Below are 47,211 nucleotides of genomic sequence, written 5' to 3'. Positions count from 1 at the left end.
CGATAGCGGTCTGTCAGCCAACTGTATTTCTAGCTGACAGACCGCTATCGCGAGCAGGCTCACTCCTACAGGGGGTGCTATGTCAGCCTTGAGACGGCCAATGCCGCTCAAACACCGGCGCCAGCACCGAGTGGCGGTCAATCCTCTGCAACCACGCATAAAACCCCGGCCGGGTCTGGCGCAGATGTTCACGGCTGCCGGCCCAACGGCTCACCACTGCCGCCAGCACATCCAGCGCGCCCGGCGTTTCATCGTCCAGGTACAGCTCGCCGGAAAACTGGTCGGCAAACACCTCCCAACTGAAGTGCAGACGCTGACGCGTGCCGGCGATCAGGTTCTGCCGTGCGCTCTCGTCCGCCGTCATCAGCCAGCGCTCGGGGTAGTCGATGATGCCGATGGCCGCGTAGCAATTGCTGACGATATAGGCCAGTCCGCGAATCGCCTGATCGCGATCAGGCGCCTTGGCCGGCAGCAGGCCGGACTTGGGAAACGTCAGGCCCAGATGAATCAGGATCGCCGCGCTCTCGGTCAGGGCACTGCCGTCGGGCAGTTGCAAAGTCGGGATCTGTTTCAGCGGATTGAGTTTGCCCAGCGCCTCGGCGGCCTCCGCGCTGGCTTCGGTGTCGATGAACCGATAAGCAATCTGGCACAACTCCAAGGCTGCCTCGATGGCAGCTGCGCCGGAATTTTTATGCCCGTAGAGCTGGTACATGTCCGTTCCCCCTAAAAGGCCATGGCAACAGGGTAGATGGCTGGCTGGCCTGATGTAGAAAATTCTGCCGATGTATCGCGTTTGGCACGTTTTTCCCATGCACTGCCGACTTGCGAATTCAATCCTCGCAAAACAGCGCTGGCGGTGCCCATCCCGCACCAAGAGCATTCATCGAACGCTATCCGCGTTCTTGTAAGGTGCGATACCGAGCCAAAAGTTCGTGTATCCGAGCTGGCAACAAGGAGTTCACCGCGTGAATCTTCAAACGCTGCGCCGCCCAATCGACACAACTCATATTCATCACCAGGCTCGAGTTCATCTGAACATCATCGGGCTGGCGCACTTCTCCTTTATTACCTGAACCCATACGCACACCGATTGTGCTTGGCGATCAATATTCGCCGAGCGCAGCGTGCTATTTAGTTTTTAAATATGACTTTGCATTAACAACCTGAAAGCGGATTGTCGAACAATAAATTTCGAAGTTTAAACGTTGCACCAAAAATGAACCCGCCACTGTGACGCAGCTCGCTGTTGGCATTCAACTCGCTCAAACAAAAACAAGGAACATGCCCTGTGAGCCACTAATACATTGACCCGCACCAAATCGATCCGCCGCGCACCATCGCGCGCTAAGCCTGATCGCAGAGCAGACGCTCTATCCCGCTGATTGGCGCGATACAGCGCTCACCCTGTCTCGCACTCGAAAAAAGCCCTCTGCAAGGACTGAAGGCCCCGTGTGCGCTACAGGAAAGCCATGCTCAGCGCCGAACTTATATAAATGCGACATCGGTAACCCGAAGATAATTAGCCCTACGCAGCGCTGCAAGTTTTGGCACATCCGTTGCAAAGTGTAACAGGCAAGAGACATACAGAACGTCTCCACCGACACAACAACAGCCAAGGAAAGGGTAATGAACAATCAGAATAGACGGCGCTGAGCCAGTAAGTTTGCCCGAGCCTGCATAAACAGATAGTCAAACTATCGGCTCGCGCACACCTTGAAGAAAGTTGCACCCAATCACTCGAACATTCGCCATATGTTCGGACGGCACTTTATTGCCCTTCATCTGACCCGAGGGAGCTTTAATGAACGATGCGGTAAAGCACAAAACCCTGCCGGGACCGTTCCGGGAAGCGCCGGTCCCGCCGCCAACGGGCAGGCCGGCGTTTACAGCCAACACTTCACGACCCGGCGGGTTGAACAAACCACAGATGGTGCTGCTGATAGCCGTGTCGGCGCTGATACACGGCGGCGCGTGGTGGTTCTTTCATCAGGCGCGGCCGGAGCCGCTGCCTACGCCGCCCGAGATTCCGGAAATGACCGTCGAGCTGACCAGCCCGACGCCACCGGCCCCGCCGACACCGGAACCACCGCCGCCGCCCCCGCCTCCACCGCCGCCGGAACCCGAGCAGCCGGTGGAGGACGAGGACGCGGTCAAGCCGCCACCTAAACCGGTGGAAAAACCCAAGCCGATCGAGAAACCGAAACCGGTCGAGAAGCCAAAACCAGTGAAAAAAGTCGAGCCGCCGAAAGCGCCACCCACCCCGCCACAACCGGCCGCCCCTGCTGCGCCGAGCACACCGAGTGCACCGCCGGCGCCGGCTGCTGCGCCCGGTCCGGTCAAGGAATCGGCAGCGATTTCCGGCCTCGCCAGCCTCGGCAACCCGCCGCCGGAATACCCGTCGCTGGCGCTGCGACGTAACTGGGAAGGCAGCGTGGTGCTGCGCATTCAAGTGCTGGCGAACGGGCGTGCCGGTGCGGTGACGGTGACCAAGTCCAGCGGCAAGCCGCAACTGGATGAGGCGGCCGTCGCGGCGGTGAAGAACTGGAAGTTCATTCCGGCCAAGCGCGGCGACACGCCAATCGACGGCTTCGCCACCCAGACCATCGATTTCAAATTGCCGCAATGACGGCGCAACCGACTCATTACTGATTAAAGCAAGCGAGGTGTAGCCATGAACGATTCACTGTCTTCGATGATTGTCCCCGGTGTGCTCTGGGGCCTGGTGCTGTTTTCTGTGGTCAGTTGGGCGATTCTGTTGGTCAAGTCGGCCCAGTACCTGCGCCAGAAAGCGCAGAACAAGCAGTTCACCAAAGCCTTTTGGAGTGCCCCCGACCTGCTCACCGCCGCCGAGCACGCGAGCCAGTATCCCGGCTCGCTGGCGCGCATCGCCAGCAGCGGTTTCGAAGCCTTGCTGGTCGAAGACTCGCCGCGCACCACCCAGCAACTGGCGCACACCATCAACCGCTCCGACAGGCTGGAACGCAACCTGCGCCAGCAGATCCAGAAGGAGCGCCGTTCGCTGGAAAACGGCCAGGCGATCCTCGCCAGTATCGGCAGCACCGCGCCGTTCATTGGTCTGTTCGGCACCGTGTGGGGAATCATGGAAGCCCTGCAAAGCATCGGCGAAACCGGCTCGGCCAGCCTTGAAGCAGTCGCCGGCCCCATCGGTCACGCGCTGATCGCTACAGGCGTGGGCATTGCCGTCGCGGTGCCGGCGGTGCTGATTTACAACTTCTTCCTGCGCCGGCTGAAACTCGCCTCGGCCGACATGGATGACTTCGCCCACGACTTCGACGCCCTCGCCTCGCGCAGTGCGTTTTCCATCAGCCGCCAGGCCATCGCCAGCAAAAGCACCAACGCCGTGCGGGAGGCCAGCTGATGTCGTTCTCCACTCAAGACAGCGATGAAGTGCTCAGCGAAATGAACGTCACGCCGCTGGTCGATGTGATGCTCGTGCTGCTGGTGGTGTTCATCGTCACCGCGCCGCTGATGACCAACGCGATCAAGGTCAATCTGCCAAAAACCGACGCCGTCGCCCCCGCCGAGAAGAAAGACCCGGTGGTGGTCAGCGTTGATCAGGACGGCAAGTTCTATCTGGCCAAAACCGAACTGGCCCCGGAATCCCTCGAGGCCAGCCTCAGGGAGGTCAAGGCCAAAGACGCCGAGGTGCGCGTGCAATTGCAGGCCGACGCTGCCGTCAATTACGGCCAGGTGGCCAAGGCCATGGCGTCTATCGAACGCTCGGGCATCAGCAAGATTTCGGTGATGACCACCCACTGAGTGCGGTGCCGGGCGGCTGTTGCAAGCAGGCGCCCGGCACCGCTGAAAAGAATCCCGTCGCACCCGGCCGACCGAAAAAACGCCACGCGTCTTCGGAGGGGATCGGCTTGCTTGAAGAAAGTGGTTTTCCGCACGCGGTATCACCGGAAGCGGAGCAATGAGCGGCTCACAAGGCCAATTCGATAACGTCTGATAATCGGAAATAACCATGCTGATGAACACTCCACGCTTCACGCTCAAACCTTTGGTGGCAACGATGTCTCGCCACCGTTTTGTTCCGCTGTATCTGGTGGCCATGGGGATGGGCGCCGGGACCGTGCAAGCGGCCGAGGACGACAACAGCAGCGTGCCGGCAGCCGCTGTCGTGGCGGCGCCGACCACGCAACTGCAACGGGTCGAAGTGACCGGTTCGGCGATTCGCCGGGTCGATGCGGAAACGGCGGTGCCGATCACCATTCTCAAGGCCGACGAGCTACGCAAACAGGGCGTGACCACCACCGCCGAGCTGGTCCAGCGCATCACCGGCAGCCAGTCGATCAATAACAGCGCCGGCTCGGTCGGTGCGGCCACGGGCGGTGCGTCGTTTGCCGACATGCGCGGCATCGGCGCGAACAAGACGCTGGTGCTGCTCAACGGTCGGCGCCTGGCCAACAACGCTTTGTCGGGCACCAACTCGGCGGGCGGCGCGGTGGATCTGAACATGATCCCGTTTGCCGCCATCGAGCGTGTCGAAGTGCTGCGCGACGGCGCCTCGGCCCTGTACGGCACCGACGCCATCGGCGGCGTGATCAACTTCATCACCAAAAAATCCCTGACCGATGGCGCGTTGACCCTCGGCGGCGAAACCCCGACCCACAGCGGCGGCGGTGCGACCAAGGACATGAGCGCGAGTTGGGGCTACGGCGACCTGGAAGAAGACCGCTTCAACGTCCTCGGCGTGTTCAACTACAACAAGCAGCAGAACCTCGACGCCAACGACCGCTCGTTCGCCAATGACTACTCGCCCGGTCGTGGTCTCGATCAGACCTCCGGCACCGCGTTCCCCGGCAACTACAGCCAGAACGGCAACGCCACCAACCCGTTGGCCAACAGCAATTGCAACGGTCCCAACCTGATCGGCCGCGACGGTTTGTGCCGCTTCAGCACCCGTGAATACATCGACCTGGTGCCGCAGACCGAAAAGACCTCGTTCTTCGGCAAGACCACCGGCAAGCTGGGCGACGACCACAACGTCAACCTCGAATATTTCTGGTCGCGCAACAACAACGCCACCGCCGTCGGCCCGGCACCACTGACCGGTCTGAGCCTGGATTCCTCATCGCCGTACTACCCCGGCAACGGCATCACCCCGGCGCCGACCGATTTCGCCCTCGACCCAACGCAACCAGTCGATGTGAACTGGCGCGAGACTGCTGCAGGTCCGCGCGAATCCAAAGACCAGAACACCAGCCAGCGTTTTCTGTTGAGCTTCGACGGTCTGGTCGGCGGCTGGGATTACAACCTCGGCGCCTCGTATAACCAGAATAAAATCGTCTCCAGCGTCACCAGCGGTTATGTCAGCGATCAGGCGATAATCGACGGTCTGGCCAGTGGCTTGCTCAACCCGTTCGGCCCGCAAACTGCCGCGGGTCAGCAGTACATCGACGCCGCCGCGTACCACGGCGCCTACTCCACCGCCGTGGGCCGCGTCGCGGGTTTCGATGGCCGGGTCAGCCGGGAGATTGGCGACTGGTTCGGCGCAGGCCCGGCCGGTCTGGCCTTGGGCGGCGAGTACCGCAAAGAGAAATTCCATCAGGACTTCGAGGCGTTTGCCGGCGACATCCAGAGCCTGGGCATCGACCCGGCCGGCAGCGTCGAAGGCGACCGTAGCGTCAAAGCCGCCTATGCCGAAATCAACGTGCCGGTGCTCGACAGCCTCGAGTTGTCCGCCGCCGTGCGCCACGACAAATACAGCGACTTCGGCAGCACCACCAACCCCAAATACTCGTTCCGTTATCAGCCGCTCAAAGAGCTGGTGGTGCGCGGCGCCTACAGCGAAGGCTTCCGTGCGCCGTCGCTGTACGAGCTGTATTCGCCGCGCAGCATCACTTACACCCAGGGCTACTACAACGACCCGGTGCTGTGTACCGGCGGCGTGGTGCAACCGGGCGGCAACGGTGGCCGCGATTGCGGTCAGCAGTTCCTCAACCAGATTGGCGGCAACGAGGATCTGGCCCCGGAGAAAGCGCGCAACGTGACCCTGGGCTTCGTCTATCAACCGATCAGCAACCTCTCGGTAGGTCTGGATTTCTGGTGGATTCACATCTCCAACCAGATTCAGCCGTTCCCGGAATCCACCGTGTTCGATCAGGCCGGCTCGTATCAGGATCGCTTCGTGCGCAACGCCGACGGCACGCTCAACTACATCGTCACCGGCAACGCCAACCTCGGCATCGTCGAAACCAACGGTGTCGACGTGTCGCTCGACTATCGCTTCCCGAACACGCCGTACGGTCAGTTCGGCCTCGGCTTGCAGGGCACCTATGTCGACGAGTACGACTTCCAGAGCACCATCAAGGGGCCGTTCACTGACAAGGTCGGCGATTTCCAGGGTGACGGCGTGATTGCGCGCTGGAAGCACAACCTCACCGGCAGCTGGAGCTTTGGCGCGGCGCGGGCAGCGCTGACCAACCGTTTCACCACCGGTTACAACGACTACGACCGCGAAACTCATGCGCGCGTGGCGTCGTATTCGGTGTGGGACCTGTCGGCCGGCTACACCTTCAACAAGGTGCTGGATGTCGATGCCGGGATGAAAAACGTGTTCGACCGCAACCCGCCTTTTTCCAACCAGGCCTACAACTTCCAGAGCGGTTATGACCCGCGCTACACCGACCCGCTGGGCCGGACCTTGTTTGCGCGCATGACGTATCACTTCTAACGGCACAAAACACCGCAACACCGGATGAATGCAAACCTTTGTGGCGAGGGAGCTTGCTCCCGCTTGAGTGCGCAGCACTCACAAGGAATCTGCATGGTCAAGCTGATTTTGGGGGCCGCTTCGCAGCCCAGCGGGAGCAAGCTCCCTCGCCACAGTTTTCAGCGTTGCTAGTGAGTTTTCGGGCTTAGAGGAAAAACTTCATGAGATTCATGCGCAACATGGCTGGCCTGCTACTCGGCAGTGCGCTGCTCTGCGCCGGCACCTCAGCGCTGGCCGCTGGCAGTCATGCGCTGACGGTGTATGGCGAGGCGCCGAAGTATCCGGCCGGTTTCAAGCATTTCGATTTCGTCAATCCGGACGCCCCCAAAGGCGGTTCGCTCAGCCGTGCTTCGATGGAAATCGGCCAGTACAACTACATCACCCCGTATGCCGATCAAGGCATTTCCGTGGTGCAGGTCAATGACTGGGTGTACGCGCCACTGGCGTTCCGTTCGCTGGATGAGCCCTATACGGTTTACGCGCTGGTCGCGCAGCAGATCGAGCGCGATGCCGAAGGTTTGTGGGTGCGTTTCACCCTTAACCCCAAGGCACGCTTCGCCGACGGCACGCCGATCACCGCCGCAGACGTGCGCTACACCTTCAACCTGCTGATGACCAAGGGCAGCCTGAGTTATCGCCAGCAATACGCCGACGTGCAAGACGTCTTGATCGAAGGGCCGCGGCAGGTGCGCTTCACCTTCAAGAACAACCTCAATCGCACCCTGGCGCTGGATCTGGCGACGATGCGTGTGTTGCCCGAGCACTGGTGGAAAACCCGTGACTTCGCCAATGGCGGCGGTTTCGAGCCACCGCTGGGCAGCGGCCCATATCGGGTGAGCAAGGTCGACGCCGGGCGCAGCATCAGTTTTCAGCGCGACCCGGACTGGTGGGGCAAGGACTTGCCGGTCAGTCGCGGCCTGTACAACTTCGACAGCCTGACGGTGAATTTCTACGGCGACACCGACGTCGCCCGCCAGTTGTTGCAGGCTGGCGCGTTCGATTACAACCGTGAGTTTTCCTCATCGGGTTACGTCGTTGGCTACGACAGCCCGGCCCTGCGCGACGGGCGCTTGCAAAAAGCGATTCTGGCACCGGAAAAACCTACCGCTGCCCAAGGCTTTGTATTCAACCTGCAGAACCCGATCTTCCAGGATCGCCGGGTGCGCCAGGCGATCAGCCTGCTGTGGGATTTCGAGTGGACCAACAAGCAGATGATGCGCGGCTTTTACGTGCGCCAGAACAGCTTCTGGCCCAAGAGCGAAATGGCCGCCAGCGCCCTGCCCGACGCCGAAGAACTGAAGATCCTCGAACCGCTGCGCGGCAAAGTGCCCGACGAAGTGTTCACCACGGTGTATGAGGCGCCGAAAACCGATGGCAGCGGCTACATCCGCGACAAGCAACTGCAAGCGCTGAAGCTGCTCGCCGAGGCTGGCTGGACGGCGAAAAACAATCACCTGGTCAACGCCGCCGGCGAGCCGCTGGAGTTCACTTTCCTCGACGGCCAGGGTGGCTTCGATCGCATGCTGCTGCCGTTCAAACGCACCCTCGCGCAGATCGGCATCACGCTCAATTTGCGTCGCATCGACTCGGCGCAGTACATCAACCGCCTCAACGCCCGCGACTACGACATGATCGTCTGCGCTTTCCCGCGCAGCGGCGATCCGATCGTTTCCCCGGGCCGCGAGTTGTACAGCCTGTACGCCTCGCAAAGTGCCACGCAAATCGGCAGTTCGAACGCGATGGTGCTGGCCGATCCGGCGGTCGATCAACTGATCGACGGACTGGTCCAGGCCAACAGCCGCGAGGCCATGGTGCATTACGCCCGTGCGCTCGATCGGGTGCTGCAATGGGGTTACTACATGATTCCCAACTACTACTCCAAAGGCACGCCGACGGTGTATCAGAACCGCTTCGGCATGCCCGCCGTGCAACCGGCCTATGACGAAGGCCTCAACACGTGGTGGGAAGTCTCGGCCAAGCCGCTGACGACTCAGCAGATGAGCACTCAACTCGCGGGGGGCAAATGACATGCTGCGTTATCTGAGCCGCCGTTTACTGCTGATCATCCCGACGCTGTTGTGCATTCTGGTGGTGAATTTTCTCATCGTACAAGCCGCGCCCGGCGGGCCGGTGGAGCAAGCCATCGCCCGCCTGCAGGGCTTCGGCGGGCACAGCATGGGCGGCGGTGGCGAGGTCGCCGCGACTGGCGGCGCCGGGCGCAGCAGCCGTGGTCTGGACCCGGCGCTGATCGAGGAAATAAAACACCATTACGGCTTCGACAAACCGCTGCACGAACGCCTGTGGCTGATGCTGAAAAACTACGCGCAGCTGGATCTGGGCAGCAGCTTCTTTCGCGGCGCCAAGGTCACTGACCTGATCGTGCAGAAGCTGCCGGTGTCGCTGTCACTGGGCTTGTGGGCGACGCTGATCACCTACCTGATTTCGATCCCGCTGGGCATTCGCAAAGCGATCAGGAACGGCAGCGCCTTCGACGTCTGGAGCAGCACGGCGATCATCATCGGCTACGCCCTGCCAGCGTTTCTCTTTGCGATCCTGTTGATCGTGGTGTTCGCCGGCGGCAGCTACGTCAACTGGTTTCCGGTGCAGGGGCTGGTCTCGGACGATTTCGCCACATTGAGCACATTGGGCAAGGTCGGCGACTACCTCTGGCACTTGGTGTTGCCGGTCACAGCGCTGGTGATCGGCGGTTTTGCCACGCTGACGATCCTGACCAAGAACAGCTTTCTCAACGAGATCAGCCGCCAGTACGTAATCACGGCGCGCGCCAAGGGCCTGACCGAACGCCGCGTGCTTTACGGCCATGTGTTCCGCAACGCGATGCTGTTGGTGGTGGCCGGGGTACCGTCAGCGCTGATCGAGGTGTTTTTCGCCGGCTCCCTGCTGATTGAAACCGTCTTCAATCTCGATGGCCTCGGGCGCATGAGCTACGAAGCAGCAGTGTCGCGCGATTACCCGGTGGTGTTCGGCGCGCTGTTTCTGTTCACCCTGTTCGGCCTGCTGATCAAGCTGATCGGCGACCTCTGCTACACCCTGCTCGACCCGCGCATCGACTTCTCGGCGAGGACTGCCTGATGTTCACACTGTCTCCACTGGGTCAGCGCCGCGTGGCGCAATTCAAGGCCAACCGCCGTGGGCGCTGGTCGTTGCGGCTGTTTATCGGTCTGTGCCTGATCTGCCTGGGCGGTGAACTGATCGCCAACGACAAGCCGCTGGTGATCCGCTACCACGACGCCTTCTACTTTCCAATTCTCAGCGATTACCTGGAAACCGATTTCGGCGGCGAGCTGCCGTTTCAGCCGGACTACGCCAGCAGTTACGTGCACAAGCTGATCGAGGATCAGGGCGGCTGGATGCTGTTTCCGCCGATCCCGTTCAGCTACGACACGGTCAACTATGACCTCACTGAACCGGCGCCGAGTCCGCCGTCATCGAGCAATTGGCTGGGCACCGATGATCAGGCGCGGGATGTGTTGGCGCGGGTGATTTTCGGCACACGGATTTCGATTCTGTTTGCGCTGATCCTCACCGCCATCAGCGCATTGATTGGCGTCGTTGCCGGGGCGTTGCAGGGTTACTACGGTGGCTGGGTCGACTTGCTCGGGCAACGTGTGCTGGAAATCTGGTCGGGGCTGCCGGTGCTGTACCTGCTGATCATTCTGTCCGGCTTCGTCTCGCCGAGTTTTTGGTGGTTGTTGGGGATCATGGCGCTGTTCTCGTGGCTGGCGCTGGTCGATGTGGTGCGCGCCGAGTTTCTCCGTGGGCGCAATCTGGAGTACGTAAAAGCCGCGCGGGCGCTGGGCCTGAGCGACAGCGAACTGATGCGTCGGCACATTCTGCCCAACGCGATGACCTCTACCCTCACCTACCTGCCGTTCATTCTCACCGGCGCCATCGCCACGCTGACCGCGCTGGATTTTCTCGGCTTCGGCATGCCCGCCGGCACCGCGTCGCTGGGCGAGTTGATCGGCCAGGCCAAGCGTAACCTGCAAGCGCCGTGGCTGGGACTGACAGCGTTTTTTTCCCTGGCGCTGATTCTGTCCTTGCTGGTTTTCATGGGTGAGGCCTGCCGCGATGCATTCGATCCCCGATCCTGATCCCCGGAGCTGAGATGAACGACAATCTGATCGAAATTCGCGACCTGCGTGTGGCCTTCGCCGGGCAGGCAGTGGTCCACGGTTTGAACCTCGACATTCGCCGTGGCGAGTGCCTGGCGCTGGTCGGCGAGTCCGGCTCGGGCAAGTCGGTGACGGCGCACTCGATCCTGCGTCTGCTGCCAGGCAACAGCGTTAGCAGCAGCGGCGCAATCCGCTACAACGGGGTCGACTTGCTGCACGCCAGCGAACAGCACATGCGCGGCTTGCGTGGCAATCGCATTGCGATGATTTTCCAGGAGCCGATGACCTCGCTGAATCCGCTGCACACGGTGGAAAAACAAGTCAGCGAAGTGCTGGAAATCCACAAGGGCCTGAAGGGCCGCGCTGCCCGCGCGCGCACCTTGGAGTTGCTGGAACTGGTTGGTATTCGCCAGCCGTTGCAGCGACTCAAAGCCTATCCTCATCAACTCTCCGGCGGTCAGCGGCAACGGGTGATGATCGCCATGGCGTTGGCCAACGAGCCGGAACTGTTGATTGCCGATGAGCCGACCACGGCGCTGGACGTGACGGTGCAGCAGAAAATTCTCGAACTGCTGATCGAGCTGCAGCAACGCCTTGGGATGTCGCTGTTGCTGATCAGCCACGACCTCAATCTGGTGCGGCGAATCGCTCAGCGCGTGTGCGTGATGCGTCAGGGCGAGATTGTCGAGCAGGCGGATTGCGAGACGCTGTTCCGAGCGCCGCAACACCCCTACAGCCGCTTGTTGATCGAGGCTGAACCGAGCGGCGCGCCGGTACCCAGTGAGTACGATCACAACCTGCTCGAAGTCGATGATTTGAAGGTGTGGTTTCCATTGCCGAAAAACCTGTTCAGCCGCCAACAGGATTACATCAAAGCCGTGGACGGTGTCAGTTTCACCCTGCAACGCGGCAAGACGCTGGGCATTGTTGGCGAGTCCGGTTCGGGCAAGTCGACGCTGGGTCAGGCGATCCTGCGGCTGGTCGAATCGCAGGGCAATATCCGCTTCGGCAACAAGCAATTGAGCCTGCTTAATCAGCGTCTGATGCGCCCGTTGCGGCGGCAGATTCAAGTGGTGTTTCAGGACCCGTTCGGCAGCCTCAGCCCGCGCATGTCGGTGCAGCAGATCATCGCCGAAGGTTTGCTGACCCATGGCATCGGCAGCGAGGCCGAGCGTGAGGCGGCGGTGATCCGCGTGCTCGGCGAAGTCGGTCTCGATCCGCAGAGCCGTCATCGTTATCCCCACGAGTTTTCCGGCGGCCAGCGCCAGCGCATTTCCATCGCCCGCGCGCTGGTGCTGGAACCTTCGCTGATCCTGCTCGACGAACCGACTTCGGCGCTGGATCGCACGGTGCAGAAACAGGTGGTGGAGTTGCTGCGGCAATTGCAGATCAAGCATGGGCTGACCTATCTGTTCATCAGCCATGATTTGGCGGTGGTACATGCGCTGGCGCATGACTTGCTGGTGATCAAGGACGGCAAGGTGGTTGAGCAGGGTTCGTCGCGGGAGATTTTTGCTGCGCCACAACACCCCTACACCCAGGAACTGCTCAACGCCTCGGGCCTCAAGCCACACACAACCCCTTGTAGGAGTGAGCCTGCTCGCGATAGCGGTATGCCTGTGACATAAATGCTGGCTGACACGACGCTATCGCGAGCAGGCTCACTCCTACAGGGTGATCGGTGGTGTCTGGAATTTATTTTCCCGGCCCTGCATCCAATCGCCTCCGCCACGGGTAGTCCCTGTAACAGCCCACTCCCGGGCTGTCAGTGATCTAGCCTTTTTCGGAGAAACATCGGATGAACATCACCCAGCTGATTGGCCTCACCGGTTTGCTCGCCATGACCTCGACGACTTTTGCGCAAAGCAGTTATCCCGACGCGATCAAGGTGCCGGACGGGCACAAGGTTGCGCTGGAAACCACCGGGGTCGGCGAGATCACTTACGAATGCCGCGACAAGCCCAATGCCGCCGGCCAGACCGAGTGGACGTTTGTCGGCCCCAAAGCGGTGCTCAATGATCGCAGCGGCAAGCAGATCGGCACCTACTTCGGCCCGCCCGCCACCTGGCAGGCCAAAGACGGTTCGAAAGTCACCGGCACGCAATTGGCCGTGGCACCGTCGACGCCCGGCAACCTGCCCTACCAGTTGGTCAAGGCCAACCCGGCCGAGGGCAAAGGTGCGATGAGCGGGGTGAGTTACATCCAGCGCGTCGCGCTCAAGGGCGGCGTGGCCCCGGCCAGTGAATGCACGATGGCAAACAAGGGCAAGCAGGAAGTGGTGAAATATCAGGCGGATTATATTTTCTGGGCGGCGAGCTGACCTCGGCAACACAGCAAATCCCCTGTAGGAGTGAGCCTGCTCGCGATGATGGTGTGTCCGTGAACAATATGTCGGCTGACACACCGCTATCGCGAGCAGGCTCACTCCTACAAGGGGAACTGTTGGTTTTGAAGAATGTGAGCTAAATTGCACGCCATGCCCTTACCCGATTCCACGTTCGATTACGAAGCCCGCCTCAAAGCCTGTGCCCGGGGCGAGCGTGCGGCCCTGCGCGATTTGTATGTGCAGGAAGGCGCGCGGCTGCTCGGTGTCGCCAAGCGGCTGGTGCGCGATACGGCGCTGGCGGAGGACATCGTGCAGGAAACCTTCATCAAGATCTGGAACGGCGCCGCCGGGTTCGACCCCGCGCGCGGTTCGGCGCGGGGCTGGATGTTCAGCGTGACCCGGCACCTGGCCTTGAACCAGCTGCGCAATCAGGCTCGGGAAATGCCGCTGCGCGAAGAACATGAAGCAGCGGCGCCTGATGAGGCCATCGATGTTCATTCGGCGCGCATTCATCGCTGTCTGGAGCAACTGGAACCGCAACGACGCACTTGCATCCTTCACGCCTACGTCGACGGTTACAGCCACGCGCAGATTTCCGCGCGCCTCGACACGCCGCTGGGCACCGTCAAAGCGTGGATCAAGCGCAGCCTCAACGCCTTGCGGGAGTGCATGGGATGACCAGCGAATCAGCGCAGGAACGGGATGAACTGGCCGGCGAATATGTGCTCGGCACGTTGTCGTTCGAGCAGCGGGTCGAGGTGCAACGCCGTTTGCCCAATGAGCCCGAACTGCGTGCGGCGGTCGACGCGTGGGAGCGGCGCCTGCTGGAGTTGACCGATCTGGCCGAACCTCAGCAACCGTCGGCGCAGCTGTGGCCGCGCATCGAGCGCAGTCTCGAACGGCTGACGGTTAAAGAACCGCTGACTTCGTGGTGGAACCTGCTGCCGCTGTGGCGCGGTTTGAGTGCTGCCGGTCTGGCCGCGACCTTGATTCTCGGCGCGATCCTGCTGACCCAGACCACGCCGAAACCGAGTTATCTGGTGGTGTTGGTCGCGCCGCAGGACAAGGCGCCGGGTTGGGTGATTCAGGCGAGCAATACGCGCGAGATCCAGTTGATTCCGCTGGGGGCGGTCGAGGTGCCGGCAGACAAGGCGCTGGAATTCTGGACCAAGGCTGACGGCTGGTCGGGACCGGTGTCATTGGGGCTGGTCAAACCGGGGCAGGCCTTGTCGGTGCCGCTGGACAAATTACCGCCGCTGCAACCGAACCAATTGTTCGAACTGACGCTGGAAGGCGCCAATGGCTCGCCAATCGGCAAACCGACCGGACCGATTCAGGCGATCGGGCGCGCGGTAAAAGTCCTCTAAGGCTCTAATACACGGTTGCCAGCAACCATCATCGCCGTCGATGTTCACCATCATGGCAATGAAGTTCTCATAAAGAAATCCGGGCGTAACATCGGCTCCATACCAACCAACAACACCCCGGAGCACACTCTCATGAAACGCCAGACTCTTCTCAGCATCGCCTTCTCGGTTTTCGCAGTAAACGCTTTCGCCGCCACCCCGGCGCACACACTGGTCGCCGAAGGCGGCTCGGACAAGCTGATCGAAAGCCGTCTGGCCGAAGGTGGCTCGGATCGTCTGATCGAACGCCGCGTGGCTGAAGGTGGCTCGGATCGTCTGGTCGAGCGCCGCGTGGCTGAAGGTGGCTCGGATCGTCTGATCGAACGCCGCGTGGCTGAAGGTGGCTCGGATCGTCTGATCGAACGCCGCGTGGCCGAAGGTGGTTCGGATCGTCTGATCGAACGTCGCGTGGCCGAAGGTGGTTCGGATCGTCTGATCGAACGCCGCGTGGCCGAAGGTGGCTCGGATCGTCTGATCGAACGCCGCGTGGCCTGATGCACGACTGCAAGCGCAACACCCCAGAGAAACCCGGCTCCCTCGGCCGGGTTTTTTATGTCCGCAGGATCAGCCGGCCTTGGCCATGCACCGCTTGTAGCGCTCGTCCACGCGTTTGGCGAACCACGCTGTCGTGAGTTTTCGGGTGATTTTCGGGCTCTGCAGCACGATTCCCGGCAATACCGCGCGCGGTAACGGCTTGCCTTCGGCTCGCTCCGCCAGTTCGAATACGCGCTGATAGAGCTTGGTCTCTTCGAACTCCAGCGTTTTGCCCTTCTCCAGTTGATCGCGAATCGTCGGGTTGCGCATGCCCAGTGACTTGCCGAGGGTGCGCACTGCCAGTTCGGTGCTGCCGGGCATGATTGAATCGTAGCGAATCAAATCGCCGTCCAGGGTCAACGGAATGCCGGAAGCGCGGCTGACCGCGTTCTGAAACGCGGCGTTGCGGCTGGCGTACCAGCCGGCGTTGAAATCGGCGAAGCGATACAGCGGCTCGCGGTAATTCACCGGGTAACCGAGCAAATGGGCGATGCCGAAGTACATGCCACCGCGACGGCTGAACACTTCGCGGCGAATCGTGCCGTCCACCGGGTACGGGTAGTCCTTGGCGTGTTCTTCGGCAAATTCAATGCTGACCTGCATCGGTCCGCCGGTGTGCACCGGGTTGAAGCCACCGAACAACGTACGGCCCATCGGCACCATGCCGATGAAGTCGTCGAAAATGGCGCTCAACTCTTTTTCGCTACGTGCTGAGTTCAGGCGTTCGCTGTAAGTCTTGCCATTGGGCGAGCGCGCTTGCAAAGCGCCGCTGACCAACAGGCTGGGGATGTGCACCTTGGCCGCGCGACGGTTGATTTCGTCGCGGGCGATCTTGCCCAGACCGGGCACCGCCGGATCGGCCTGGAAGGTGGATTCCTGTTCTGCCACGGCCAGTACCGAGCAAATATTCTGCGTGGTAGTGCTGATGCCCTGCGCGGCAAATGCGGCGTAAATATCCGTGGCCCAGCCCTGGCGGTCGGCGGTTTTCGCCAGCAGCAGACGAACGATTTCAGCCTTCACTTCAGCGGGCGGACGTGGCGCCAGTTCGTGGCTGCGCTGGCTGGCGCAACCAGCGAGCAGCAGCAAGGCGCCGAGGGCAATGATCAATCTTGGGGTGTGCATGTTGTTCCTTCCAGTCCGTTGTGCCGCGCTCACCATACGTTCAGCGGATGGCGCAGGCTAGGACTGCGATGTCGAACGCCTGTTCCCTCGGCTTGCACGCCCCCCTGTGGCGAGGGCTTGCTCCCGCTCCAATCCCTGTGGCGAGGGAGCTTGCTCCCGCTCGGCGGCGCAGCCGTCGCAAACCCGGCCCCCCGGTTATCTGCTGCACCGCGATGACAGGATTCGCGCCGCTTCGCAGCCCGAGCGGGAGCAAGCTCCCTCGCCACAGAACCCGCCCGAGCGGGAGCAAGCTCCCTTGCCACAGAACCCGCCATAGAGCCTTCCAGGCTGGTCACAATCTGATTGCAAAACGTTACTGCGAAAACCTATCATTCGCGCCTGGAGTCGTATTTGCGCAAGGAGTTGCGCGCTGTCCTTATTTTTCCAACCGGCCGCGCGCCTCCAGGTAATCGACATGCCCGCTTCAGCTCGACTCGGCGCCCCCTTGCGCCCGACATTGCTTGCCCTGCTGTGCTCCCTGCCCTTCACCGCTCACGCCGCTGAAGAAAACCGCAAAGAGCTGGTGCTGGACGACGTCAACATCAACGCCCAGGCCCCGACACCCAATGCCCTGCCCCCGGTCTACGCTGGCGGTCAGGTCGCCCGCGGCGGCCAGTTGGGCGTGCTGGGCAATCAGGACATGATGGACGTGCCCTTCAGCGCTGCGTCGTATACCGAGCAATTGATCCAGGATCAACAGGCCGAAGACGTCGCCGACGTGCTGCTCAACGATGCATCGGTGCGTCAGGCCTCGGGGTTCTCCAACCAGGCGCAGGTCTTCATGATTCGCGGCCTGCCGCTCAACGGCGATGATATTTCCTATAACGGCCTGTACGGCGTGCTGCCACGGCAGATCATTTCCACCGACGCCCTGGAGCGCGTGGAAGTGTTCAAAGGCCCCAACGCCTTTATCAACGGCGTGACCCCGACCGGTTCGGGCATCGGTGGCGGCGTCAACCTGCAACCCAAACGTGCCGGCGACGAACCGCTGCGCCGCTTCACCACCGACATCAGCAGTGAAGGCCGCGTCGGCCAGCACCTGGACATCGGCCAGCGTTTCGGTGAAGACAACCGGTTTGGCGCGCGCATCAACTTGTCCCAACGCGAAGGCGATACCGCCATCGACCACGAAAACCAGCGCTCGAAGCTCTTTGCCATCGGCCTCGATTACCGCGGCGATGCGCTGCGCCTTTCCGGCGACTTCGCTTACCAGAAAGAACGCGTCAACGGCGGCCGCAGTTCGGTCAACCTCGGCACCGCCACGCACCTGCCGGACGCGCCGTCGGCCGACACCAACTACGCGCCGAAGTGGGGCTACACCGATATCGAAGACACCTTCGGCATGCTTCGCGCCGAATACGATCTGAACGACAACTGGACGGCCTACGCGGCCGGTGGCGCCAAGCACACCCGCGAAGTCGGCCGCTACAACTCGACCACGCTGGTCGGCAACAACGGTGCGTCGTTCACCACCGGCTCGTTTGTGCCCCATGACGAGGACAACACCAGCGTCATGGCCGGGCTCAACGGCAAATTCAACACAGGGCCTGTCAGCCACAAGCTCAATCTCGGCCTCACCGGGATCTGGGCCGAGCAGCGCAGCGCCTATGATTTCGACCTGACCCGCTACCCCAACAACATCGATCACCCGGCACAAACCCCGGCGCCGGTCGGCAACTTTGCCGGGGGCGACCTCAATGACCCGGGCATCGTCGGCAAAACCTTCAACCGCAGCGTGGCGATCTCCGACACCCTCGGCTTCTTCGATGATCGCCTGCTAATCACCGCCGGCCTGCGTCGTCAGCAGATGGTCGTGCAAGGCTACAACTACGCCAGTTGGGGCAGCGGCGGGCGCAAGTCGAGCTACGACGAAGCGATCACCACGCCGGTGTACGGCATCGTGTTCAAGCCGTGGGAGCATGTGTCGCTCTATGCCAACCACATCGAAGGCCTGGCGCAGGGTCCGACCTCGCCGACCAGCTCCGGCGGCTTTCGCGTCACCAATGGCAACGAAGTCTACGCACCGGCGCGCTCCAAGCAGACCGAACTGGGCGTGAAAGTCGACATGGGCACCTACGGGGCCAGTCTGGGCGTGTACCGCATCGAGCAGCCAAGCGATGGCTACTGCGAAATCAACGGTCCGACCACTTGCACCTATGTGCGTGAAGGCGAACAGATCAACAAAGGCGTAGAAATGAACGTGTTCGGCGAGCCGCTCGAAGGCCTGCGCCTGATCAGCGGCCTGACCCTGATGGACACCGAACTGAAAAACACCCTCAACGGCGCCAACGACGGCAACCGCGCCATTGGTGTGCCGACCTTCCAGTTCAATGCTGGTGCCGATTGGGACGTGCCCGGCCTGCAAGGCGTAGCGCTGAACGCGCGGATGCTGCGCACCGGCGGGCAATATGCCGACGCGGCGAACAACCTCAGCTTGCCGACCTGGAACCGTTTCGATGCGGGCGCGCGGTACGCGTTCAAGGTGTCGCAGAAGGACGTTACCGTGCGTCTGGGCGTGGAAAACCTGGCGAACAAGCGCTACTGGGAGTCGGCTCAGGGTGGGTATTTGACCCAGGGCGAACCGCGGGTGGCGAAGTTGTCGGGGACTATCGACTTTTAAGCGACCGTATCCTGTGAAAAAGGCTCCGCAGCGTGATGGCTGCGGAGCCTTTTTGTTTTTGCGGTGCTGGATCGGGCCCCTTCGCGAGCAGGCTCGCTCCCACATTGGAATGCGTGCCAATGTGGGAGCGAGCCTGCTCGCGAAGGGGCCGGAACTGACTACCGTCTACATCTGATCCATACTTGTTGCACAGCAACAGGAGGGCAGCCCCATGAACCGCAGCGACGTCCTGATCATCGGCGCCGGCCCGACCGGGCTGGTGCTGGGCCTGTGGCTGAGCAAACTCGGCGTGCGCGTGCGCATCATCGACAAGACCTCGGCGCCTGGCACCACCTCCCGCGCCCTGGCCGTGCAGGCGCGCACGCTGGAGCTGTATCGCCAACTGGACCTGGCCGACACCATCGTGCGTCGCGGCCATCAAATCGCGGCGGCGAATTTCTGGGTCAACGGCAAACCCGTCGCGCAATTGCCGCTCAAGCGCATCGGCGAAGGCCTGACGCCCTACGCCTTCGTCGAAATCTTCCCGCAGGACGAGCACGAACGGCTGTTGCTCGAGCGTCTGGAAGACTATGGCGTCAACGTCGAACGCAATACTTCGCTGGAAAGCTTCGTAGAGAACGCCGACGGTCTCACCGCACATCTGCGTCTGCCCGATGGCGAGCAGGAAGTCTGTCAGGCCTGTTATCTGGCCGGTTGCGACGGCGCCCGTTCGGTGGTGCGCAAAACCCTTGATAGCGGTTTTCCCGGCGGCACCTATCAGCAGATTTTCTATGTTGCTGATGTGAGCGCGAGCGGCCCGGCGATGAACGGGGAGCTGCATCTGGATCTCGACGAAGCTGATTTTCTTGCAGTGTTTCCTTTGGCCGGTGAAGGTCGTGCGCGGCTGATCGGTACCGTGCGTGACGAACGCGCCGAGCGTGCTGACAGCCTGCAATTCTCGGACGTCAGCAGCCGCGCCATCGACCACTTGAAAGTGCACATCGAAGACGTGCACTGGTTTTCCACCTATCGCGTGCATCACCGCGTGGCCGAGCATTTTCGCAGCGGCCGCGCCTTTCTGCTCGGTGACGCCGCCCATGTGCACAGCCCTGCCGGTGGCCAGGGCATGAACACCGGCATCGGCGATGCGATCAATCTGGCCTGGAAACTCGCCGCCGTGCTCGGCGGTGGCGCTGAGCCCAAGCTGCTCGACAGCTACGAAACCGAACGCATCGCCTTCGCCCGCCGACTGGTGTCGACGACCGACAAAGTCTTCAGTTTTGTCACCGCCGAGGGCCTCATGGCAGATATGTTGCGCATGCGTGTGGCGCCGTTTCTGATCCCGAAAATGGCCGCGTTCGAGGCCAGCCGCGAGTTCCTTTTCCGTACGGTTTCGCAAGTCACCCTCAACTACCGCGGCATGCCGCTCAGCCAGGGCGAAGCCGGGCATGTGCACGGCGGCGACCGCTTGCCGTGGGCACATGATGGTGAAGGCGATAACTATGAACCGCTAAGACAGCCGTGCTGGCAAGTGCATGTGTACGGCGATACCAGTGACGAGATGATTGCCTGGTGCCATGAACACCATTTGCCGCTGCATGTGTTCGACTGGCGCCCGGCGTTTGAAACGGCGGGTCTGGGGCGCAACGGCTTTTACTTGCTTCGCCCGGACACTTATGTGGCGATTGCCGAGAACAGCGCCGACCCGAAAGTGATAGAGCGCTACTTGCGCGATCACGGGATTCGGCCCTACTTCAACTGACACCCACGACCCCAAATGTAGGAGTGAGCCTGCTCGCGATGGCGGTTTACCCGACATGAATTTTTCGACTGACACACCGCTATCGCGAGCAGGCTCACTCCTACAGTTTGGATTTGTGTTGGGGTTTAGATTCCCGCCAGCGCCAGGTCCATCGCAAAGTAGGTAAAGATCAAATCCGCACCCGCCCGCTTGATCGCGCCCAGGCTCTCGCGCACCACGCGATCCTCATCGATCGCCCCGGCCTGGGCACCGAACTTGATCATCGCGTACTCGCCGCTGACCTGATACGCCGCCAGCGGCAGGTTCGACGCTTCACGGATGTCGCGGATGATGTCCAGGTACGCACCGGCCGGCTTGACCATCAGCGCATCGGCGCCTTCCTGCTCATCCAGCAGCGATTCGCGCAGGGCTTCGCGGCGGTTCATCGGGTTCATCTGATAGCTTTTGCGGTCGCCCTTCAACGCACTGCCACCGGCCTCGCGGAACGGCCCATACAGTGCCGAGGCGAATTTGGTCGAGTAGGCCATGATCGGAATCTGCGTGAACCCGGCGGCGTCCAGCGCCTGGCGGATCGCCCGCACCTGACCGTCCATCGCCGCCGACGGTGCAATCACATCAGCGCCGGCGCGGGCCGCAGCGACGGCTTGTTTGCCGAGGTTGACCAGGGTCTGGTCGTTGTCGACTTCGTGGTTGTGCATCACGCCACAATGGCCGTGATCGGTGTACTCGCAGAAGCAGGTGTCGGACATCACGATCATCTCCGGCACGGCGTCCTTGGCGATGCGCGACATGCGCGAGACCAGGCCGTCTTCGCGCCAGGTATCGCTGCCATTGCTATCCAGGTGATGGGACACGCCGAAGGTCATCACCGATTTGATACCGGCGCGGGCATAGCGCTCGATCTCGCTGGCCAGTTTGCGCTCGGGAATGCGCTGCACGCCGGGCATGCTGGTGATCGGCACAAAATCGTCGATGTCTTCCTCAACGAAGATCGGCAGTACCAGATCGTTCAGACTGAATTCGGTTTCCTGGAACAAAGTGCGCAGGCTCGCATTGCGGCGCAGACGGCGGGGACGTGCTTCGGGGAACTGACTGGACATGGGGCCTTTCCTGAAAACAGCGGATGAGACGAAAGTCGTAGGGGGTGAAGCTTATGCCTTGCGGCGGGCGAGGGACAAACCTGGATCAATCAACAGAGCGTTACTGAGCCTGCAATAATCTGCGGACCATCATAAATCTCCTGTAGGAGTGAGCCTGCTCGCGATAACGGTGTGTCAGTTGATAAATTCACATCTGACACACCGTTATCGCGAGCAGGCTCACTCCTACAAGGGGAATGTGTTGAGTCAGGACGGGATGGTCAGGCCGCGGATGACCGCCGGCCGGGCGAGAAAGCGCTCCAGCACCCGCGTGACATTGGGGAAGTTCTGGATGCCGACCAGATCGCCGGCCTCATAGAACCCGATCAGGTTGCGCACCCACGGGAACGTGGCGATATCGGCGATGGTGTAACGCTCGCCCATGATCCAGTCGCGGCCATCGAGGCGCGTGTTGAGCACGTTGAGCAGGCGCTTGCTCTCCTCGACATAGCGGTCACGCGGACGCTTGTCTTCGTAATCCTTGCCAGCGAATTTGTTGAAGAAACCCAGCTGGCCGAACATCGGGCCAACGCCGCCCATCTGCCACATCAGCCATTGAATGGTCTCGTAGCGCAACGCACCTTCCTGAGCGAGCAACTGGCCACTCTTGTCGGCCAGATAGATCAGGATCGCGCCGGATTCGAACAACGGCAGCGGCTTGTCTTCCGGGCCGTGCGGATCGAGGATTGCGGGGATCTTGTTGTTCGGGTTCAGCGAAAGAAACTCCGGCGACGTCTGGTCGTGGGTGTCAAAGCCGACGCGGTGCGGCTCGTACGGCAAGCCGATTTCTTCGAGCATGATCGACACTTTGACGCCGTTGGGCGTCGGCAGGGAGTAGAGCTGAATCCAGTCCGGGTACTGCGCCGGCCATTTCTGGGTAATCGGGAATGCAGACAGATCGGTCATTGGAAGCATCCAGTCACAAATTGAAAGCCGATCATAATGTAGGCCTGCTGCAGCGCCTACACGAACCGTAACATCCAGTCGCTAACTTACCCCCAAGCCGTTGAAGGTTGCCGTTAGAGTGCTGCGCACTTGCACGATCGAACCAAATGGCCCTCAGGAGACTCTGAGCTATGCCTTTTCGCAGAGGAAGCTGTTCACGACAGGGAAACACCCGGTGCTGGGAGCCCGCGGTGCAAAGGTTTGTCAGCCTTAACCGATTTGCTGAAGAACCCTTTATTTCATGACGAACCTTATGCGTTTCGCCAATCGCTTCAAACATCGCGCGTACGTGGCCCTGCCCTCCCTGCTGGCAGTCAGTGCGCTGTTTTTATCACTCGAATCAAGCGAAAGCCGCGCGCAACCGGCGGACGGCACGCAGACGCTGGTGTTCCTGCGCCATGCGGAAAAACCCGAAGGCGGCCTCGGCCAGCTCAACTGTCAGGGCCTGAACCGGGCGATCGACTTGTCGACGCTGCTGCCGGAAAAATTCGGCAAGGCCGATTACGTGTTCGCCGCCAACCCGACGCGCAATGTCGAGGAAGGTGAGCTGGACAATTCCTACAGCTACATCCGCCCGCTGATGACCATCAGCCCGGCCGCGATCAAGCTCGGCCTGCCGGTGAACATCGAGTTTTCCGCCAACGACACCAGCGATCTGGCCCGCGAACTGCTGGATGAGAAATACCACAACTCGACGATCTACACCGCGTGGTCCCATGGCTATCTGCCGGAGCTGATCAACAAGGTGGCGGGCAACGCGGTCGGCAAAAAACAGAGCATCACCGAAGACTGGGCGGGCAGCGACTTCGACTCGCTGTACGTGCTGACGCTGAAGTGGCACAACGGCAAGGCCAGCTTGCAGAGTCACAGTTACAAACAGGGGCTGGATAATGGCAAGGACACTTGCCCGACCTGAGTTTTGTGTTGTTTGATCGGGCCTCATCGCGAGCAGGCTCACTCCTACATTTGAAATGCGTTCCACCTGTAGGAGTGAGCCTGCTCGCGATGAGGCCAGTCGCTTCCACCTCAAACCTTCTGACTCACCCGCTGACGCAAATACTCGATCACCGCCCCACGCTCCCCGGCGAACTCGATCCGCCCGCCCTTCTTCTCGCGCTGGAACACATACATCGGGTCGTAATACTCGCGCAGCAAACCCTCGATCCAGCCGCGATGCAGATCCACCGCGCCGCTACGTCCCTGCTCCGCCAGCGCCTGCTCCATCAACAGCAGCATCCGCGAATGGCGCTCGCCACCGAGACGCTTCTGCACGTTGTTGAGACTTTCCAGCAACCGCTCGGCGAACAACGCAAAGCCGTTGTCGCCATGGACCTGGGCAAACTCCGCCGAAAGGTCAACCACGTAATCGCGCAGGATCCGCTCGACACGATCCTCGAAACGGTCTTCCAGCCAGACCATCGGGTACGCCTGCATGCCTTGGTATAGCGGCAGCGGCAAGGCGCAACTGCCAACCACCCGGCTCTCATCCTCCAGCACAAACTGCTCGATACCGGCGTCACGTTTCTTGAGAATGTCGATGGCCAGGCGATTCTCGAAATCGATGTTCGACGGCTGCCCGGTGGCGCGCTTGCCGAAGCTGGAGCCGCGATGGTTGGCGTGACCTTCCAGGTCCAGGCCATTGCGCAACTGCACCAGCACCTCGGTCTTGCCGGTGCCGGTCATGCCGCCCAGCAAAACAAAATCACACTGCGCGATAGCCTGATCGAGGGTATCGATGAGGAAATTGCGCATCGCCTTGTAACCGCCACCAACGCGCGGATAGTCGATGCCGGCCTCGTCACGCAGCCACTGCTGGGTGATCTGCGAGCGCAGGCCGCCGCGAAAACAATACAAATAACCATCAGGATGGGCCCGGGCGAACTCGGCCCAGGCCTGAATGCGCTCGGCCTTGACCGCGCCGGACACCAGTTGATGACCGAGTTCGATGGCGGCTTGCTGCCCTTGCTGCTTGTAGCAGGTGCCGATCTTCTGCCGTTCCAGATCGTTCATCAGCGGTAGATTGACCACGCCGGGAAACGCGCCTTTGTGAAACTCGACCGGGGCACGGGCGTCCATCATCGGTCTGTCGTTGAGAAAAATGTCGCGGTAGTCGGTGCTGGCGCGGAGCATCAAATCACCTCGACCGCGTTCGTCTGTCGCTCAACCAGCTCGCCGATCGGCGCCAGGTCCAGGCCCAGTTCGGCAGCCACGCAAAGGAACTCGTCGTTGCCTTCAGGGGTGACCGCAATCAGCAGACCGCCGCTGGTTTGCGGATCGCACAGCACGCGTTTGTGCAGCTCCTGCACACGACCGACCTTGCTCGAATAGCTGTCGAAGTTGCGCAGCGTACCGCCCGGCACGCAGCCCTGATCGAGGTAGTACTCGACGCTGTCCAGACGCGGCACGCGGTCGTAGGCGATGCGCGCGGTCAATTGACTGCCATCAGCCATTTCCACCAGATGCCCGAGCAGGCCAAAACCGGTGACGTCAGTCATCGCGGTGACGCCGGCAAGCTTGCCGAAACGGCTGCCGGGCTTGTTCAGGGTGCACATCCAGTCACGGGCCACGCCGACATCGGCGGCGCGCAATTTGCCCTTTTTCTCGGCGGTGGTGAGGATGCCGATGCCCAGCGGCTTGGTCAGGTACAACAGGCAACCGGCAGTGGCGGTGTCGTTGCGTTTCATGTGGCGCTTTTCCACCAGACCGGTCACCGCCAGACCGAAGATCGGCTCCGGCGCATCGATCGAGTGCCCGCCGGCCAAGGTAATCCCCGCCGCATCGCACACCGCACGGCCACCCCGAATCACTTCGCGCGCCACTTCCGGCGCCAGTACATTCACCGGCCAGCCGAGGATCGCAATCGCCATCAACGGATCACCGCCCATCGCGTAGATGTCGCTGATCGCATTGGTCGCGGCGATGCGGCCGAAGTCGAACGGATCATCGACAATCGGCATGAAAAAATCGGTGGTCGACACCACGCCACGCTCGGCATCGATCTCATACACCGCCGCGTCATCGCGCGACGCGTTGCCGACCCAGAGTTTTGGATCGAGGTTCTGTGCGCCGCTGCCGGCGAGGATTACTTCCAGCACCTGCGGGGAAATCTTGCAGCCACAACCGGCGCCATGGCTGTATTGGGTCAGACGAATCGGCTCGCTCATGGGGGAGTCTCTGGCTATGAATGGGGCGGATTCTAGCAGAGCGCGAGACAGCAGATTTTTATGCTGACTGAGCGGCCCCTTCGCGAGCAGGCTCGCTCCCACATTTGAACGCAATTCCCTGTGGGAGTGGGGGGGGGGGCTCGCGAAAGCGGTGTGTCAGTCGCCGTATATTTAACTGACACACCGCCATCGCGAGCAGGCTCACTCCTACACGGGTTCGATGTGTCTGGGGAATGTACGTCAGGGAATCAAAATGATCTTGTCCCCGCCGCCCTGATTGACCTCGGCGTAGCGCACCGGCCCCTCTGCCAGCGGTACTTCTACCAACCCTTGCGGCAATGGCAACCGATCCTCATCGAAGAACCGGCCAAATTGCTCAAGCATCACCGCGCACGCTTCCACGCCGTACAACAACGAATTGATCCCGACCACCGAGCCGCCCTTGCGATACAGCGCCAGCGCCGGCAATTGCACGTGGCCGTCCACCGGTGCGGCGATGATTGCGATGCGCCCGAAAGTCGCCAGTGCCGCCACCGAGGCCGGTAGCCAGAAACCGGTGGTGTCGAAGATCACGTCGGCGCCGCCGCGATACACCGCGTTGACCTGTGCGCCGAGTTCTTCAGGACGGCCGAGTTGAATCGTTTGGTAGCCCTGCGCCTGCAGATCCGCTACCTGCTCAGGCCTGCGCGCCGCCGCCAGCACCTGCGCGCCACGCACTTTCGCCAAAGCCAAGGCCGCCGTCGCCACAGCCCCGCCGCCGATCACCAGCAAGTGCGTGTCGGCGCTGACCAGGCTGCGTTCCAGCGCATCCCACGCCGTGGTGTACGGCACGCCTAGGCTGGCTGCCTGGGCGAAACTCAGATGCGCCGGTTTGTGCGCCACGCCGCTGGCCGGCAGCTTGACGAATTGCGCATGGGCGCCGTCGGCGAAAAAGCCCAGCTCACGGCCGGTGCCCCAGACTTCCTGACCGATCAACGCTTGCGGTCCCTGAACCACCACACCGGCAAAATCTCGACCCGGAATGCGAGGCAATGTGGTGTAGGGAAAACGGCCGAGCACGTTCTTCACATCGCTGGGATTGAGGCCGGCAGCCTTGATCTGCACCAGCACCTCATCGACGCCGGGGGCCGGGGTCGGGACGTCGACGAAACGCAGGGAAGACAGGTCGCCGGTTTGATCGAATTGCAACGCTTTCATGGGCACATCCACCGAATAGGAAAAGGCAAATTCAGGACAACCAGCCAGCGACCAATTGCCGGCCCATCGGCCACAACTGCTCGCCGGCCAACATGCCGAGCAGACCGACCAGCGCGATGGCCGGCGGCGCGGGAGAACGAAAATCGAGCGCGCCGTAGAGCAGGCCGACGCCCAGGCCGATGGCCAGAGAAATGAGGTAGTTCATGGGGGAACTCCGCCGCTTGAAGGAATAGGCAGAGTCTAGGGAAAGGGGCGCAACGGCATCGGCCAAGGACTTCTGAATTTCGGACAAACCTGAATTCACCGAACCCCTTTGTAGGAGTGAGCCTGCTCGCGATAGCGGTGTATCAGGTAAACATTGATTGACTGACACACCGCTATCGCGAGCAGGCTCACTCCTACAGAGGTTGCGTTCAGCCAGTGATAAATTGCGAAGGCGCCACCCCCAGCTCCCGGCGAAACATGTCGCTGAAGCTGCTCGGCGAATAGCCCAGCTCGCGGGCGATGACACTCACCGCCACGCCCTGAATCAACGCGGCCACGGCCGTCGCCAGTTGCACCTGACGCCGCCATTCGGCGAAGCCCATGCCCAGACTGTCCTTGAACAACCGCGCCAGCGTGCGCACGCTGGCCCCGGCGTTCTGCGCGTGTTGCTCGAACGGAATTTCCAGCGACGGCGCGGCCATGACCGCCTGACACAAGCTCATCAAACGCCGGTCGGACTGATCCGGCATCGGAATCTTCAACTGCGAACGCCTGGCACGTTGCAGCTCCAGCAGCGCCAGCCCGACCAACGCTTCGTAATACGCGGGCTGACCGTTGTCGCCCTGCTCCACCAGCCCGATGATCAACTCCCGCAGCAAACCGCCGACCTCGATCACCTGCACCGTCGCATCCAGCGTCGCCGCCAGGGCCGGACGCAAATAGATGTTGCGCATCTGCAAGTCCGACACCACACGAATCCCGTGCGGCACCCCAGGCGGCAGCCACACCGCGCGCTGCGGTGGTACCACCAGCGCTTCGTGGGGCGTCTCGACCCACATCACCCCGCTCATCGCATACAGCAACTGGCCCCATGCATGCTCGTGCGGCTCGATAAACAATCCACGCGGATAGGTTCGCGCCAGCGGTTGCACGGGCACATCGGTATCACTCAGATCAGGCGGCGCGGCAAGGGCCATGGCGGGCATTCACGCAGGATTGACGAAGCCGCCATGGTAACCAGCGAGCCCACCCGTCGCCAACGATAGAGACCGTCGGACAATCCAAAGGAATTTTCCCGGCCCACTGCGTTCCTTTTAATACCACAGGGAGGAATACGGGCTTTATGAACAACGCAAAACTCTACGTCATCGACTACACCCTTCATGGCACAGCCAAGTCGTTCATTATCCGCTCGGACAAAATGGACAACGCCGAAGCCTGGCATTGGGCAAGCTGCGACGCGGGCGTCGGTCGAATCCCGCGCTTTGGCCGTGAACAGGTGCAGAAGACCAGCAAACCGATGGCAGAAAAATTCGGCCTGGAAAACGTCACCTGGCGCCAGACCAAATGAACACATCGGCCTGACCGGATAAGGGGGAATCGCCCGATGAACGACACCTGCCACCCGGCCCGGCTGGACTACGGCCTGACCACGTTCTTTGGCCAAATCACCAAAACGGTAAACTGCGAAGTCGGACTGGAAACAGTCGCGGACGACCCGTACCGCTTCACCTTGTGCGTCAAGGCACCGGTGCCGGATGACCTGGATCAGGCGAAAATCATCGTGGTCAAGGTCGAAGGGCGGACACTGCAAGGCACTGTGCGGCATGTGGAGCGGCGAGATGACGACAGTCTGAAACTGGAAGTGGAGCCTGATTAGGCTCCACTTTTTTTATGGCCGTCGTTATTTCGGATGGGCGCAACCGCACCCCTTCATTGCACATTCTTCACCGTGTTTATGGTGATGCGCGCAGGCTTCACAGCAATAGTGTTGGCCGTGCACAGCGTACGAATGCTCGCCCTCCTTGATCATGCAATTACAGTTGGGGCAGTCGCATTTTTTATCAGGCATGGGACAGACTCCTTGAGTGGTTGTCTGAGGCTTGAATGCAAACCGTGAGGGACAGTGTAGGAGGTGGTTGCAGAGTGTGCAGGTATCGAGGGACTGAGTTACGGACGGATTGCTTTCGCGAGCAGGCTCGCTCCCACAGGGGGATTGGGAAATCTGATAGAAATGGTTGGCGGCCCGGCCCTCATCGCGAGCAGGCTCACTCCTACAATGGGATTGGGGGAATCCGACGGATATGGGTCGGCTGCCAGGCCGCCTTCGCTGGCAAGCCAGCTCCCACAGAAAAGCAAAAACAAAAGCAAAGCAAACCGCGTTGGCTCCCAACCACTCAACACAATGAGCGTTAGCTCAAGTGCCGCGTTGGCTCCTAACCACTCAACACAATGAGCGTTAGCTCGAGTACCGCTTTTGCTTCTCACCACTCAACACAATGAGCGTTAGCTCGAGTAAGGCTCTTGATCTTGATGCACGGCGCCCGTCGGAAGGCTGAGTGGAGGGATTGATCCGGGCGTGGGAGCGCAGCGACCGTACGACGCAGTCGTACACAGCGGAAGGAGGTGCAGCGAAGCAAACCGGAAACGCTGCGCCCGGATCGATCCCGCAGCGAAGGCACCCCGAGCCCAGGCGAGGGGCCGCACGTCAGGGCAAAAGGCCTTTGGTTACTTTGGGCCCCCAAAGTCACCCGCCGTAAGGGCGGAACCGCCAGCCGCAGCCCCCGAAAAAACGGATACCCCCCCAAATCCAAATATCCAATCACTGCGCCCGACGCGAACTCCGATACATAAATACAAGAGCCACCGCCAAACACACCATCGCCAGCATCCGGCTCGAAGACAGCTCGATCGCCGGATTCCCCAGCCAGCCAAAATTATCGATCAACATGCCCATCCCCAACTGCCCGACAATCACCGCCACCGTCGCCACTGCCGTGCCGACCACCGGCACCGCGCCGACCATCACCATCATGTACACCACACCAAACAGCGCCCCGGTCAGTTGCCACTTCGGCACCTCAAGCAGACTCACTGCCTGTGCCGGCTCGAAAAACAGAATCAACAACCCGGTCACCACCGCGCCCACCACAAACGTCAGCAAACTGCTGCGCAGCACGCCAACGGTTTCACCCAGACGCCCATTAATAGCGGCCTGCACACTCAATACCGCACCGGCCAATACCACCACCGCCAACAAAATCACCAGACCCATCACTCACCCCCGCGCAATCAGAACCAAAGCCACCACAATCAAACCCAACGCCAGCCAGCGCTCGCCGTTGACCTTCTTGCGCGTTGCGCCGAACCAGCCGAAGTGGTCGATCAACACACTCTTGCCGACCTGCCCGGACAAAATCGCAATCATCGTCATGGCAATGCCGATGTGCGGCGTCGCCAGGGTCAGCACCACCACGTACATCGGCCCGAGGAACCCACCGATCAACTGCCAGCGCGGCAGCTCGGTCAGCGCCGGACCTTTTTGCGGGCCAGCGAACAGCAGCAGCAAAAACAGAATCGCCGAGCCCACACCGAAGATGCTCAAGGTCGCCCAGAGATGCCCGACCTGCGTGCCCAACGGTCCGAGCAGTCCCGCCTCGACCGACAAGCCCATGCCGGCAAGAATCACCAGCGGCAGCAACAACAGGCGCAACACCGACTGCCTCACCGGCGCCGCGACCGCCCCTTCATTCAACGTTTGCATAAACAACCTTCCACACTCATAAATGATGGCGCGGATTATCGGCTGGCGCAGCTGTGCGATAAATGGGAGCATCCGGACAACACTTTTGCGCATCACGCACAGCGAGACACCTCATGCACGGGCTCAACGAACTGGGATTCAAGGCACTCAGGTTATTTGTTGCGGTACTCGACCACGGCAGTTTTTCCGAAGTGGCCCGCCGTGAAGGCGTGGCACCGTCGTCGATCTCCCGGCAAATCCAGTTGATGGAGCAAGCACTGAACCAGCAATTGCTCTACCGCCACACTCGCGCCGTTACCCCGACCGAAGCCGGGCGCATGCTCGGCCACCACGCGCGGCGGGTCCTGGTGCAACTGGAGGAAGCCGAACAGGCCCTGCAGGAGCAACAAAGCGAACCCACGGGACTGGTGCGCATCAACGCCCCGGTGGTATTCGGCCAACGCCACCTGACGCCGTGGCTCGGCCAGCTGTGCGCGCGCTATCCGAAGCTGCAACTGGATATCCAGCAGACCGACCATTACGTCGACCCCTTGCAGGAAGGCGCCGACCTGCTGTTTCGCATCGGCGCGCTGCACGATTCGAGCATGCAGGCGCGGATCATCGCCCCGCACCGCTTTCAGGTCGCGGCCAGCCCGGCGTACCTCAAGCGCCACGGCACCCCGCAACACCCCGACCAGCTCGCGCAGCACCAGTGCCTGGCGTACAAAGGCGCGACGGGTCAACAACGCTGGTTTTTTCGCCGCGATGGCGAGGACTGGACGCCCTACTCGATAAAAGGCCCGATCACCGGCAACCACGCCGACACCCTCACCCAAGCCGCCGAGCAGGGGCTGGGGCTGGTGATGTTTCCGTCGTGGCTGATTGGTGAAGCGGTGCGCGAAGGCACGCTGGTGCCGGTGCTCGGGGACTATCAGGTGTCGAACAGTCTGGAGCCGCAGCAGATTGCGGTGCTGTGGCCGGGGAGTCGGCGCTTGTCGGTGAAGGTGCGGACGGTGATTGATTTTTTTGTCGAGTGCTTCGGCGAAATCCCGTATTGGGACAGGAGCTGAATTGCATACAAATCCCATGTAGGAGTGAGCCTGCTCGCGATGGCGTCGGCACATCCAACATCAATGTGTCTGACCCACCGCTATCGCGAGCAGGCTCACTCCTACAGGTTTCGCCGCGTTCTTCAGATGCGGAACTGGCCGACCAGCTTGCCCAGCCGCTGCCCCAGCTCTGCCAGACTGCGCGAGGTCTGCGCGCCCAACTGCGTTTCATCCGCCACGCTGTCCACCGCCACCGCAATCTGATGCACGCTGCGGTTGATCTCTTCGGCCACCGCCGTCTGCTCTTCCGCCGCGCTGGCGATCTGCGCGTTCATCGAGTTGATCGTGGCGATCAGCGCAGCCATCGCGTCCAGCGACGCCCCGGCCTGATTGGCCTGCTGTGAAGTGCCATCGCCGGCCTCGCTGGAACGGCGCATCGCCTCGACCGCCTGCTGCGTGCCCGCCTGCAAGCGGTCGATCATGCCCTGGATTTCCTGAGTGCTGATCTGCGTACGACTGGCCAACGCACGCACTTCATCCGCGACCACCGCAAACCCGCGCCCGGCCTCACCGGCCCGCGCCGCTTCGATCGCGGCGTTGAGGGCCAGCAGGTTGGTCTGCTCGGCAATCGAACGGATCACCCCAAGCACGCCGACAATCGAACTCACGTCCTGTTGCAGGCTGTCCAGCGACACGCCGCTGCTGCGGATGTCGTCGACCAGCGCATGAATCTGCTTGATGCTGCCGGCCACCACGCGCTTGGCGCTCTGGCCTTCTGCGTCGGTCTGCTGGGCGGCGACGGCGGCGTTTTGTGCGCTCTTCGCCACTTCCTGGGCCGCGGCGGACATTTCGTTGATCGCCGTGGCGACCTGATCGGTTTCATGGCGCTGACGCTCCATCGCCTGATCGGAACGCTGCGCCTGATCGGACACCTGCGTCACCAGCCCGGTCAGTTGCGTGGTCATCTCGGTGATCTGTCGCACCAGGCCGTGGATCTTGTCGACGAAGCGGTTGAACGAACCCGCCAGTTCGCCGAGTTCGTCCTGGCTGGTGATGTTCAGGCGACGGGTCAGGTCGCCCTCGCCCGCCGCGATGTCGTCGAGGTTGGCCTTCATCAGGGTCAGCGGCCGCAGGATGGTATTGGCCAGCAACAGCCCCGCCGCCGCGATCACCAACAACACCAACACGGCAACACCGGCAATGCTCAGCACCACGCCTCGCACTCGTTCCTGCACCTGGGCTTCGACCTGCGCCACCTGGGCTTCGATGCCGTCGAGGTTGACCGACGTACCGACCGCCATGTCCCATTTCGCCAGGTATTCGGTGTAACCGAGTTTCGGCACCAGCACCTTGGCGTTACCTGGCAGTGGCGAACTGTATTGCAGATAGTGGGTGCCGTCCTTCGCCACATTCACCAGACCGAGGTTGACGTAGACGCCATTAGGGTCGCGGTTGTCCTTGAAGCTTTTGCCCACGCCATCAGGATCGTTGGCCTTGAACAGGCGCACGATCGCGGAGTCGTAGCCGAAGAAGTAGCCGTCCTTGCCGTAGCGGATGCCCGAGAGCAGTTTGATCGCCTGCGCTCGCGCCGCGTCATCGCCCGGGGCTGCCGCGTCGTACAACGGTTTGATCGTGGTCATGGCCACGGCGACGTAACTTTGCAGGGTGGCCTTGGCGTCGCCGAGCAGGCGCTCGCGGGTCTGTTCGACTTCCTTGCGCGCCTGTTCCTGGAGGATGAACAGCGTGGTCACGCTGATGACCAGTGCAAAGAGCAGCACCGGCAGGACGGCAAGGGACAGGACTTTAGCCTTGAGACTCAGGCGCATGGGGACTCACTCTTTTGATTTTGTTGGCGTGGTTAAAGGCTTTAACGGCACGCCGCAGCAAAAGTTGAATCCGGGAACAACCCGATCCCCTGTAGGAGTGAGCCTGCTCGCGATAGCGGTGTATCAGTCAGCGGATGAGGCGACGGATACATCGCTATCGCGAGCAGGCTCACTCCTACAGGGGGTTGGTGGGGCGTTTAGAGGACCATCGCCGCCACCCAGCCAAACACCAGCAGCGGCAGGTTGTAATGCAGAAAGGTCGGGACCACGGTGTCCCAGATGTGGTGGTGCTGGCCGTCGATGTTCAGGCCGGAGGTCGGACCGAGGGTCGAGTCCGAGGCCGGCGAGCCGGCGTCACCCAGCGCGCCGGCGGTGCCGACGATGCAGACAATGGCGATCGGGCTGAAACCCAGTTGCACGCACAGCGGCACGAAAATCACTGCAAGGATCGGCACGGTGGAAAACGACGAACCGATGCCCATGGTCACCAGCAAGCCCACCAGCAGCATCATCAGCGCTCCGACCGCCTTGCTGTGATCGATCCACGCTGCCGAAGTCTGTACCAGCGTCTGCACTTCCCCGGTGGCCTTGATCACTTCGCCGAAACCGGACGAGGCGATCATGATGAAACCGATCATCGCCATCATCTTCATGCCTTCGGTGAACAGGTCATCGGTCTCGCGCCACTTGACGATGCCCGACGCCGAAAAGATCAGAAAACCGGCCAGCGCACCGATAATCATCGAGTCCAGCAACAGTTGAATGATGAACGCCGCGGCAATCGCCACGCCGGCGATCACCAGGCTCAGCGGGTTGTACTGCACCGCCGTTTGCTCGACCTGCTCGATCTTTGCCAGGTCGTACACGCGTTTCTTGCGGTAGCTGATAAACGCGATACCGAGGCCGACCAACATGCCCAGCGCCGGAATGCCCATGGCGTGGGTGACATTGATGCCGCTGATGTCGACGCCACTGCGCGCGACGTTGGCCAGCAGAATCTCATTGAGGAAGATGTTGCCAAAGCCCACCGGCAGGAACATGTACGGGGTAATCAGACCGAAGGTCATCACACAGGCGATCAGCCGGCGGTCGAGTTGCAGCTTGGTCAGCACATAGAGCAGCGGCGGCACCAGCAGCGGAATGAAAGCGATGTGGATCGGCAGGATGTTTTGCGAGGCAATCGCCACCACCCACAACAGGCCAATCAGCAGCCACTTGACGTTGCCACCACCGGCTGCGTGTTGCCGGTCTACCATCGCCAGGGCCTTGTCGGCCAGGGCGTGGGCCAGTCCGGACTTGGCAATCGCCACCGCGAAAGCGCCGAGCAAAGCGTAGGACAACGCCACCGTCGCCCCGCCGCCCAGGCCGCTGTTGAACGCCTTGAGCGTCGCTTCGATGCCCAGGCCACCGGTGAGGCCACCGACCAGCGCGCCGACGATCAAAGCGATCACCACATGCACGCGCGACAGGCTGAGGATCAGCATGACGCCGACGGCTGCTATGACTGCATTCATTTCACTACCTCAAAAAACACTGCGGGTGAAAACACACCGCCAGACAGGATGAGTCCGCGCGGGGTTGGCCGGCGGATTGGCAAAGAGGGTCTTATTAGAGGGCGCGCACTGTGCCGCAGAGTGGCGGCGGTGTCAAAGCCCTGTGGCGAGGGGATTTATCCCCGCTGGGTGGCGAAGCCGCCCCCAGCGATCTGCGAAATAACCCTATACGCGGGTGTCACGACTGCTTCGCAGCCGAACGGGGATAAATCCCCTCGCCACAGGACCACAGGACCACAGGACCAGCATGCGGCAATCGGTCATATTGCGTTCACGGCATAAAGAAAGCCGAACCACGGCCGCTACAGTGCAAAGTCTCAGATATTTATCGAATAAGGATGTTCCCATGTCGCTCCGACCACTTTCCATCCAATGGAAAATCACCCTGCTCGCCGGCCTGTGCCTGGCCGGTATCGTGACCCTGTTGGTGGGTCTTTCGCTGTATCGCATGGAGCACAGTTCTGCACTGGTAAAAGCCTCGAGCATGGAAATGCTCACCGAGTCGGCGCAGGCGCGTATCGAGTCGCAAGGTGAAGTGCAGGCCGCCGGTATTCGCCAACAGTTCATGGACGCCTACCAGTATGGCCACGGTTTCTCGCGGCAAGTGCTGTTTCTGCGCGAGCAGGCCGAGAAGCGTTTTCTCGATGCCTTCGACCTGCGTGAAGACATGACCCGTCAGGTCAAATCCGCGCTGCAAGCCAACCCGGATCTGCTCGGCCTGTCGCTGGTATTCGAAGCCAACGCGCTGGATGGCAAGGACGAGCTGTTTGCCGATCAGGCCGAACTGGGCAGCAACGACAAGGGCCGATTCGCCCTGTACTGGTCGCAACCGACTCCGGGCAAAGTGACCTCGATGGCGCTGCCGGAAAGCGACATGAGCGACACCAGGACCGGCCCCGGCGGTCAGGCCGCCAACGCCTGGTTCACCTGCCCGCGCACCACGCTCAAGCCCTGCGTGATCGAGCCGTACTTCTATGTAATCGACGGCCACAACGTGCTGATGACCAGCATCGTTTTTCCGCTGATGGTCAACGGCAAAGTCATCGCCTCGCTGTCGGTAGACATCAACCTCAACAGCCTGCAAGCCATCAGCCAGGCGGCGAGCCAGAAGCTCTATGACGGCCAGACCGCGGTGAGCATCATCAGTCCGACCGGCCTGCTCGCCGGTTACAGCCCGGACGCCGGCAAGCTCGTTCAGCGCCTCGATGCCGTGGACCAGACCAGCGGCAGCGAACTGCTGCGCCTGCTCAGTGCCAGCCGCAGCGTCAGCAGCCTGCACAGCAACGGTCAGTTGAAAGTGCTGTCGCCGTTCCAGCCAATTCCCGATGGCCCGGCCTGGGGCGTGCTGCTCGATGTGCCGGAGAAGGTCTTGGTCAGCCGCGCCGAGGCGCTCAAGCAGCAACTGGACGCGAGCAACACCTCCGGCACCCTGATCGAACTGAGCCTGGGCGCACTGGCCGCGCTGATCGGCCTGCTGCTGGTGTGGCTGATGGCGCGCAGCGTGACCCGACCGATCCTCGGCGTGGCGCACATGCTCGAAGACATCGCCAGCGGTGAAGGCGACCTGACCCGGCGTCTGGCCTACGACAAGCAGGATGAACTCGGGCAACTGGCCGGCTGGTTCAACCGCTTCCTCGACAAACTGCAGCCGATCATCGCCGAGGTCAAACGCTCGGTGCAGGACGCACGCAACACCGCCGACCAGTCCTCGGCCATCGCCACCCAGACCAGCGCCGGTATGGAACAGCAATACCGTCAGGTCGATCAGGTTGCCACGGCCTCCCATGAGATGAGCGCCACTGCGCAAGACGTCGCACGCAGTGCCGCACAGGCCGCCGAAGCCGCCAAGGACGCCGACCGCGCCACCCGTCAGGGCCTGACCGTGATTGACCGCACCACCGCGAGCATCGATACCCTTGCCGCCGACATGAGCGCGGCGATGATCCAGGTCGAAGGCCTGGCCGCCAACAGCGAGAAGATCGGCACGGTGCTGGAAACCATCCGCGCCATCGCCGAGCAAACCAACCTGCTGGCCCTCAATGCCGCTATCGAAGCGGCACGCGCCGGTGAAGCCGGACGCGGTTTTGCCGTGGTCGCCGACGAAGTGCGCAACCTCGCCCGCCGCACGCAGGAGTCGGTGGAAGAAACCCGTCAAGTCATCGAACAGTTGCAGAACGGCACGCAGGAAGTGGTCGACTCGATGGGCAACAGCCACCGGCAGGCCCAGGGCAGCGTTGAACAGGTCGGGCAAGCGGTGACGGCGCTGCGGCAGATTGGCGATGCGGTGACGGTGATCAGCGACATGAACCTGCAGATCGCCAGCGCCGCCGAAGAACAGAGCGCGGTGGCTGAAGAGATCAACAATAATGTGGCGACGATACGTGATGTGACGGAGTCGTTGTCTGGACAGGCGAACGAGTCGGCGCGGGTCAGCCAGTCGCTCAATAGCCTGGCGAATCAGCAGCAGAGCCTGATGGATCAGTTTCGGGTCTGAAACCCACCGAGATTCTCTTGTAGGAGTGAGCCTGCTCGCGATAGCGGTTCGTCTGTCACGTCGATGCTGAATGTGACATCGCCATCGCGAGCAGGCTCACTCCTACAGGATTTGCACAAGGCTTGGGTTAGCGTTTCGGCAGTTCAACCACCACTTTCAACCCGCCCCACTCACTCTCGCCCAAGACCAGCAAGCCGCCCCACGTATCGACTATATCCCGCACGATACCCAGGCCCAAACCGTGCCCGTCAGTCTGCTCATCCAGCCGCGTGCCACGGCTGAAGACCTGAGCGCGTTGCTCTTCGGGAATTCCCGGCCCGTCATCTTCCACACTCAGGGCAAAGCCATCGGTGCGCTCGATAACGCTCAAGCGAACCTCGGCATCCGCCCACTTGCAGGCGTTGTCGAGCAGGTTGCCAAGCAGTTCCAGCAAATCCTCGCGGTCCCACGGCAATTGCAGCCCGGGCGGCGCGACATAACTCAAGGCCAGATGCTCGCCGTGAATCATGTTCAGCGTTGCCAGCAGGCCCGGCAGTTCGGCGTCGCAATCAAACAACGCCCCGGGCAGCGCATCACCGGACAGGCGTGCGCGATTGAGTTCGCGATTGAGGCGTTGCTGCACCTGCTCCAGTTGTTCCTTGAGCACCTTGCGCAGCTCGGGATGGTCATCGAGTTTTTCGCTGGAGGCCAGGCTCAGCAGCACCGCCAACGGAGTTTTCAGCGCATGGCCGAGGTTGCCCAAAGCGTTGCGCGAACGCTTGAGGCTGTCTTCGGTGTGTGCGAGCAAATGGTTGATCTGCGCCACCAGCGGTTCCAGTTCCACCGGCACCTGATCATCGAGCTGCGAACGCTGGCCCTGTTGCAACTGGGCGATCTGTTCACGGGCGCGTTCCAGCGGTTTCAACGCACGGCGCACGGTCAGGCGTTGCAAAAACAGAATCAGCAGCAGCGCCGCCAGCCCCAGGCCCACGCCAATCTGGCGCATGCGCAGAAAACTGTCGCTGACCGGCGTGTAATCCTGGGCAACGCTGATCGAGATCGACTGGCCCAGCCGGCGATAGTCCGAACGCAACACCAGCAAGCGCTGACCGCCCGGGCCCAGTTGCAGATTGCTGTGCAGGCCCGGCTGTTCAAGCAGTGGCAAGTCCTGATCCCACAGCGAGCGTGAGCGCCAATGGCTGTCGGAAAAATCGATGCGGAAGTAATGCCCGGAAAAGGGCCGTTGATAAGCCGGCGACAAGTGCCGCTCATCCAGTTGCAGGCCTTGCGGGCCGCGCACCAGCGCCACCAGCAGGCTTTCGCTGTCGTTGCGCAGACCGGCTTCGAGATAGCGCTGCAAACCGACTTCGAACAACCACAGACTGGTCTGCGCCAGCACCAGACCGACGATCACCATGACGCTGATCAACCCCAGGCTCAAACGGCGCTGGATTGATCTCACGAAGCTTGCCCGCCAAACAGGTAACCCTGGCCGCGACGGGTTTCGATCACGCTTTTGCCCAACTTGCGCCGCAAGTGATTGACGTGCACTTCAAGGACGTTGGAATCGCGCTCTGTTTCACCGTCATAGAGGTGTTCGGCGAGGTGGCTTTTCGAAAGGATCTGCTCCGGGTGCAACATGAAATAGCGCAGCAGGCGGAATTCGGCAGCGGTCAGCTGAACGTCGGCACCGTCGCGCACCACGCACTGACGGCCCTCGTCCAGATGCAGGCCGGCTGCTTGCAACGTCGACTGGTTGGACTGTCCTTTAGAGCGGCGCAGCAAGGACTGGATGCGCAGGTACAACTCTTCGGGGTGAAACGGTTTGGTCAGGTAATCGTCGGCGCCGGCCTTCAGTCCCTCGATGCGCTCGGCCCAGGAATCGCGTGCGGTGAGGATCAGCACCGGAATCGCCAGACCGCCCGCACGCCATTGCCCGAGCACGTCGAGACCCGGCACCCCGGGCAGGCCGAGGTCGAGGATGATCAGGTCATAGGGTTCAGTGCTGCCCTGATACACCGCGTCACGGCCGTCCGCCAGCCAGTCCACTGCGTAGCCTTGGCGTTGCAGGCCGGCGAGCAATTCGTCGGCCAGTGGTACGTGGTCTTCCACCAGAAGCAAACGCATCGATCAATCTTCCTTGTCTTTGACTAATTCGCCGGTATCGGCCTTCAGGTGCAGTTCGCGGGCCACGCCTTCGAGCGTCAGCAATTCGACTTCGTAAATGTACACGTCGTGTTTTTCTTCCAGCTCGACTTCCAGCAGTTTGGCGCCGGGGTAGCGGTCCATGGCCTGTTGCAGCACTTGCTCCAGCGGCAGAATCACGCCCTGACGGCGAAGGTCCAGCGCCTCGTCCTGATCGAGGTCGCGGGCCATGGCTGTGGTACAAAACAGCACCAGCGCCAACGCCGTCAGGCGGGTGGCGCGCATATTAAGCTTCATTACGTATCCTGATGATCCTTGAGCACTTCACCATCGGCGGCGTTCAATTCCAGGTCCCACTTGACCTCTTTCGGATCAAGTAACTCGATTTGGTAGATGTACTTGCCGTACTGTTTTTCCAGTTCGGTATCGGTGATTCGGGATTCCGGGTGTTTGGCCAGCGCGGCGGCGTTGAGCTTCTCGAAGGGCAGGATAATACCAGCGTCTTGCAGGCGCCGGGCTTCATCAGGCCCCAGATCGCGCGCGTGAGCCAGGCTGGCGGTGAAGCCGATGATCGAGGCAGTGGTCAGGGCAGTCAGGGTGTTCATGGGTGTCTCCGAATTCTTATATGTTGCTTACGGTAAGCACCTTAGCGGGAGCAACTTAACTGAAACTGAATGGCCATCATTGTGCCCTCTTCACCACCAATCCACAGCCTGAAGCAAAACCTGCAAGGGTTTGCAACATCGGCTTATAATCGCCAGCTTGCTAATGATCGAGACCGGTATGACCGCCATCCATATCAAGTTCCCCGCCCTCACCCTCAAGGCCGGCCCGCGGGCCATGGCGCGGATTCGTGCCCAAGGTTTGAACGCCGCCGATGTCGGCACCCTGCCCGGCGCCGCCGGCGGGCCGAAGGCGTTGGGGATTCAGGGGCTGGACCTGGCGCTGTTCGGCGAATGGCTGCCGAGCGCGCCGCGCGAGCGGTCGCTGATTGGTGCATCGGTCGGCTCCTGGCGCTTCGCCAGTGCCTGCCTGCCGGACGCCGCCGAAGGCTTGCGCCGGCTCGGTCATCTTTACGCCGAGCAGCATTTCAACAAGGGCGTGACCATGGCCGAGATCAGCCAGAGCTCGCAGCGCATGCTCAATGACCTGCTCGACGGCCGCGATGCGAGCATCCTCGAAAATACCCATTACCGCTTGAACATCATGGTAGTGAAAAGCCAGGGGCGGTTGACCGAGGATCATCGCGGCCGGCTCGGTCTGGCCCTGGGTTCGGTGATTGCCGACAACCTGCGTGGGCGCGCCCGCCTGTCGCGCCACTTCGAGCGACTGATCATCCACGATCCGCGCCTGGCGCCACCGCTTGATGCGTTGATCGATTTTCCGTCGCGCTTCGTTACCCTCAATGCCGGCAACCTGCGTCAGGCCCTGCTGGCGTCGGGGTCGATTCCGATGGTCATGGAAGGTGTGCGTGACTTGCCCGGCGCTGGCGCGGGCACGTTCCGTGACGGCGGCCTGCTCGACTATCACCTCGACCTGCCCTACAGCGGCGACGGCATTGTGCTCTATCCGCATTTCACCGACCGGGTGATTCCCGGCTGGTTCGACAAGACCCTGCCGTGGCGCCGCGCTTCGGTGCAGCGCTTGCAAGACGTGCTGCTGCTTGCGCCGTCGAAGGAATATCTGGCGCGCCTGCCCTACGGCAAGCTGCCGGATCGCAACGACTTCAAACGTTTCATGGGCGATGCCCCGAGCCGGCAGAAATACTGGCACACGGCAATGGACGAAAGCCGCCGGCTGGGTGATGAGTTTCTCGAACTGACAGCCAACGGTCGCCTCGCCGATCAGTTGCTGACCCTTTAGTCAGCACGGCCAGATACAAGCTGATAAACTCGCCGCCTGCCCGAATCGCTGCGGCGAACGCCATCTGAACAGAGCCGAAAATACCGTGGAAATCTTCAAGGAATTTACTTTCGAATCCGCCCACCGCCTGCCGCACGTCCCGGACGGCCACAAGTGCGGGCGCCTGCACGGTCACTCGTTCAAGGTGGCCATCCACCTGAGCGGCAACCTTGATCCGCACACTGGCTGGATTCGTGACTTCTCCGAGATCAAGGCGATTTTCAAGCCGCTGTACGAGCGTCTCGACCACAACTATCTCAATGACATTCCCGGTCTGGAAAACCCGACCAGTGAAGTGCTGGCCAAATTCATCTGGAAAGAACTGAAGCCGCTGCTGCCGGAACTCAGCGCGATCCGCATTCATGAGACCTGCACCAGCGGCTGCATTTATCGCGGGGAATAAGCCGATCCAGAGGGCACTGCACAATCCTGTGGGAGCGAGCCTGCTCGCGAATGCGGTTTGCCATTGAAATAAATAGTGACTGACACAATGCCTTCGCGAGCAAGCCCGCTCCCACAGGGACAGGCGGCGTGTCAGCCAACGAACAAACAGCCTTCACGGCTGTTTTTTTACGCCTATGCTTTTTGGCTCAAACCCGCCAAGAGGACAGGCCCATGACGGACTGGCTGCTGGATCAGGTCTTTGACTTCAACGGGCATCAGGTGCGCTATGCCGTGCGCGGCGACGGCCCGCCGCTGGTGTTCGGGCATGGCACGCCGTTTTCGTCTTATGTGTGGCAGCGCATCGCCCCGCACTTTTTCGCCACGCACCGAGTGCACTATTTCGATCTGCTCGGTTATGGACAGTCCGCACAGCCAGACGCCGACGTCTCCCTCGGGGTGCAGAACCAGCTCCTGGCGCAGTTGCTCGACCACTGGAACCTGCAGAATCCGGACGTGGTCGCCCACGATTTCGGCGGCGCCACGGTGTTGCGTACACACCTGCTCAACGGCAGGGATTACCGCAGCCTGAGCCTGATCGATCCGGTCGCATTGACGCCATGGGGCTCGCCGTTCGTGCAGCATGTGCGTCAGCATGAGGCAGCGTTCAGCGGCTTGCCCGATTACATCCAGCGCGCCATCGTGCCGACCTATATTCGTGGCGCGATTCACCGCCAGATTGCCGATGAGGAACTGGCGCCGTATGTCCAGCCATGGCTCGGTAACCCGGGGCAAGCGGCGTTCTACCGGCAGATTGCGCAGATGGACGAGCGTTATACCCGTGAGGCCGAAGGCTTGTATCCGGCGATCCGCTGTCCGGTACAGATGCTCTGGGGCGAGGAGGATCAGTGGGTTCCCATCGAACGTGGCCGCGCGTTGCAGCAAATGATCCCGGGATCACAATTCCACGCCATCCCCAACGCCGGCCACCTCGTTCAGGAAGATGCCCCCGAAGCCATCGTCGCCGCATTGCTGCGCTTTCTTTAAACCAGCACAAACCCCCTGTGGGAGCGGGCTTGCTCGCGAAGGCATTCTTTCAAACAGTACATCTGTTGACTGACACACTGCTTTCGCGAGCAAGCCCGCTCCCACATTGGGCTTCGGTGAAGTCAGGTGCACCATTTCGCGCCGAGGATCGCAGCCTTTTCTATACATACCGCGCATTGCCATTGTTTGGCACGACCGCTGCAACCCTCCCGCGTCTTCCCCCTTCCAGCAAGGACTCCCCATGACGCAGAACGCCCCCGGCAACGATTACCCCCTCAGCGAAGTCCCGATGCACGCACGCAAAGGCCTGGCCTCGACGGCGATGGTGTTACTGGGCTTCACGTTTTTCACCGCGACCATGTTTGCCGGCGGCAAGCTCGGGGTCGCGTTCGGTTTTGCCGAGATGATGGCGGTGATCATCGTCGGCAACCTGCTGCTCGGCCTGTACGCCGCAGGCCTGGGTTACATCGCGTTCAAAAGTGGCCTCAACTCGGTCTTGATGGGGCGCTTTTGCTTTGGCGAAGTCGGCAGCAAGCTCAGCGACCTGATCCTCGGTTTCACCCAGATCGGCTGGTACGCCTGGGGCACGGCAACGGCTGCCGTGGTCATCGGCAAATACTTTGATTTGAATGAAGCCACGGTGCTGGGCCTGATGGTGCTGTTCGGTCTGGGCTTCTGTGCCACCGCCTACATCGGTTATCGCGGGCTGGAGATTCTGTCGTACATCGCGGTGCCGGCGATGATGTTGCTGCTGATGCTGTCGATGTGGGTTGCGACCGTAAAAGTCGGCGGCTTCGAAGGCTTGCTTAGCGTGGTGCCAACGGGCTCGCTGGATGGGTCGACCGCGATCACCCTGGTGTTCGGCACCTTCGTCAGCGGCGCGACGCAAGCGACCAACTGGACGCGATTCTCACGTTCGGCGCGGGTGGCGGTGCTGGCCAGTCTGATCGGCTTTTTCATCGGCAACGGCCTGATGGTGCTGATCGGCGCGTACGGCGCGATCGTCTATCAGCAACCGGACGTGGTCGAAGTGCTGCTGTTGCAGGGTTTCGCCATGGCGGCAATGGCGATGCTGTTGCTGAACATCTGGAGCACTCAGGACAACACCATCTACAACTTTGCCGTGGCCGGCTGCAATTTGCTGCGTACCGGTCGGCGCAAGACCGTGACCCTCGGCGGCGCGGTGATCGGCACCCTGCTCGCGCTGCTGGGCATGTACGACATGCTGGTGCCGTATCTGATTCTGCTCGGCACGGTGATTCCGCCGATTGGCGGGGTGATCATGGCCGACTTCTTCTATCGCTGGCGCGGGCACTATCCGCGTCTGGCCGACGCACGGTTGCCCGCGTTCAACTGGCCGGGGCTGACGGCCTACGGCGTGGGCACTATCGCTGCGTTCAGCTCGCCGTGGGTCGCACCGCTGGTAGGGATTGCCGCTGCCGCGCTAACGTATGTCATCGTCACCGGTATGCTCGGCGCCCGTCGCGTCAGCGCACCACTACAAGACTTATAAAAAGGATTCGCCTGATGCACATCATCAACGCCCGACTGCGCAACCAGGAAGGCCTGCACGAATTGCACCTGCAAGACGGCCTGATTCACAGCATCGCCCGCCAGACCGAAGCGCCCACCCTCGGCCCGAATGACCTCGACGCCGGCGGCAACCTGGTGGTGCCGCCCTTCGTCGAACCGCACATCCACCTCGACGCCACCCTGACTGCCGGCGAGCCGCGCTGGAACATGAGCGGCACGCTGTTCGAAGGCATCGAGTGCTGGGGCGAACGCAAGGTCACCATCACCGAAGAAGACACCAAGACCCGGTCGAAAAAAACCATTCAGGCGCTGGCTGCCCACGGCATCCAGCATGTGCGCACCCACGTCGACGTCACCGACCCGCAGCTGACCGCACTCAAGGCCATGCTCGAAGTGCGCGAGGAGAGCCGTCATCTGATCGACCTGCAAATCGTCGCGTTTCCGCAGGAAGGCATCGAGTCGTTCCGCAACGGTCGCGAGCTGATGGAGGAAGCGATCCGCATGGGTGCCGACGTGGTCGGCGGCATTCCACATTTCGAGTACACCCGCGATCAGGGCGTCAGCTCGGTGAAGTTTCTCATGGACCTGGCCGAGCGCACCGGATGCCTGGTCGACGTGCACTGCGACGAGACTGACGACCCGCATTCGCGCTTTCTCGAAGTGCTCGCCGAAGAAGCGCGCAGCCGCGACATGGGCGCGCGCGTCACCGCCAGCCACACCACGGCGATGGGCTCTTACGACAACGCCTACTGCGCCAAACTGTTCCGCCTGCTCGGCCACTCCGGAATCAGTTTTGTCTCCTGCCCGACCGAGAGCATTCACTTGCAGGGGCGCTTCGACAACTTCCCGAAACGCCGGGGCGTCACCCGCGTCAACGAGTTGCTGGAGGCCGGCATGAACGTGTGTTTCGGCCAGGATTCAATCGTTGACCCGTGGTATCCGCTCGGCAACGGCAACATCCTGCGCGTCTTGGAAGCGGGCCTGCATATTTGCCACATGCTCGGTTATCGCAACCTGCAAAGTGCGCTCGATCTGGTCACCGACAACAGCGCCAAGGCCATGCACCTGGGCGAACGTTATGGACTGGAACAGGGCCGCCCGGCGAACCTGCTGATTCTCTCGGCGGACAGCGATTACGAAGTGATCCGCAGCCAGGGCTTGCCGCTGTATTCGATTCGTCACGGCAAGGTGCTGATGAAGCGGCAGATGCCGGTGGTGGAGTTCAGTGGCGGCTTGAGCTGAGTCGAACGCAATATTGCGTACACCACAAAGCCCCCTGTAGGAGTGAGCCTGCTCGCGATAGCGTTCTATCAGTCAACAGTAATGTGGCTGACACACCGCCATCGCGAGCAGGCTCACTCCTACATTTGGATCGATGGTGGACGATTCAACCCATCAGCCGCGCCGTGCCGAACAATCTGACGCGCAGCAACTCCCCTTCCGAAACCTCCAGCAAAATCGGTGCGGTGCCACCGGGCATGACCACTTGCACTTCACCCATTTCGACCCAGCCAACCCGCCACGCCGCACACGCCACCGCACTGGCGCTGGTGCCGGATGACGCGGTCGGCCCTTCGCCGCGCTCAAATACCCGGGCGAGGATTTTCTGCGGCGACGCCAGCGCGGCCCATTGCAGATTGACACCCGCCGGACAGGGATTACCGGCACCGGTTGGCGTGGCGTAAGCAATCTGGATCAGGCCTTCGTTCAATGGCGATTCACGCATCTGCTCGTTGCTCGGCAAAGCGCCGGCATCGCTGAGCAGCGTTACGCAGTGAGGATTGCCGATGCGTACGAATTGACTGTGCGTCCAGTCGGGATCGAGTTGTGCCAAGGGCTGGACATGGCTGACGTTCCGACTATTGAACTGAATGCTCCCAACCGCCTGCGCACCCACGGCATCCGGCCCGAATCCGGGCTGGCCGAGATCAAGCCAAAATCCGCGCACGCCTTCGACCTCAGCCGGTTTCACCGAGGTTTCCACTGCTGCGCCCTTGTCATGATGAACGCGCAATACTGCGCCTTCCCCCGGCATCCACCCCTGCTCGGCCAACGCCTGAGAGAAAATCGTCAAGCCGTTGCCACTGCGCTCGGCGAGGGAGCCGTCGGTGTTGACGATCAGCACATCGAATGGCGCCGATGTCTGGAACGGGCCGATCAGCAGGCCATCGCTGCGGTGAGGTTTGCTGTTCGTCGGGCGTTGGCCAGCGGGCCAGCGGCAGCACAGGGCGATTGCTGCTGCGCTCCATTTCTGCCGAGACGAGGCGCACTGGGCAGCGCTGGCCGGCAGATCAATGCCGGCCTGGCGCAAGGCTTCGGGAGAAACCACTGCGTAGATATTGCCGCGTGCGTCGTAGAACCTCGTCATGCCCTATTCCCGTCTTTCATGCTGGCAAAAAAACAACGGCATCCCGAGTGACATTCTGACTGCGTCGAGGTTCGATCGCAGTCTGTTCGAGGGCGTGCA

The 47,211-nt window shown here is 61.5% G+C and carries 43 protein-coding genes; 24 read left to right on the top strand and 19 right to left on the bottom strand.

Translation table 11 applies throughout. The features are described from left to right. Nucleotides 1–82: 82 nt before the first annotated feature. Complete coding sequence (locus tag HU765_RS22980; RefSeq protein ID WP_186623167.1) at nt 83–712, bottom strand: glutathione S-transferase N-terminal domain-containing protein; 630 nt, start codon at nt 710–712, stop codon at nt 83–85. A gap of 1,089 nt (nt 713–1,801) precedes the next feature. Here HU765_RS22980 and HU765_RS22975 point away from each other — a divergent pair. From HU765_RS22975 to HU765_RS22920, 12 genes are all read left to right on the top strand, one after another. Beyond that, the gene (locus tag HU765_RS22975; RefSeq protein ID WP_186623165.1) at nt 1,802–2,626 is read left to right on the top strand and encodes an energy transducer TonB; all 825 of its coding nucleotides are present in this window, start codon (nt 1,802–1,804) and stop codon (nt 2,624–2,626) included. A 45-nt stretch (nt 2,627–2,671) separates the two neighbouring features. Further along, complete coding sequence (locus HU765_RS22970; protein WP_122703670.1) at nt 2,672–3,379, top strand: MotA/TolQ/ExbB proton channel family protein; 708 nt, start codon at nt 2,672–2,674, stop codon at nt 3,377–3,379. After that, the gene (locus HU765_RS22965) at nt 3,379–3,780 is read left to right on the top strand and encodes a biopolymer transporter ExbD (RefSeq protein WP_186551787.1); all 402 of its coding nucleotides are present in this window, start codon (nt 3,379–3,381) and stop codon (nt 3,778–3,780) included. The genes HU765_RS22970 and HU765_RS22965 overlap by 1 nt, the downstream gene beginning before the upstream one ends. Nucleotides 3,781–3,988: 208 nt before the next feature. After that, on the top strand, nt 3,989–6,700 hold the full coding sequence (locus HU765_RS22960) for a TonB-dependent receptor (RefSeq protein ID WP_186623163.1): 2,712 nt from the start codon (nt 3,989–3,991) through the stop codon (nt 6,698–6,700). A 200-nt stretch (nt 6,701–6,900) separates the two neighbouring features. Then, nucleotides 6,901–8,766, top strand: coding sequence for an extracellular solute-binding protein (locus tag HU765_RS22955; protein ID WP_186623162.1), 1,866 nt, complete (start codon nt 6,901–6,903; stop codon nt 8,764–8,766). A 1-nt stretch (nt 8,767) separates the two neighbouring features. Next, the gene (yejB, locus tag HU765_RS22950) at nt 8,768–9,832 is read left to right on the top strand and encodes a microcin C ABC transporter permease YejB (RefSeq protein WP_186551784.1); all 1,065 of its coding nucleotides are present in this window, start codon (nt 8,768–8,770) and stop codon (nt 9,830–9,832) included. Then, the gene (locus HU765_RS22945; RefSeq protein WP_186623161.1) at nt 9,832–10,854 is read left to right on the top strand and encodes an ABC transporter permease; all 1,023 of its coding nucleotides are present in this window, start codon (nt 9,832–9,834) and stop codon (nt 10,852–10,854) included. The genes yejB and HU765_RS22945 overlap by 1 nt, the downstream gene beginning before the upstream one ends. 14 nt (nt 10,855–10,868) lie before the next feature. Beyond that, nucleotides 10,869–12,503 carry an ABC transporter ATP-binding protein gene (locus HU765_RS22940; RefSeq protein ID WP_186623160.1) on the top strand — a complete coding sequence of 545 codons (1,635 nt, stop codon included), beginning with the start codon at nt 10,869–10,871 and terminating at the stop codon, nt 12,501–12,503. A 170-nt stretch (nt 12,504–12,673) separates the two neighbouring features. Next, the gene (locus tag HU765_RS22935; protein WP_186623159.1) at nt 12,674–13,195 is read left to right on the top strand and encodes a DUF3455 domain-containing protein; all 522 of its coding nucleotides are present in this window, start codon (nt 12,674–12,676) and stop codon (nt 13,193–13,195) included. Nucleotides 13,196–13,351: 156 nt separating this feature from the next. Beyond that, complete coding sequence (locus HU765_RS22930; protein ID WP_186623158.1) at nt 13,352–13,879, top strand: sigma-70 family RNA polymerase sigma factor; 528 nt, start codon at nt 13,352–13,354, stop codon at nt 13,877–13,879. Beyond that, nucleotides 13,876–14,568 (top strand): anti-sigma factor, encoded by a 693-nt coding sequence (locus HU765_RS22925; protein ID WP_186623157.1) that lies wholly within the window; start codon nt 13,876–13,878, stop codon nt 14,566–14,568. Before HU765_RS22930 ends, HU765_RS22925 begins: the two co-directional genes overlap by 4 nt. A gap of 132 nt (nt 14,569–14,700) precedes the next feature. Further along, on the top strand, nt 14,701–15,102 hold the full coding sequence (locus HU765_RS22920; RefSeq protein ID WP_186623156.1) for a hypothetical protein: 402 nt from the start codon (nt 14,701–14,703) through the stop codon (nt 15,100–15,102). A 69-nt stretch (nt 15,103–15,171) separates the two neighbouring features. Here HU765_RS22920 and HU765_RS22915 read toward each other — a convergent pair whose 3' ends face one another. Continuing rightward, nucleotides 15,172–16,263, bottom strand: coding sequence for a DUF1615 domain-containing protein (locus HU765_RS22915; RefSeq protein WP_186623154.1), 1,092 nt, complete (start codon nt 16,261–16,263; stop codon nt 15,172–15,174). 454 nt (nt 16,264–16,717) lie between these two features. On the opposite strand from HU765_RS22915, the gene HU765_RS22910 reads away from it, so the two are divergent. Together HU765_RS22910 and HU765_RS22905 are read left to right on the top strand one after the other, a co-directional pair. Then, nucleotides 16,718–18,922 (top strand): TonB-dependent siderophore receptor, encoded by a 2,205-nt coding sequence (locus HU765_RS22910; protein WP_186623152.1) that lies wholly within the window; start codon nt 16,718–16,720, stop codon nt 18,920–18,922. A 211-nt stretch (nt 18,923–19,133) separates the two neighbouring features. Further along, entirely contained in the window at nt 19,134–20,663 is a 1,530-nt protein-coding gene (locus HU765_RS22905) for an FAD-dependent monooxygenase (protein ID WP_186623151.1), read from the top strand. Between the two features lie 125 nt (nt 20,664–20,788). Here the strand turns inward: HU765_RS22905 and hemB are convergent, their stop codons facing one another. Continuing rightward, nucleotides 20,789–21,763: a porphobilinogen synthase gene (gene hemB / locus HU765_RS22900; RefSeq protein ID WP_186623149.1), complete on the bottom strand. Its 975-nt coding sequence runs from the start codon at nt 21,761–21,763 to the stop codon at nt 20,789–20,791. Nucleotides 21,764–22,009: 246 nt separating this feature from the next. Then, nucleotides 22,010–22,708: a glutathione binding-like protein gene (locus HU765_RS22895; RefSeq protein WP_186623147.1), complete on the bottom strand. Its 699-nt coding sequence runs from the start codon at nt 22,706–22,708 to the stop codon at nt 22,010–22,012. Between the two features lie 280 nt (nt 22,709–22,988). Between HU765_RS22895 and HU765_RS22890 the strand changes: the two genes are divergently transcribed. Beyond that, nucleotides 22,989–23,663 (top strand): histidine phosphatase family protein, encoded by a 675-nt coding sequence (locus tag HU765_RS22890; RefSeq protein ID WP_186623145.1) that lies wholly within the window; start codon nt 22,989–22,991, stop codon nt 23,661–23,663. A 110-nt stretch (nt 23,664–23,773) separates the two neighbouring features. Here the strand turns inward: HU765_RS22890 and mnmH are convergent, their stop codons facing one another. From mnmH to HU765_RS22865, 5 genes are all read right to left on the bottom strand, one after another. Next, the gene (mnmH, locus tag HU765_RS22885) at nt 23,774–24,877 is read right to left on the bottom strand and encodes a tRNA 2-selenouridine(34) synthase MnmH (RefSeq protein ID WP_186623143.1); all 1,104 of its coding nucleotides are present in this window, start codon (nt 24,875–24,877) and stop codon (nt 23,774–23,776) included. Beyond that, the gene (selD, locus tag HU765_RS22880; protein ID WP_186623141.1) at nt 24,877–25,911 is read right to left on the bottom strand and encodes a selenide, water dikinase SelD; all 1,035 of its coding nucleotides are present in this window, start codon (nt 25,909–25,911) and stop codon (nt 24,877–24,879) included. Before selD ends, mnmH begins: the two co-directional genes overlap by 1 nt. 240 nt (nt 25,912–26,151) lie before the next feature. After that, the gene (locus HU765_RS22875) at nt 26,152–27,108 is read right to left on the bottom strand and encodes a zinc-binding alcohol dehydrogenase family protein (RefSeq protein ID WP_186623139.1); all 957 of its coding nucleotides are present in this window, start codon (nt 27,106–27,108) and stop codon (nt 26,152–26,154) included. Nucleotides 27,109–27,139: 31 nt separating this feature from the next. Next, complete coding sequence (locus tag HU765_RS22870) at nt 27,140–27,313, bottom strand: DUF1427 family protein (protein ID WP_007969534.1); 174 nt, start codon at nt 27,311–27,313, stop codon at nt 27,140–27,142. A 208-nt stretch (nt 27,314–27,521) separates the two neighbouring features. Beyond that, nucleotides 27,522–28,298, bottom strand: a complete 777-nt coding sequence (locus HU765_RS22865; RefSeq protein ID WP_186623137.1) for a helix-turn-helix transcriptional regulator — start codon at nt 28,296–28,298, stop codon at nt 27,522–27,524. A gap of 137 nt (nt 28,299–28,435) precedes the next feature. On the opposite strand from HU765_RS22865, the gene HU765_RS22860 reads away from it, so the two are divergent. After that, nucleotides 28,436–28,663 (top strand): DUF6555 family protein, encoded by a 228-nt coding sequence (locus HU765_RS22860; protein WP_186551761.1) that lies wholly within the window; start codon nt 28,436–28,438, stop codon nt 28,661–28,663. 36 nt (nt 28,664–28,699) lie between these two features. Continuing rightward, nucleotides 28,700–28,972, top strand: coding sequence for a hypothetical protein (locus HU765_RS22855; RefSeq protein WP_186623135.1), 273 nt, complete (start codon nt 28,700–28,702; stop codon nt 28,970–28,972). Between the two features lie 24 nt (nt 28,973–28,996). Here the strand turns inward: HU765_RS22855 and HU765_RS22850 are convergent, their stop codons facing one another. The 3 genes from HU765_RS22850 to HU765_RS22840 form a co-directional block, all read right to left on the bottom strand. Continuing rightward, nucleotides 28,997–29,164 carry a metallothionein gene (locus HU765_RS22850; RefSeq protein ID WP_186551759.1) on the bottom strand — a complete coding sequence of 56 codons (168 nt, stop codon included), beginning with the start codon at nt 29,162–29,164 and terminating at the stop codon, nt 28,997–28,999. Between the two features lie 750 nt (nt 29,165–29,914). Continuing rightward, nucleotides 29,915–30,367, bottom strand: a complete 453-nt coding sequence (locus HU765_RS22845; protein WP_186551758.1) for a DMT family transporter — start codon at nt 30,365–30,367, stop codon at nt 29,915–29,917. A gap of 3 nt (nt 30,368–30,370) precedes the next feature. Then, nucleotides 30,371–30,856 carry a DMT family transporter gene (locus HU765_RS22840; RefSeq protein WP_186551757.1) on the bottom strand — a complete coding sequence of 162 codons (486 nt, stop codon included), beginning with the start codon at nt 30,854–30,856 and terminating at the stop codon, nt 30,371–30,373. Between the two features lie 113 nt (nt 30,857–30,969). Between HU765_RS22840 and HU765_RS22835 the strand changes: the two genes are divergently transcribed. Continuing rightward, nucleotides 30,970–31,905: a LysR family transcriptional regulator gene (locus HU765_RS22835; protein ID WP_186623133.1), complete on the top strand. Its 936-nt coding sequence runs from the start codon at nt 30,970–30,972 to the stop codon at nt 31,903–31,905. 122 nt (nt 31,906–32,027) lie between these two features. On the opposite strand, the gene HU765_RS22830 is transcribed toward HU765_RS22835, so the two are convergent. After that, nucleotides 32,028–33,710, bottom strand: a complete 1,683-nt coding sequence (locus tag HU765_RS22830; protein ID WP_186623132.1) for a methyl-accepting chemotaxis protein — start codon at nt 33,708–33,710, stop codon at nt 32,028–32,030. A 197-nt stretch (nt 33,711–33,907) separates the two neighbouring features. Beyond that, complete coding sequence (locus HU765_RS22825; protein ID WP_186623130.1) at nt 33,908–35,224, bottom strand: Na+/H+ antiporter NhaC family protein; 1,317 nt, start codon at nt 35,222–35,224, stop codon at nt 33,908–33,910. 385 nt (nt 35,225–35,609) lie between these two features. On the opposite strand from HU765_RS22825, the gene HU765_RS22820 reads away from it, so the two are divergent. After that, nucleotides 35,610–37,757, top strand: coding sequence for a methyl-accepting chemotaxis protein (locus HU765_RS22820; RefSeq protein ID WP_186623128.1), 2,148 nt, complete (start codon nt 35,610–35,612; stop codon nt 37,755–37,757). Nucleotides 37,758–37,884: 127 nt separating this feature from the next. Here HU765_RS22820 and HU765_RS22815 read toward each other — a convergent pair whose 3' ends face one another. From HU765_RS22815 to HU765_RS22800, 4 genes are read right to left on the bottom strand one after another with little or no spacing between them, the layout of a single operon-like run. Beyond that, a complete protein-coding gene (locus HU765_RS22815; protein ID WP_186623126.1) occupies nt 37,885–39,198 on the bottom strand; it encodes an ATP-binding protein in 1,314 nt (437 codons plus the stop codon). After that, nucleotides 39,195–39,863, bottom strand: a complete 669-nt coding sequence (locus HU765_RS22810) for a response regulator transcription factor (RefSeq protein WP_186552606.1) — start codon at nt 39,861–39,863, stop codon at nt 39,195–39,197. Before HU765_RS22810 ends, HU765_RS22815 begins: the two co-directional genes overlap by 4 nt. A gap of 3 nt (nt 39,864–39,866) precedes the next feature. Continuing rightward, a complete protein-coding gene (locus tag HU765_RS22805; RefSeq protein ID WP_186552605.1) occupies nt 39,867–40,178 on the bottom strand; it encodes a PepSY domain-containing protein in 312 nt (103 codons plus the stop codon). Further along, the gene (locus HU765_RS22800; protein ID WP_186623124.1) at nt 40,178–40,486 is read right to left on the bottom strand and encodes a PepSY domain-containing protein; all 309 of its coding nucleotides are present in this window, start codon (nt 40,484–40,486) and stop codon (nt 40,178–40,180) included. The genes HU765_RS22805 and HU765_RS22800 overlap by 1 nt, the downstream gene beginning before the upstream one ends. 178 nt (nt 40,487–40,664) lie before the next feature. Between HU765_RS22800 and HU765_RS22795 the strand changes: the two genes are divergently transcribed. The 5 genes from HU765_RS22795 to codA all read left to right on the top strand — a co-directional run bounded on the left by HU765_RS22795 (nt 40,665) and on the right by codA (nt 45,986). Next, complete coding sequence (locus HU765_RS22795) at nt 40,665–41,744, top strand: patatin-like phospholipase family protein (protein ID WP_186623123.1); 1,080 nt, start codon at nt 40,665–40,667, stop codon at nt 41,742–41,744. Nucleotides 41,745–41,829: 85 nt separating this feature from the next. Continuing rightward, nucleotides 41,830–42,186 (top strand): 6-carboxytetrahydropterin synthase QueD, encoded by a 357-nt coding sequence (queD, locus tag HU765_RS22790; RefSeq protein ID WP_186623122.1) that lies wholly within the window; start codon nt 41,830–41,832, stop codon nt 42,184–42,186. 212 nt (nt 42,187–42,398) lie between these two features. Then, the gene (locus HU765_RS22785) at nt 42,399–43,211 is read left to right on the top strand and encodes an alpha/beta hydrolase (RefSeq protein WP_186623121.1); all 813 of its coding nucleotides are present in this window, start codon (nt 42,399–42,401) and stop codon (nt 43,209–43,211) included. A 241-nt stretch (nt 43,212–43,452) separates the two neighbouring features. Then, nucleotides 43,453–44,724 (top strand): cytosine permease, encoded by a 1,272-nt coding sequence (gene codB, locus HU765_RS22780; RefSeq protein ID WP_186623120.1) that lies wholly within the window; start codon nt 43,453–43,455, stop codon nt 44,722–44,724. A 14-nt stretch (nt 44,725–44,738) separates the two neighbouring features. Continuing rightward, nucleotides 44,739–45,986, top strand: a complete 1,248-nt coding sequence (gene codA, locus HU765_RS22775; protein WP_186623119.1) for a cytosine deaminase — start codon at nt 44,739–44,741, stop codon at nt 45,984–45,986. A gap of 145 nt (nt 45,987–46,131) precedes the next feature. On the opposite strand, the gene HU765_RS22770 is transcribed toward codA, so the two are convergent. Further along, on the bottom strand, nt 46,132–47,112 hold the full coding sequence (locus HU765_RS22770) for a diaminopimelate epimerase (RefSeq protein WP_186623118.1): 981 nt from the start codon (nt 47,110–47,112) through the stop codon (nt 46,132–46,134). Nucleotides 47,113–47,211: the final 99 nt, after the last annotated feature.

It is taken from the genome of Pseudomonas sp. SWRI81 (assembly GCF_014268545.1).
GTDB classification, from domain to species: Bacteria; Pseudomonadota; Gammaproteobacteria; order Pseudomonadales; family Pseudomonadaceae; genus Aquipseudomonas; species Aquipseudomonas hamedanensis.
Note: the sequence above shows the minus strand (reverse complement) of the source record. Positions and strands in the feature narration are given on the sequence as shown.

Bases quoted from the DNA above. Each gene is read 5' to 3' on its own strand.
- HU765_RS22980 (WP_186623167.1), bottom strand. From the start codon at position 712: ATGTACCAGCTCTACGGGCATAAAAATTCCGGCGCAGCTGCCATCGAG.
- HU765_RS22975 (WP_186623165.1), top strand. From the start codon at position 1,802: ATGAACGATGCGGTAAAGCACAAAACCCTGCCGGGACCGTTCCGGGAA.
- HU765_RS22970 (WP_122703670.1), top strand. From the start codon at position 2,672: ATGAACGATTCACTGTCTTCGATGATTGTCCCCGGTGTGCTCTGGGGC.
- HU765_RS22965 (WP_186551787.1), top strand. From the start codon at position 3,379: ATGTCGTTCTCCACTCAAGACAGCGATGAAGTGCTCAGCGAAATGAAC.
- HU765_RS22960 (WP_186623163.1), top strand. From the start codon at position 3,989: ATGCTGATGAACACTCCACGCTTCACGCTCAAACCTTTGGTGGCAACG.
- HU765_RS22955 (WP_186623162.1), top strand. From the start codon at position 6,901: ATGAGATTCATGCGCAACATGGCTGGCCTGCTACTCGGCAGTGCGCTG.
- yejB (WP_186551784.1), top strand. From the start codon at position 8,768: ATGCTGCGTTATCTGAGCCGCCGTTTACTGCTGATCATCCCGACGCTG.
- HU765_RS22945 (WP_186623161.1), top strand. From the start codon at position 9,832: ATGTTCACACTGTCTCCACTGGGTCAGCGCCGCGTGGCGCAATTCAAG.
- HU765_RS22940 (WP_186623160.1), top strand. From the start codon at position 10,869: ATGAACGACAATCTGATCGAAATTCGCGACCTGCGTGTGGCCTTCGCC.
- HU765_RS22935 (WP_186623159.1), top strand. From the start codon at position 12,674: ATGAACATCACCCAGCTGATTGGCCTCACCGGTTTGCTCGCCATGACC.
- HU765_RS22930 (WP_186623158.1), top strand. From the start codon at position 13,352: ATGCCCTTACCCGATTCCACGTTCGATTACGAAGCCCGCCTCAAAGCC.
- HU765_RS22925 (WP_186623157.1), top strand. From the start codon at position 13,876: ATGACCAGCGAATCAGCGCAGGAACGGGATGAACTGGCCGGCGAATAT.
- HU765_RS22920 (WP_186623156.1), top strand. From the start codon at position 14,701: ATGAAACGCCAGACTCTTCTCAGCATCGCCTTCTCGGTTTTCGCAGTA.
- HU765_RS22915 (WP_186623154.1), bottom strand. From the start codon at position 16,263: ATGCACACCCCAAGATTGATCATTGCCCTCGGCGCCTTGCTGCTGCTC.
- HU765_RS22910 (WP_186623152.1), top strand. From the start codon at position 16,718: ATGCCCGCTTCAGCTCGACTCGGCGCCCCCTTGCGCCCGACATTGCTT.
- HU765_RS22905 (WP_186623151.1), top strand. From the start codon at position 19,134: ATGAACCGCAGCGACGTCCTGATCATCGGCGCCGGCCCGACCGGGCTG.
- hemB (WP_186623149.1), bottom strand. From the start codon at position 21,763: ATGTCCAGTCAGTTCCCCGAAGCACGTCCCCGCCGTCTGCGCCGCAAT.
- HU765_RS22895 (WP_186623147.1), bottom strand. From the start codon at position 22,708: ATGACCGATCTGTCTGCATTCCCGATTACCCAGAAATGGCCGGCGCAG.
- HU765_RS22890 (WP_186623145.1), top strand. From the start codon at position 22,989: ATGACGAACCTTATGCGTTTCGCCAATCGCTTCAAACATCGCGCGTAC.
- mnmH (WP_186623143.1), bottom strand. From the start codon at position 24,877: ATGCTCCGCGCCAGCACCGACTACCGCGACATTTTTCTCAACGACAGA.
- selD (WP_186623141.1), bottom strand. From the start codon at position 25,911: ATGAGCGAGCCGATTCGTCTGACCCAATACAGCCATGGCGCCGGTTGT.
- HU765_RS22875 (WP_186623139.1), bottom strand. From the start codon at position 27,108: ATGAAAGCGTTGCAATTCGATCAAACCGGCGACCTGTCTTCCCTGCGT.
- HU765_RS22870 (WP_007969534.1), bottom strand. From the start codon at position 27,313: ATGAACTACCTCATTTCTCTGGCCATCGGCCTGGGCGTCGGCCTGCTC.
- HU765_RS22865 (WP_186623137.1), bottom strand. From the start codon at position 28,298: ATGCCCGCCATGGCCCTTGCCGCGCCGCCTGATCTGAGTGATACCGAT.
- HU765_RS22860 (WP_186551761.1), top strand. From the start codon at position 28,436: ATGAACAACGCAAAACTCTACGTCATCGACTACACCCTTCATGGCACA.
- HU765_RS22855 (WP_186623135.1), top strand. From the start codon at position 28,700: ATGAACGACACCTGCCACCCGGCCCGGCTGGACTACGGCCTGACCACG.
- HU765_RS22850 (WP_186551759.1), bottom strand. From the start codon at position 29,164: ATGCCTGATAAAAAATGCGACTGCCCCAACTGTAATTGCATGATCAAG.
- HU765_RS22845 (WP_186551758.1), bottom strand. From the start codon at position 30,367: ATGGGTCTGGTGATTTTGTTGGCGGTGGTGGTATTGGCCGGTGCGGTA.
- HU765_RS22840 (WP_186551757.1), bottom strand. From the start codon at position 30,856: ATGCAAACGTTGAATGAAGGGGCGGTCGCGGCGCCGGTGAGGCAGTCG.
- HU765_RS22835 (WP_186623133.1), top strand. From the start codon at position 30,970: ATGCACGGGCTCAACGAACTGGGATTCAAGGCACTCAGGTTATTTGTT.
- HU765_RS22830 (WP_186623132.1), bottom strand. From the start codon at position 33,710: ATGCGCCTGAGTCTCAAGGCTAAAGTCCTGTCCCTTGCCGTCCTGCCG.
- HU765_RS22825 (WP_186623130.1), bottom strand. From the start codon at position 35,224: ATGAATGCAGTCATAGCAGCCGTCGGCGTCATGCTGATCCTCAGCCTG.
- HU765_RS22820 (WP_186623128.1), top strand. From the start codon at position 35,610: ATGTCGCTCCGACCACTTTCCATCCAATGGAAAATCACCCTGCTCGCC.
- HU765_RS22810 (WP_186552606.1), bottom strand. From the start codon at position 39,863: ATGCGTTTGCTTCTGGTGGAAGACCACGTACCACTGGCCGACGAATTG.
- HU765_RS22805 (WP_186552605.1), bottom strand. From the start codon at position 40,178: ATGAAGCTTAATATGCGCGCCACCCGCCTGACGGCGTTGGCGCTGGTG.
- HU765_RS22800 (WP_186623124.1), bottom strand. From the start codon at position 40,486: ATGAACACCCTGACTGCCCTGACCACTGCCTCGATCATCGGCTTCACC.
- HU765_RS22795 (WP_186623123.1), top strand. From the start codon at position 40,665: ATGACCGCCATCCATATCAAGTTCCCCGCCCTCACCCTCAAGGCCGGC.
- HU765_RS22785 (WP_186623121.1), top strand. From the start codon at position 42,399: ATGACGGACTGGCTGCTGGATCAGGTCTTTGACTTCAACGGGCATCAG.
- codB (WP_186623120.1), top strand. From the start codon at position 43,453: ATGACGCAGAACGCCCCCGGCAACGATTACCCCCTCAGCGAAGTCCCG.
- codA (WP_186623119.1), top strand. From the start codon at position 44,739: ATGCACATCATCAACGCCCGACTGCGCAACCAGGAAGGCCTGCACGAA.
- HU765_RS22770 (WP_186623118.1), bottom strand. From the start codon at position 47,112: ATGACGAGGTTCTACGACGCACGCGGCAATATCTACGCAGTGGTTTCT.